This is a genomic window from Gardnerella piotii, from assembly GCF_049815665.1.
Classification (GTDB): Bacteria; Actinomycetota; Actinomycetes; order Actinomycetales; family Bifidobacteriaceae; genus Bifidobacterium; species Bifidobacterium piotii.
In genome coordinates this window covers 749729-807399 of sequence record NZ_CP187450.1, presented here as the reverse complement: position 1 = coordinate 807399, position 57671 = coordinate 749729, and the positions used below count along the sequence as shown (strand labels likewise).

At 39.4% G+C, this 57671-nt stretch carries 41 protein-coding genes and 1 pseudogene (2 of these 42 running past the window's edge); 23 read left to right on the top strand and 19 right to left on the bottom strand.

Features of this window, described 5'->3' with window-relative positions:
• From ACPEIW_RS03340 to purD, 4 genes are all read left to right on the top strand, one after another.
• Positions 1–3121: the 3' portion of a phosphoribosylformylglycinamidine synthase gene (locus ACPEIW_RS03340; RefSeq protein WP_425663048.1), read on the top strand. Its footprint begins 653 nt before the window's first position; 3121 of the gene's 3774 nt are visible here — the last part of the coding sequence; its start codon lies off the left edge, out of view; the stop codon is at positions 3119–3121.
• A gap of 86 nt (positions 3122–3207) precedes the next feature.
• The gene (gene purF, locus ACPEIW_RS03335; protein ID WP_016635272.1) at positions 3208–4701 is read left to right on the top strand and encodes an amidophosphoribosyltransferase; all 1494 of its coding nucleotides are present in this window, start codon (positions 3208–3210) and stop codon (positions 4699–4701) included.
• 62 nt (positions 4702–4763) lie between these two features.
• Positions 4764–5798, top strand: coding sequence for a phosphoribosylformylglycinamidine cyclo-ligase (purM, locus tag ACPEIW_RS03330; protein WP_425663046.1), 1035 nt, complete (start codon positions 4764–4766; stop codon positions 5796–5798).
• 32 nt (positions 5799–5830) lie between these two features.
• Positions 5831–7108: a phosphoribosylamine--glycine ligase gene (purD, locus tag ACPEIW_RS03325; protein ID WP_425663044.1), complete on the top strand. Its 1278-nt coding sequence runs from the start codon at positions 5831–5833 to the stop codon at positions 7106–7108.
• On the opposite strand, the gene ACPEIW_RS03320 is transcribed toward purD, so the two are convergent.
• Positions 7105–9162 carry an LTA synthase family protein gene (locus ACPEIW_RS03320; RefSeq protein WP_425664400.1) on the bottom strand — a complete coding sequence of 686 codons (2058 nt, stop codon included), beginning with the start codon at positions 9160–9162 and terminating at the stop codon, positions 7105–7107. The genes purD and ACPEIW_RS03320 overlap by 4 nt on opposite strands.
• Positions 9163–9447: 285 nt before the next feature.
• Between ACPEIW_RS03320 and ACPEIW_RS03315 the strand changes: the two are divergent.
• Positions 9448–10827: pseudogene (locus ACPEIW_RS03315) on the top strand (alpha/beta hydrolase-fold protein).
• Between the two features lie 2 nt (positions 10828–10829).
• Positions 10830–13586 carry a bifunctional lysylphosphatidylglycerol flippase/synthetase MprF gene (locus tag ACPEIW_RS03310; protein ID WP_425663042.1) on the top strand — a complete coding sequence of 919 codons (2757 nt, stop codon included), beginning with the start codon at positions 10830–10832 and terminating at the stop codon, positions 13584–13586.
• Positions 13587–13660: 74 nt separating this feature from the next.
• On the opposite strand, the gene ACPEIW_RS03305 is transcribed toward ACPEIW_RS03310, so the two are convergent.
• The 6 genes from ACPEIW_RS03305 to ACPEIW_RS03280 all read right to left on the bottom strand — a co-directional run bounded on the left by ACPEIW_RS03305 (position 13661) and on the right by ACPEIW_RS03280 (position 21658).
• Positions 13661–16258, bottom strand: coding sequence for an ATP-dependent Clp protease ATP-binding subunit (locus ACPEIW_RS03305; protein ID WP_410294329.1), 2598 nt, complete (start codon positions 16256–16258; stop codon positions 13661–13663).
• Between the two features lie 81 nt (positions 16259–16339).
• Positions 16340–17545, bottom strand: a complete 1206-nt coding sequence (locus tag ACPEIW_RS03300; RefSeq protein ID WP_425663039.1) for a DUF3027 domain-containing protein — start codon at positions 17543–17545, stop codon at positions 16340–16342.
• An 18-nt stretch (positions 17546–17563) separates the two neighbouring features.
• Positions 17564–17953 (bottom strand): cold-shock protein, encoded by a 390-nt coding sequence (locus ACPEIW_RS03295; protein WP_004130738.1) that lies wholly within the window; start codon positions 17951–17953, stop codon positions 17564–17566.
• A gap of 154 nt (positions 17954–18107) precedes the next feature.
• Positions 18108–20120 (bottom strand): sensor histidine kinase, encoded by a 2013-nt coding sequence (locus ACPEIW_RS03290; RefSeq protein WP_016635791.1) that lies wholly within the window; start codon positions 20118–20120, stop codon positions 18108–18110.
• Between the two features lie 2 nt (positions 20121–20122).
• Complete coding sequence (locus ACPEIW_RS03285; protein WP_032812835.1) at positions 20123–20863, bottom strand: response regulator transcription factor; 741 nt, start codon at positions 20861–20863, stop codon at positions 20123–20125.
• A 60-nt stretch (positions 20864–20923) separates the two neighbouring features.
• Positions 20924–21658 carry a TPM domain-containing protein gene (locus ACPEIW_RS03280; protein WP_425663036.1) on the bottom strand — a complete coding sequence of 245 codons (735 nt, stop codon included), beginning with the start codon at positions 21656–21658 and terminating at the stop codon, positions 20924–20926.
• A gap of 160 nt (positions 21659–21818) precedes the next feature.
• Here ACPEIW_RS03280 and ACPEIW_RS03275 point away from each other — a divergent pair, with 160 nt between their 5' ends.
• Positions 21819–22112 carry a WXG100 family type VII secretion target gene (locus tag ACPEIW_RS03275; RefSeq protein WP_422111799.1) on the top strand — a complete coding sequence of 98 codons (294 nt, stop codon included), beginning with the start codon at positions 21819–21821 and terminating at the stop codon, positions 22110–22112.
• A gap of 118 nt (positions 22113–22230) precedes the next feature.
• Here ACPEIW_RS03275 and groL read toward each other — a convergent pair whose 3' ends face one another.
• Together groL and ACPEIW_RS03265 are read right to left on the bottom strand one after the other, a co-directional pair.
• Complete coding sequence (gene groL / locus ACPEIW_RS03270; protein WP_425663034.1) at positions 22231–23856, bottom strand: chaperonin GroEL; 1626 nt, start codon at positions 23854–23856, stop codon at positions 22231–22233.
• A 272-nt stretch (positions 23857–24128) separates the two neighbouring features.
• A complete protein-coding gene (locus ACPEIW_RS03265) occupies positions 24129–24809 on the bottom strand; it encodes a LytR C-terminal domain-containing protein (protein ID WP_425663032.1) in 681 nt (226 codons plus the stop codon).
• A 158-nt stretch (positions 24810–24967) separates the two neighbouring features.
• On the opposite strand from ACPEIW_RS03265, the gene ACPEIW_RS03260 reads away from it, so the two are divergent.
• From ACPEIW_RS03260 to ACPEIW_RS03205, 12 genes are all read left to right on the top strand, one after another.
• Positions 24968–25669: a uracil-DNA glycosylase gene (locus tag ACPEIW_RS03260; RefSeq protein ID WP_425663030.1), complete on the top strand. Its 702-nt coding sequence runs from the start codon at positions 24968–24970 to the stop codon at positions 25667–25669.
• A gap of 76 nt (positions 25670–25745) precedes the next feature.
• Positions 25746–26882, top strand: a complete 1137-nt coding sequence (locus ACPEIW_RS03255; RefSeq protein WP_425663028.1) for an AAA family ATPase — start codon at positions 25746–25748, stop codon at positions 26880–26882.
• The gene (locus tag ACPEIW_RS03250; RefSeq protein WP_425663026.1) at positions 26879–27895 is read left to right on the top strand and encodes a DUF58 domain-containing protein; all 1017 of its coding nucleotides are present in this window, start codon (positions 26879–26881) and stop codon (positions 27893–27895) included. The genes ACPEIW_RS03255 and ACPEIW_RS03250 overlap by 4 nt, the downstream gene beginning before the upstream one ends.
• An 18-nt stretch (positions 27896–27913) precedes the next feature.
• Complete coding sequence (locus ACPEIW_RS03245) at positions 27914–28462, top strand: hypothetical protein (RefSeq protein WP_016635800.1); 549 nt, start codon at positions 27914–27916, stop codon at positions 28460–28462.
• A 77-nt stretch (positions 28463–28539) separates the two neighbouring features.
• Entirely contained in the window at positions 28540–29679 is a 1140-nt protein-coding gene (locus ACPEIW_RS03240) for a vWA domain-containing protein (RefSeq protein ID WP_425664398.1), read from the top strand.
• A complete protein-coding gene (locus tag ACPEIW_RS03235; RefSeq protein WP_425663024.1) occupies positions 29676–30713 on the top strand; it encodes a vWA domain-containing protein in 1038 nt (345 codons plus the stop codon). Before ACPEIW_RS03240 ends, ACPEIW_RS03235 begins: the two co-directional genes overlap by 4 nt.
• Positions 30680–31333, top strand: a complete 654-nt coding sequence (locus ACPEIW_RS03230) for a DUF6466 family protein (protein WP_425663022.1) — start codon at positions 30680–30682, stop codon at positions 31331–31333. The genes ACPEIW_RS03235 and ACPEIW_RS03230 overlap by 34 nt, the downstream gene beginning before the upstream one ends.
• 140 nt (positions 31334–31473) lie before the next feature.
• On the top strand, positions 31474–31725 hold the full coding sequence (locus tag ACPEIW_RS03225; protein WP_016840224.1) for a hypothetical protein: 252 nt from the start codon (positions 31474–31476) through the stop codon (positions 31723–31725).
• Entirely contained in the window at positions 31725–33359 is a 1635-nt protein-coding gene (locus tag ACPEIW_RS03220; RefSeq protein ID WP_425663019.1) for an esterase/lipase family protein, read from the top strand. Before ACPEIW_RS03225 ends, ACPEIW_RS03220 begins: the two co-directional genes overlap by 1 nt.
• A 62-nt stretch (positions 33360–33421) precedes the next feature.
• Positions 33422–34864 (top strand): adenylosuccinate lyase, encoded by a 1443-nt coding sequence (gene purB, locus ACPEIW_RS03215; RefSeq protein ID WP_016635806.1) that lies wholly within the window; start codon positions 33422–33424, stop codon positions 34862–34864.
• Positions 34865–34922: 58 nt separating this feature from the next.
• Positions 34923–37358 carry a lysylphosphatidylglycerol synthase transmembrane domain-containing protein gene (locus ACPEIW_RS03210; RefSeq protein ID WP_425663017.1) on the top strand — a complete coding sequence of 812 codons (2436 nt, stop codon included), beginning with the start codon at positions 34923–34925 and terminating at the stop codon, positions 37356–37358.
• A 243-nt stretch (positions 37359–37601) separates the two neighbouring features.
• Positions 37602–37883, top strand: a complete 282-nt coding sequence (locus ACPEIW_RS03205; protein ID WP_004112617.1) for an HU family DNA-binding protein — start codon at positions 37602–37604, stop codon at positions 37881–37883.
• 102 nt (positions 37884–37985) lie between these two features.
• Here the strand turns inward: ACPEIW_RS03205 and ACPEIW_RS03200 are convergent, their stop codons facing one another.
• The 8 genes from ACPEIW_RS03200 to ACPEIW_RS03165 all read right to left on the bottom strand — a co-directional run bounded on the left by ACPEIW_RS03200 (position 37986) and on the right by ACPEIW_RS03165 (position 48336).
• Positions 37986–38396, bottom strand: coding sequence for a Fur family transcriptional regulator (locus ACPEIW_RS03200; RefSeq protein WP_016840232.1), 411 nt, complete (start codon positions 38394–38396; stop codon positions 37986–37988).
• Positions 38397–38422: 26 nt separating this feature from the next.
• Positions 38423–39595 carry a 5-(carboxyamino)imidazole ribonucleotide synthase gene (gene purK / locus ACPEIW_RS03195; protein WP_425663013.1) on the bottom strand — a complete coding sequence of 391 codons (1173 nt, stop codon included), beginning with the start codon at positions 39593–39595 and terminating at the stop codon, positions 38423–38425.
• Complete coding sequence (gene purE, locus ACPEIW_RS03190) at positions 39579–40043, bottom strand: 5-(carboxyamino)imidazole ribonucleotide mutase (RefSeq protein WP_410294377.1); 465 nt, start codon at positions 40041–40043, stop codon at positions 39579–39581. The genes purK and purE overlap by 17 nt, the downstream gene beginning before the upstream one ends.
• Positions 40044–40221: 178 nt before the next feature.
• Positions 40222–40863 (bottom strand): ABC transporter ATP-binding protein, encoded by a 642-nt coding sequence (locus ACPEIW_RS03185; RefSeq protein WP_016801475.1) that lies wholly within the window; start codon positions 40861–40863, stop codon positions 40222–40224.
• Positions 40864–41029: 166 nt separating this feature from the next.
• The gene (locus ACPEIW_RS03180) at positions 41030–42394 is read right to left on the bottom strand and encodes an ABC transporter permease (protein WP_016801476.1); all 1365 of its coding nucleotides are present in this window, start codon (positions 42392–42394) and stop codon (positions 41030–41032) included.
• A 42-nt stretch (positions 42395–42436) separates the two neighbouring features.
• Entirely contained in the window at positions 42437–43807 is a 1371-nt protein-coding gene (locus ACPEIW_RS03175; RefSeq protein ID WP_016801477.1) for an ABC transporter permease, read from the bottom strand.
• Positions 43808–44309: 502 nt separating this feature from the next.
• Positions 44310–48134 carry a BspA family leucine-rich repeat surface protein gene (locus ACPEIW_RS03170; RefSeq protein WP_425663010.1) on the bottom strand — a complete coding sequence of 1275 codons (3825 nt, stop codon included), beginning with the start codon at positions 48132–48134 and terminating at the stop codon, positions 44310–44312.
• Positions 48085–48336 (bottom strand): hypothetical protein, encoded by a 252-nt coding sequence (locus ACPEIW_RS03165; protein WP_425664344.1) that lies wholly within the window; start codon positions 48334–48336, stop codon positions 48085–48087. Before ACPEIW_RS03165 ends, ACPEIW_RS03170 begins: the two co-directional genes overlap by 50 nt.
• 657 nt (positions 48337–48993) lie before the next feature.
• Here ACPEIW_RS03165 and ACPEIW_RS03160 point away from each other — a divergent pair.
• The 4 genes from ACPEIW_RS03160 (at position 48994) to ACPEIW_RS03145 (ending at position 53800) form a co-directional block, all read left to right on the top strand.
• Positions 48994–51480 (top strand): InlB B-repeat-containing protein, encoded by a 2487-nt coding sequence (locus tag ACPEIW_RS03160; protein ID WP_425664342.1) that lies wholly within the window; start codon positions 48994–48996, stop codon positions 51478–51480.
• A 340-nt stretch (positions 51481–51820) separates the two neighbouring features.
• Positions 51821–53134 (top strand): ATP-binding protein, encoded by a 1314-nt coding sequence (locus ACPEIW_RS03155; RefSeq protein WP_425664340.1) that lies wholly within the window; start codon positions 51821–51823, stop codon positions 53132–53134.
• Between the two features lie 58 nt (positions 53135–53192).
• Positions 53193–53522, top strand: coding sequence for a type II toxin-antitoxin system RelB/DinJ family antitoxin (locus ACPEIW_RS03150; protein ID WP_016784609.1), 330 nt, complete (start codon positions 53193–53195; stop codon positions 53520–53522).
• A complete protein-coding gene (locus ACPEIW_RS03145; protein WP_425664338.1) occupies positions 53519–53800 on the top strand; it encodes a type II toxin-antitoxin system YafQ family toxin in 282 nt (93 codons plus the stop codon). The genes ACPEIW_RS03150 and ACPEIW_RS03145 overlap by 4 nt, the downstream gene beginning before the upstream one ends.
• Before the next feature lie 156 nt (positions 53801–53956).
• Here ACPEIW_RS03145 and ACPEIW_RS03140 read toward each other — a convergent pair whose 3' ends face one another.
• Together ACPEIW_RS03140 and ACPEIW_RS03135 are read right to left on the bottom strand one after the other, a co-directional pair.
• A complete protein-coding gene (locus ACPEIW_RS03140) occupies positions 53957–56485 on the bottom strand; it encodes a BspA family leucine-rich repeat surface protein (protein WP_425664336.1) in 2529 nt (842 codons plus the stop codon).
• 292 nt (positions 56486–56777) lie between these two features.
• On the bottom strand, positions 56778–57671 hold the 3' portion of the coding sequence (locus ACPEIW_RS03135; protein ID WP_425664334.1) for a G5 domain-containing protein. 2769 nt of this gene lie beyond the right edge of the window; only the last 894 of its 3663 coding nucleotides appear in the window; the start codon falls outside the window, past its right edge; its stop codon occupies positions 56778–56780.

Here is a 57671-nt window from a genome sequence, read left to right as displayed (position 1 = left end):
TTGGTCCGACCATTGCCGCCATACTACTTTTGGAACGCATTTTGAAAACGTTCAAATAGATGACGAGCAAGTAAAAGATGCATTTAATCGTTATCTTAAACTACGAGAAGAGCTTAAGCGCACAAATAAGCCGATTTGCCTTATGGACATGGCCACTATTGGCGCAAAATATTTGAAGCATACAGGAAAGCTTAAAAACTTAGACGAATCAGAAGAAATCAACGCGTGCACAGTAAAAGTAAAAGTTGACGTTAATGGGCACGATGAAGACTGGCTGTTTTTGTTCAAAAACGAAACGCATAATCATCCTACAGAAATCGAACCTTTTGGCGGCGCTGCAACTTGCATTGGCGGTTGCATTCGAGACCCTCTTTCGGGACGCTCCTACGTATATCAAGCAATGCGCGTAACTGGAGCAGCCGACCCTAGAACTCCTATTAGCGAAACTTTAGAAGGAAAACTATCTCAACGAAAAATCGTAACTTCTGCAGCTGCAGGCTACTCGTCTTACGGAAATCAAATTGGATTAGCAACAGGCGAAGTACACGAGCTTTACCACCCAGGATATGTTGCCAAACGAATGGAAGTTGGAGCGGTTGTGGCAGCTACCCCAGCAGACCACGTTAGAAGAGAAACACCTGAGCCAGGAGACGTGATTATTCTTCTAGGCGGCAGAACTGGAAGAGACGGAATTGGCGGAGCAACTGGTGCTTCTAAAGCGCAAGACGCAGACAGCATTGAAGAGTGCGGAGCAGAAGTTCAAAAAGGAAATGCACCTATTGAACGCAAGTTGCAAAGACTTTTTAGACGCAAAGACGCATGCCGTCTTATTAAGCGTTGCAACGATTTTGGCGCTGGTGGCGTAAGCGTTGCAACTGGAGAAATCGCAGATGGCTTGATTATTAACTTAGACAAGGTGTCTAAAAAATACGAAGGCCTTGATGGCACGGAGCTTGCGATTTCTGAATCTCAAGAGCGCATGGCAGTTGATGTTTCTGCAAGCGATGCAGACGAATTTTTGAGCTACGCGCGTCAAGAAAATTTGGAAGCGCAAATTGTAGCTACAGTTACAAAAGAAGCTAGAATGAAAATGACTTGGCGAGGAAAAACAATTGTTGATCTAAGCCGCGAATTCCTAGCTTCTAATGGCGCTCCAAAAACACAAGATATTTACGTTGAAAATGGCAAAAATTATGCTACAAAATGGCAAGACGAAAGTGGAGTTTACTCTGGAAAGTCTTTAGCTGAGCGCATTAAAAATCTTGTTTCTAACATAAACGTTTGCTCAAACAAAGGCCTTAGTGAAATGTTTGACTCCACTATTGGAGCCGCAACCGTTCTTATGCCATTTGGCGGCCGCCGCCAGCTCACTCCAGCACAAGCAATGGTCGCAAAATTCCCAGTATTTGGCGAAACAAACACCGCTTCTGCAATGTCTTGGGGATTTAACCCATACATTATGGAAAAGAACCAATTTACGGGAGCGTACATATCGGTTGTAGAATCTTTAGCAAAACTTGTAGCAAGCGGTTTTACAATCGAAAACGCTTATTTAAGCCTTCAAGAATATTTTGGCAAACCGCAAAATGTTCCAGAAAGATGGGGAAAACCTACTGCAGCAGTTCTTGGCGCTTTAAGCGCGCAAATTGATTTTGGCGTTGGCGCGATCGGCGGCAAAGACTCTATGAGCGGAAGCTTTGAAAATCTTGACGTTCCTCCAACTCTTATATCGTTTGCTGTTTCTACAGGAGACGCGCGAAATGTTGTTTCTCCAGAATTCAAAAAAACCAATAGTAAAATCCTAAGAATACTACCTACGTATAAAGAAGACGGAATCACGCCTAACGCTCAAAGCTTCTTAGAGGCGATTAGGATTGTTGAAAATCTTACTTCAAGCAAGCGCGCGCTAGCAATTAGCACTCCAGGTTTTGGAGCTAGTGCAGAAAGCCTGTTTAAGATGACTTTGGGCAACCATATTGGATTAAAACTTAACGACTCTGTTAAAACAGACGACTTGTTTAAGTCTAGATATGGAACTTTCTTTGTAGAAGTGGATGAAGATTTTAACGTTGATGATTTTGCAAACAAGGTTAGCGAAAATCTTGTAAACGTTGAAGTTATTGGACAAACGTGCAATGAATTTAAGCTTTATGCTTGCAACGAAATTATTAGTTTAGATGATTTACAGGAAGATTGGGAAAGTCCTCTAGAGGGCATTTTCCCATATAGAGGTAAAGGAAGCGCAGTTCGCGAAATAAATTCCACTAATCGCAAGCCTGTTAGAAATCATATGAAATCTAGCAGAAGAACTCCATTGAGCAAGCCGCGCGTAATCATTCCAGTTTTCCCTGGAAACAATTGCGAATACGACACTCAAGCAGCGTTTGAAAAAGCTGGAGCAGAATGCAAAACGCTTATAATCAATAATTTAAGCGCTGATGATGTTGTAGAATCCGCAAAAGAGCTTGTTAAAGAGATTAATAAAAGCCAAATTGTTATGATTCCTGGCGGCTTCTCTGGAGGCGACGAGCCAGACGGTTCTGCAAAGTTTATAGCTGCATTCTTTAGAAACCCTGCAGTTAGCGACTCTGTTCGAGATTTGCTAAACAATCGCGATGGCTTAATGCTTGGTATTTGCAACGGCTTCCAAGCTCTTATTAAGCTCGGTCTTGTTCCATTCGGAGATATTGTTCCAATGGATGCAGAATGCCCGACTTTAACGTTTAACACTATTGGAAGGCATCAAAGCAAGATTGTTAGAACTCGCGTTGCTTCTAATCTTTCTCCATGGCTTTCAAATTGCAAAGTTGGCGATGTTCATAGTGTTGCAATATCTCATGGAGAAGGTCGATTCGTAGCATTGCCAGAAGTTATGGATACTCTTATACAAAACGGCCAAATTGCAACGCAATACGTTGATAGCAATGGCGTTCCAAGCATGAATCTTAAAGTAAATCCAAACGGTTCGCTTATGGCTGTAGAAGGAATCACTAGCCCAGATGGAAGAGTGTTTGGAAAAATGGGTCATTGCGAGCGCAGCGGCAACGGTTTGTACGTAAATATTCCAGATTTTAGAACACAAAACATTTTTAGCTCTGGCGTTGAATACTTTACGTCATGATTGGGGATTCACAATTTGTGATTTACGACTTACAACTTACGATTTACAACTTACGACTTACAACTTTAAAACAATAGGGGGTGCGAATGTCTGCTGAACTTGAAGGAGTTCACGAAGAATGTGGCGTTTTTGGAGTGTGGGGTCATTCCGATGCCGCAAGGCTTACCTACTTTGGCTTGCACGCATTGCAACATAGAGGCCAAGAAGGTGCTGGAATAGTTGCAAACGATAATGGCCATCTTAAAGGATACAGAAACTTAGGTCTTTTAACTCAAGTTTTTGCAAACGAAGACATTATGAAGCATCTTACTGGAAACAGCGCGATTGGCCACGTTCGTTACGCGACTGCTGGATCTGGAAGCGTTGAGAACATTCAACCTTTTCTGTTTTCTTTCCACGATGGAGATGTTGCTTTAGGACATAATGGCAATCTTACTAATTGCACAACTCTTAGAAATAAGCTAGAAGATTGCGGAGCGATTTTCCACTCTAACTCCGACACAGAAGTTTTGATGCACCTTATTAGAAGGTCGAATAAAACTTCGTTTATGGATAAGCTTAAAGAAGCGCTGTTAACTGTTCATGGCGGTTTTGCATACTTACTTCTTACAGAAGACGCGCTTGTTGGAGCAACGGATCCTAATGGTTTTAGGCCTCTTAGTCTAGGAAGAATGAGTAATGGTGCTTACGTTCTTGCATCGGAAACTTGCGCTTTAGATATTGTTAGCGCGGAGTTTATTAGAGACATTGAGCCTGGCGAAATAATCGTTATTAATAATGATGGATACAAGATTGAGCGTTATGCAAAAAATATTCAGCACGCTGTTTGCTCAATGGAGTTTATCTATTTTGCTCGCCCAGATTCTAATATTTACGGCATTAATGTTCATTCTGCGCGAAAGCGCATGGGAGCACGCTTAGCTAAAGAGTCTCCTGTAGACGCAGATATGGTGATTGGAGTTCCTAATTCTTCGCTTTCTGCAGCTGCTGGATACGCCGAAACAAGCGGAATCCCTAACGAGATGGGTTTGATTAAAAATCAATACGTTGCGCGCACTTTTATTCAGCCAACGCAAGAGCTTAGAGAACAAGGCGTTCGCATGAAGCTTTCGGCTGTTAGAGGTGTTGTTAAAGGAAAGCGCGTAATTGTTATTGACGATTCAATCGTTCGCGGAACAACGTCTAAGAGGATTGTTCGTCTTCTTAGAGAAGCTGGCGCTAAAGAGGTTCATATGCGAATCTCTTCGCCTCCTCTTAAATACCCGTGCTTCTACGGAATCGATATTCAAACAACTAAAGAGCTTATTGCAGCTAAACATTCTGTTGAGCAAATTCGCGAATATATTGGCGCTGACTCTTTAGCGTTTTTATCTTTAGACGGTCTTGTTGAATCTATTGGGTTAAATAAGCCTGCTCCGTACGGAGGATTATGCGTAGCGTATTTTAATGGCGACTACCCTACCGCTTTAGACGACTACCGAGATGAATTCTTAGCTTCGCTTTCTAAAGAAGACAAGGAAGTTTTAGAGAATATTAAAAAGAATAGTAAATACAATTTTGCGACTAAAAACTGCGATTAAACTACGACTAAACTTCGACTAAACACTTAAAACACTTAAAACAAACACGAAAGGATTCTTAAATGCCAAACGCATATGAACAAGCTGGCGTTAGCGTAGAAGCTGGCTACGAGGTTGTGCGAAGAATAAAATCCCACGTAAATCGCACAAAAAGACCAGGCGTTATGGGCGGAATTGGCGGTTTTGGCGGCCTGTTTGATTTAGCAAGCCTTGGATACAAAGACCCAGTGCTAATTTCTGGAACAGACGGAGTTGGCACAAAGCTTATGATTGCGCAAATGATGCAAAAGCATAATACGATTGGCATTGATTGCGTTGCTATGTGTGTAAACGATATTGCAGCTCAAGGCGCACAGCCTCTGTTCTTCCTTGATTACATTGCTTGCGGAAGAAACAATCCAGAAATACTTGAGCAAGTTGTTTCTGGTGTTGCAGACGGATGCGTGCAATCAGAAGCAGCATTAATTGGCGGAGAGACTGCAGAAATGCCAGGAATGTACGATCAAAGCGAGTACGATCTTGCAGGGTTTGCTGTAGGAGTTGCAGAAAGAGAAAACATTGTTGACGGAAGCAAAATACAAGCTGGAGACACTCTTATAGGACTTGCATCTTCGGGAGTACACTCAAATGGATTCTCACTTGTTAGAAAAGCACTTTTTGATGTAGCTAATTACAACGTAAATAGTAAGCCAGAAGAATTGTGTGGCAAGTCTATTGGCGAAGTTCTTCTAGAGCCTACAAAAATCTACGTTAAAGCATTAAAACCGCTTTTTGCTAATCATCTTATTAAAGGCGTAGCTCATATTACAGGCGGCGGATTTATAGAAAACATTCCAAGAATGTTTGCAAATAATCTTGCAGCACAAATCGACACAAAAAAGTGGCAAGTTCCTGCAATTTTCAACCTTATTGAAAAGTCGGGTAAAGTAGACCACTCAGAAATGTTCAACGTTTTTAACATGGGAATCGGAATGGTATTAGCAATTGATGCAAATAAAGCCGATGAAGCTATGCAAATCCTTAAAAACAATAATGAACAAGCGTATGTTATTGGCAAAATGATTAAACGCGAAAACGTTGCAGTTGAGTTGTTATAATTCACAAAATCTTAAAGCATAAAGGATTAAAGATGAAAGTTTTAGTTGTAGGCTCAGGCGCACGAGAACACGCAATCGCAGTTGCATTTTTAGCAAGTAAAAGCGTTAGCGAAGTCACAGTTGCTCCTGGAAACCCAGGCATGATTAAAAGCGGAATCAAAATTGAAAACATTAGCGAATCGGATCACAACGCTTTAATCGAATTTGTTAAGAGCAACAACTACGACTTTGCTTTTATTGGCCCCGAAGTGCCTCTTATGAATGGTATTGTTGATGATTTTGAAGATAATGGAATCCCAGCATTTGGCCCAAACAAAGCGGCTGCTCAAATTGAAGGATCTAAGGATTTTGCAAAGCAACTTATGCAAAGGCATAATATTCCAACAGCCGCCTACCAAACATTTAGCGAGCTAGAACCAGCGATTGAGTACGTTAAAAATCAAGGCGCTCCTATTGTTATTAAAGCAGACGGCTTGGCTGCTGGGAAAGGCGTAACAGTTGCCACTAGCGTTGATGAGGCGCTCGCAGCTTTAGACGATATTTTTGTAGACCATCGTTTTGGCAAAGCTGGAGCAAAAGTAGTTATAGAAGAGTTTTTAGAAGGCGAAGAATTCTCATTAATGAGTTTTGCTAACGGAACAGATTTTTGGGTTATGCCAATTTCTCAAGACCACAAACGCGCTCATGATGGCGATACTGGCCCAAACACAGGCGGAATGGGAGCTTATAGCCCTGTTCCACAAATCAGCGATGAAGTTGTAAAACAAGCGATTGATAAAATCGTGCGCCCAACTTTGCAAGCTCTTGCAAGCGAAGGCATGCCTTTTACAGGAGTTTTGTACGCTGGATTGATTAACACAGAGCAAGGCGCAAAAGTCATAGAATTTAACGCTCGCTTTGGAGACCCAGAAACAGAGGTTGTTCTTCCAAGACTTACTAGCGACTTTGGCGAAGCTATTTTTAACATTTTGCATGGCAAAGAACCAACATTTACTTGGATTAAAAATGGCGTAACTCTTGGCGTTGTGTTAGCAAGCAAAGGATACCCTGGAAAGCTTGTTACAGGAACACCTCTGCCACAAATCACTCTTAATAGCGAAGATCAAAATGTTTACTATTCTGGTGTTAAATTAGACGAAAACAATAATCTTGTAACGTCTTCTGGAAGAGTGGCACTTTTGCAAGTAAATGGCAAAGATGTTAAAGATGCTCAATCAAAGGCCTATAGCATATTAGACAATCTTAATCTTTCTAACATGTTTTATAGGCACGACATTGCAACTAAAGCACTTAAAGCATTGAAAAATTAAAAACCAAGAAAGTTTGTGTTTTTAAGATAATGCTTTCCAGCCGTAATATCGTATTGAATCAAACGGTAATCATTCAATAATTGTTTAGTTTCTTTGTTCATACTACTAGCAATCATTGGCTTTCCGCTTGGATTCAAGTAAATTGGCTGGCCTTGCGGAATTCTATCCCACCCCTGAATCTTATTTACTACAGGGGGCTCCATTGCACTAATCTTTTCGTGCAATCTTGTAAGGAATGCAAGATATGGCGAAACTTTAGAATTTGTGTGAGACGCCACTTGCGATATAAAGAAGTTTGGAGAAGAATAATAGTCCCTAATTTTGTTTGGAGCTTTATTATTTTCTCTAGCTTTTTTATTTGACCAAATAAAGTAATCAGTTAGATGCAAATCAAGAGAATTATTCTCATCATCGCTGGCAGTACTATATATTCCAGGAAGATGATCTCCATAGAATACAACAGTCACTGGCTTATCTATAGAATCCAAGTCATTTAAGAACTCTTGAGTTGCTTTATCTGTGTAACTCACTCCCTTAGCGTATGTTTCAATCGAAGATATTTCCGAGCTGCCAAGCTTTGGCGAGCCAGTCTTTGCACTAGCCTTAAAATCATTGTTCTTATACCAATTCCTAAATGGCATATGATTTTGCATTGTGACTATTTGCACAAATTGATTATTTTTACTAGAGGCGATTTTTTCAAACGCACTTTTATACGCAGACTCGTCGCAAACATAAGGCGATTTATCAAGCATATTTTTGTGAGCAATAACATTAGGAGATTCTAGCGAGTAGAACTTACTAAAACCAAACTTCTTATAGTTTGTTGAACGCAAGTACATACTCGGCTCATACGGGTGGAATGCTATGGAATTAGCTTCACTACCCCAATACCTGTTAATCGTAGGAGTCCAAGAAGAATTTGGAACAAGCTGCTGATATGGGCTTGTAAGAGATGAGTTAAAGTTCACCATGCTCAATCCCGTAAGAGACATATATTCAAGATTTGCAGTTCCTCCGCCGTAGCCAGAAGAAAGCATTAAACCGCTATCTGTTTTCTCTTTCAAAGAGCTTATAAATGGCATTGGATTCTTATTTAATTGCAATCCAGGAACTCTTATTGGATTAGAGAATGATTCCGAAAGCACATAAACAACAGTATTATCGGAGATTTTCGACTTTCTAGAAGCGTTTATTTTCTTTGCTTCATTATTGTATTTTTCTAGCAAAGCGCTCATAGTTCGCTCATTGTAATCCGCAGGCTTATCCATAACCTTTGGGTTTACTTGCCTTAAAAATGCCACTAATGCGCCGTTTCTTTGAGCGTCGTAAACGGAGTCCCACATTGATGGCGTATCTCCCATAAACTTAGCAAAATTGTTTGCGCTAGAATCAACAGTTCCAACTGTGCAAATATACCATCCAAAAGTCGCTAATAATGCTATTAAAGTTACAACACGAACCAAAATAGAAGTTCTTAAATTTGCAATAATAACGATTTTTCCATGATTAACATCTAAAACATGCAATAAAAGCGCAATAACCCAAGTTATTAGAACAGCAACAATAGAGCTAAAAATAACAGCATTTGCGTTGTCTGGAAGAAAAGATGCGATATTTCCAGTATTACTTTTTAAAAAGTTTAAGTCAGCTGGAAGAATAGTTTCGTATCGAACATTCACTTTCATATATTCAATAACAGAAACAATTATAGATGCGCTAATCAAAATAGCAGACGTAATCCAAAAACGGTTTATGATTATTAGCAAAATACCATAAATTAACGCAAGAATAAGAAGATTAAGCACAAAAACAAAATTAAGCTTAAGCCACATTTTTGAGATTATGTTCCAAGCGCTTGCCGAAAGTGATGAAGTCATTTCTACTCGACCAGAACGCTGTACAGAAAGCTGCACAATCATAACCATTATTGCGCAAAAAGCAACAAACAGAGCGTAATACGACCAACGAGCAAACCTAATCTTAAAACGATCAAATTGCTTAAAAATTGTAAGAGAATTGCTTAATGGCAATTTTGCACCCTTCTGATTCATGCCCATGTTTAATGCCCAATATTTAATGCATATTACATTTATTACGTTCTTAACGCATATCGTGTACGTATTAGTCTACACATACATCTTAAGTATCACTATCGTCATACCAAACAACCGTATAAAACTATGCATATTCATACTTTTGACGTATTGTAAGGTGTTCTATAGCATTTATCATTATAATAGATGACAAAATATAGAAAATTTTAAGGATTATATACTATATTTGCAAAGGTTGTGTTTGTTATCTTCAATCTAGCGAGGTTTTAAGGAACAGTAAGAATGAAGCAATTTATTGCCACAATTAACTTAATGCACGGCACTCTACCTATAAGCATATTCGCAATATCTGCATTATGCTTAGCTGTTCTTTTAATTACAAAACCTAAAAAGTCAAAGTATTTTCCAAAACTATTAACTCAACTAGGCTCAGCATTTTTATTCGCCATTATTTTTGGATTCATAACTTGGCTAATATCCGACGTTTTTCTTGTGTTTGGCGTAAGTCTTGGCTGGCTTGTGATTTTTTCGATTGCAGGAGGATTTGCTGCCGTAGGCTTTGCTCTAAGCGCTGCAATAATTTCTAATGGATACAGAAGAGCTTTCGCTATTTTTTCGATTATCTTATTTGTTTTAGCAACAATGATTCGCGTAAACATGATTTACGGAGAATACACGACTATTGGATCTGTTTTTGGATTAGGAAATTACCCAAAGCTAGAAGAGCATAATAAACACAATGCAGTTATGGAGATTAAAGATTGGAACTTACTAGCAGATCAGAAAAAACTGCCTAAAATGCCATCTAAAGGCATTAGCCGCTCTGTTAGAATTCCTGCAACGCAATCAAACTTCCGAGCAAGAATAGCAAACGTGTATCTTCCTCCAGCTGCGCTAACAAAATTTGCTCCAAAACTTCCTGTAATGGTTCTTCTTTCTGGCCAGCCAGGAAGCCCTAATAGACTATTTGCTGCAAGCGAAATAGTGAATACTTTAGACGCTTACGCTAAAAAACACAATGGTTTAGCTCCGATTGTTGTTTCCCCAGACCAGAATGGCACTTCAACGCACAATTCACTTTGCGCAAACACAAAGGTTTATGGAAATGCTCAAACGTACCTGACTAAAGATGTTGTTAGCTGGATTCGCCAAAATCTTCCTGCAAGCACAGATCCAGCACTTTGGCTTATGGGAGGATTTTCTCAAGGTGGAACTTGTGCAACTCAAATAGTTCCAGCGTACCCAAAGTTGTTTGGAAACATGTATTCTGCTGGCGGAGAATTAGAGCCAACTTACAAGAATAAAAACGAAACAATAAACCGCTATTTTAACGGAAATCGCAAGGAATACGAAAAGCATATTCCAGCAAACATAATGAGAAAAAACGCTCCATTAAATCAAAATTAGTATTCAATAGCAGGAGCATGGGATCCAAAATCACAAATAAATCAATCCACTATTGCTATTGCAGCACATAAAGCTGGAATAAGTGTTATAACAATGATTTCTAAAGGCTCAGGCCACGATTGGCATACGGTTCAAAGCGGATTAAAGGTTGCTATTGATCATCTTTGTAAAGACGCTGGAATAGCAAAGCATGATCCAGATTTAAGCTCTTATAGTAATATTCAAGTGGTTGTTAATCAGAAGGTGAGGCGATAAACATGCCAAACTTTTTATCAAAAAATCACAAGTCAACAGCAAAACATCATTTATCTATACTAAGCAATGATGTTAGAATCTGGCTGTCTCAACGAGTTCTTGCAGTAAAAATCACGCTTGTATTTTTGCTTATAAACCTCGTGCATTGGATTTTCCGTACCGTAATGCACATTTACACTTACGGCACAAACGCTACTCTTGCACAGTTCTTCTCGTACCATAAGCCTAAAATTGGCTCACCATTCCTTTTTGGTCATAGAAACGTTCCTCAACTTTTGCTTAAACTGTTCCACTCGCTTTTCTTTGTAAACAGTTTTCCGTCTTTAGCTGTTAACGCTATTCTTTCTTTGGTTTTAATCGGATTAGCAGAAACAAGAATTGGAAAAATGCGTTTGCTTTTTGTTTCTGTATCAAGCACTCTTATTGGAACTTTGCTAGGGCTAACACTAATTGGCAATCTTTCTGCGATTATTCGCAATATGCATTGGATTACTAGAATACCAATTAGGCTTTCGCCTTTTACTCTTTTTGTTGGCGCGTTTATGTCTGCAGCAACATGCGAATCAATCTTGTGGCGTAGACGAATGCTTGTTTTGGGCTATTCAATAACATCTGCAATGCTTCTTTATAGTGGAAATCCTGGGGATTATTGCACGATTTTTGCAGCGATTTGTGGCCATATTATTGGCAATGCAATGAACAAGAACAACAAAACTAATACTGCTAAAAGCGCAAGCTGGTGGCATGGAACAGACTACGAAATTAGGCGTCTTTTTTCAATAGCGCAACTTATTATGGCGTTAGGCCCTGTTCTTGCATTGTCTTCAAGATCTCACGCTGGAATACTAACAACTCTTGGCTTGTTTATGTCTCCACAAATGGGCACAAAACCTTGGCTTGCAAGATGCATATCGAACTATAGTTCCAGCAGCTGTTTACTTCATTCTGGATTGCAACACGCAACAATTGGCGGTCTTTGGATTCGTATTCTTTTGCCTATTGTTACTTTAATGATTATATCTTGGGGACTTTTACGCGGAAGAAGGCTTGCAGCTTATGCCGCTATAACAATTAATGGACTTACTGCAATTTATGCAACTATGTATTTTGCGATTTTGCCATTAATCGCAGCTAAGCAAGCTATGATTTTCCACAAGAATAATGCAACTTCTATAGCGTTTATGCTCACTGCTCTGCCTCCACTATTAATCGCAATACTATTGTTTATAAACATAAAGCATTTTCCAAATCATAGCGATAAGTTTGAACGCAGAATTGGCTTAGTCGCAATTGTTCTTGCACTATTTTCTACTGGAATAGGATATGTTTGCTTTGGATTAATTGCTCCAAATGAGTTTAAGCCTGCAGCAGACTTGCATCATTTACTCCGTGACCTTCCAGGACGTTGGATGCCTATGGGATTTGGAACAAGATCTAACGCAATGCTTATGCCATTAACTCCACTTGCTTCTGCTATTACTCAATGCGTTGGAGTTCTTCTTTGGATTGTTCTTTTTGTTGTTTGCCTTATGTGGTTTAAGAACAAAGTTACTATTAACGAAGAAGATCGTAAAAAAGCAAGTCAATTAGTTCATTTTGGCGGAGACACAATGAGCTTTATGACTACTTGGCCAGACAATCACTATTGGTTCTCTAACACAGAACGCTCCGCAATAGCATATAGGCTTAAGTACGGAATTGCTTTAACATTAACAGGGCCTTTTGGAGATAAATCAGAATATAAGAATGATTTGAAAGCGTTTATTCAACTTTGCGAGCAAAACTCTTGGTCTCCAGCTTTCTATGCTGTGCATGAGGAAGACCGCAAAAACCTAGAATCTCTTGGTTTTATGTCTATTAAAGTTGGAAGCGATATGCTTGTTTACCCTAAAGAGTGGCAAACTCGTGGAAAAAAGTGGCAAGATATTCGTACCGCTATAAACAAAGCAAAACGCGATGGAATAACAGATGTTCTTAGCACATACAACGATGCTCCGTGGAAAATTCAACAACAGATTATTGAGATTTCGGAAGAGTGGGCAGAGCTTAAATCTCTTCCAGAAATGAAGTTTACTCTTGGCGGATTAGAAGAATTGCACGATCCTCGAGTGAAAATTTTGTATGCAATTGACAATAATGGCAAGGTTCTTGGCGTTACAAGCTGGATGCCTACTTATAGCGACAATCGCGTAATAGGGTGGACTCTTGATTTTATGAGGCACCGTACGGATAGTCCTAATGGAATTATGGAGCTTCTTATTGCAAGAATGGCGGAACGCTTAAGAGATGAAGGACTTGAGAATCCAGAATCTGCTGTGGAATTTATGAGTCTTTCTGCTGCTCCTCTTGCTGGAATAACAGATATTTGCGACTCAAACGATTCTAGTACTTCAACTTCTTCGCAAAATGAAGCGAACACTGTTAGCAACAATGACGATATAGAAAATAATGATAATGATGGCGTAGAACATGCACAAAATAGCGTAAATCACCATGAATCCAACGAGATTATTGTTCATGCTCTAGAGATGATGTCCGACATTTTGGAACCAGCATACGGATTTAAGTCGTTGTACTTCTTTAAGAAAAAGTTCCAACCAACCAATAGTCCTGTGTACATATGCTATTTGGATTCTGCAAAGCTTGCGCAAATATCACTAGCTGTTACAAGCTCCTATTTGCCAGAAACTAATCCTAAGCAAATTTTAGAAATGCTAAAAACACTTAAGAAAGACGCAAATCAAAAAAATCTCCGTTAATTTGCGTGCTAAGCTTGCATATTAACGGAGATTAAGTTTATTAAGAGATTTTAATCGAAATCTTAATTGTGCAACTAAGACTCCGATTCGACTTTAGAAGCGGAATCAGATTCGGCTGGTTTAGTTGATTCGCTTGATTCAGAAGAATCATTGGAATCAGTGAATTCTGCCGACTTAGAGTCGCTGCATGCGGAATCAAACTTCTTACCGCGGAAAATAAATTCTCCAAGCAACCCTTCGCCTTCGGCATCCACCTCAACGCATTCTCCGTCTGTTAAATCGCCAAGCAAAATCTTCTCGCTAATAGCATCCTCAATATCTCGCTGAATAACTCTACGCAATGGCCTTGCTCCAAGAAGTGGGTCAAAGCCCTTTTGCGCAAGAAGATTCTTAGCTTCATCTGTAAGCTCCAAAGCCATATGACGCTCAAACAAGCGGTCGTTCAAACGCTTAACATCTAAGTCAACAATTTGACGAACCTCTGGCTCAGTAAGCTGACGGAACACAATAGTATCGTCTAAGCGGTTAAGGAACTCTGGGCGGAATTGACGCTTAAGCTCGGAATTAACTTGATCCTTCATACGCTGATAAGACGCATCCGCATTATTACCAAGGCTAAATCCTGTGTTTGCTGCCTTAGCAATATCTCGAGTACCAAGATTCGTAGTCAAGATAATAATAGTGTTCTTAAAATCAACTTTTCGGCCTTGACCATCTGTTAAGTGGCCATCATCCAAAACTTGCAACAATGTGTTGAAAATATCTGGATGCGCCTTCTCAATCTCGTCGAACAAAACCACAGAGAATGGCTTTCTACGAACCTTCTCCGTAAGCTCGCCACCTTCCTCGTAGCCAACATAGCCTGGAGGAGCACCAAAAAGACGCGAAGCTGCATACTTTTCTGCAAACTCCGACATATCTACGCGAATAAGCGCATCGTCGTCGTCAAACAAGAACTGAGCCAAAGTCTTAGCAAGCTCCGTTTTACCAACACCAGTAGGGCCAGCAAAAATAAACGAGCCAGCAGGACGCTTTGGATCCTTCAAGCCCACTCGAGCACGACGAATCGAACGAGAAAGCGCACAAACAGCCTCATCTTGACCAATAATGCGCTTATGAAGTTCTGCTTCCATGCCAAGCAGCTTTTTAGACTCTGCTTGCGTGAGCTTAACAACAGGAATACCAGTTGTATTAGAAACAACAGATGCAATCACATCTTCGTCTACAACCATATTCACATTGGATTCGCCTTCGCGCCAAGCTTGCTCTTTAGTCTTACGATCTTCTTCAAGCTTCTCTTGCTCATCTCGCAAGTCGGCAGCTTTTTCAAAATCTTGATTCTTAATAGCTTCGTCTTTTTTATCGGAAAGCTTAGAAATCTTAGAATCAAGTTCTTTAAGCTCTGAAGGCTCTGTTAAGCGCTTAATTCGCAATCGAGCACCAGCTTCGTCAATCAAGTCAATTGCCTTATCTGGCAAATTGCGATCTTGAATGTATCGAGCAGACATTTCGGCTGCAGATTGCAAAGCACCATCCGTAATAGTTACATGATGATGATTCTCGTAGCGAGCACGCAAGCCCTTTAGAATTTCGATTGTTTCTGCAATAGAAGGCTCTTGAACCTGAATCGGCTGGAATCTGCGTTCCAAAGCCGCATCCTTTTCAATATACTTTCTATACTCATCTGTAGTTGTAGCACCAATCGTTTGCATCTCGCCGCGCGCAAGCATAGGCTTAAGCATATCGGAAGCACCCAAAGCACCGTCAGCAGCGCCAGCGCCAACAATAGTGTGAATCTCGTCAATAAACAGAACAATATCTCCGCGAGTCTTAATCTCTTTAAGCACCTTCTTTAAGCGCTCTTCAAAATCGCCGCGGTAACGAGAGCCTGCAACCATTGAGCCAAGATCGAGGGAATAAACTTGCTTACCCTTTAACGTTTCTGGAACGTCTCCAGCAACAATCTTTTGCGCAAGACCTTCTACAACAGCTGTTTTACCAACGCCTGGCTCACCAATAAGAACAGGATTATTCTTTGTTCTTCTAGAAAGCACAACCATAACGCGCTCGATTTCTTTAGAGCGTCCAATAACAGGGTCAAGCTTGCCTTGTTGAGCTTCGTTAGTAAGATTTCTTCCAAACTGATCTAAAAGAGCAGAACCAGACTGATTGCGTTTATCTTGAACTCCCCCAGCATTTGCAAGTTCTGCGCCTTGACCGTCTGCTGGAATGCCAGAATTGCCACGAATCAAATCCATTGCCGTGCTACGAAGATCGCCTAAATCAACCTCCATTTTAATAAGCACTTGCGTTCCAACGCCTTCGCCTTCTCTAATAAGGCCTAAAAGAATATGCTCAGTACCAATATAACTATGACCAAGTTGCAAAGCTTCACGCAAACTAAGCTCAAGCACTTGCTTAGCATGCGGAGTAAAAGGTATGTGGCCATTAGGCGAAACAGTACCCGTTCCAATCATCTCTTTTACTTGTTTGCGAGTACCGTCTAAATCTACGCCTTTTGCACTCAAAGCTTTTGCTGCTATTCCTTCACCTTCTCTAATAAGGCCTAAAAGAATATGCTCAGTACCAATGTAGTTATGCTGAAGAGCGCGCGCTTCTTCTTGCGCTAGCACAATAACACGCCGAGCGCGGTCAGTGAACCGTTCAAACATAATTGCCTTCCGTTTTTATCCTTGTTCCATGGTAACGAGTTGCCATGACTCTAGAGCAATGCCTATATAGAATCCGTGAGACTAATCATTTGAGCGCGGATTATTATTTGAGTCAAGATTATCTTCAAATTCTGTACTATCTACGATTTGCGCACTGACTTTGGATTCTTCACTATCTTCATATTGCAAACCACTATTATTGTTTGCAATATCTTCATCTTCATTGTGCAAACCATCGTCATCATGCTCTTTACTATCTTGATTATTTTCATCCAAAACGCGCTTACGCATTGACTTGCGATTTTCTTTGCTATCTTCAATCGCTTCTTCTATAAGCTCAACATCTGCACGTTCTTCTCTAGGTGTTTGAGGAACAATCTCAATGTGATAGTCGTCGTAAGCAGGCTCTGATTGAACCCAAAGCTGCGATGGCTCAGGAGGCGCTATTTCGGAATGTTCTCCGCATCCATGATCAAGCGCAACTACTCGCCCATCGTCTGGGCTCCACATATTTGCGCAAACTCCAAACATGTTTCCAAGACTTCCTGCAAGAGGAATCATAAATCCACATGACGAGCAAGCTTTTCCATCTGCAATCTTAGTAGAAAGCGACTTTGGCCCATGTTGACCCGCATACCATCTTTTTGCAGTTTGAGCTATAGCCTGAGCAGTCATAACTCTTTTTCGAGTTAAGCGGAAAGTTTCAACAGCATCTTCAAAATCTTCTTTTGACTCCCCATTCTCAAGATTTTCATCATCTTCTGCACTTGCGTTATCTGTATTATATGCGCTTTTGCTATCCGAACTATCTGAACTATCCGCGATATTTTCGCTATTCTCGCTATCTGCGTCGTTATTACTGTTTTCACTATCTTTAGCGCATTGCGAACCGTCTTCAGATGCATCATTTTCTTGAATACCATCAAGCTTAACTCCATCTTCAAGCCTGGAGTCATCTTCTGCAGTGCCTATTGAATCCATAACCGAAAGATCCGTAGGCCTAAGTCTATCTTTCCAAGGAACCCAAGGAGGAGGAAGTAATGAATCTTCAGTTGGAGCAAGACTAGATTCATTAACAGTCCAACGACCAGCATCTTCATCATGATACAGCGTTACCGACCATTGCCAGCCTTCATAGCCAAGCATAGTGCAAGCAAAACGGAAATCAGTAACATTGCTACCAAGATCCATTTTGCCTACAAAATCGCCTACAGCGTTTTTGCGCTCCGAAGTTTCCACAGCAACTTCATAAGCAAGCTCCTGCGGATTTATTACTTCATCTTCCATAAAAAATCCTGTTAACTATTAATCTTGTACGTCAAAATTATCTGCCACAGCACGCAACAAGTGCGCGAGCTTTTTAGATTCTGCATTAGATGGATAATGGCGTCTACGCAAGCCGTTGCCAGCAGAGTCTAAAAGCTTAATAAGGTCTTCTACGATTGCAGCCATATCTTCTGCTTTTGGCCTTGTAGCCTTTACAAGCGAAGGAGCAGAAGCTACGAGTGTAAGTCCCATTGCTTGCGGGCCTTTGCGTCCTTCTACAACAGAAAATTCCACACGCGTACCTTTACGCAATTCTTTTATTGACGATGGCAATGCAGAAGAAGGCAAAAATACATCTTTGCCGTCTTCATCCACTATAAAGCCATATCCCTTTTGGGAATCATACCAACGAACGCGCCCGTTGGGCATAACACACCTCACTCAAATTCACTAAACTTTATGCGAATCATCAATTCTACTACATCCACATAACTCTACAGATTCACACTTTTCTAATTGTAGCGCATGAATCTAGAACAACCTAAATAATCTAAATAACCTACAACCTAAACAGTCTAACAGTCTAAACAGTCTTGTTATTTTCAACACCACTAATAGAGTCACTTGTAAGCATTTTATTTGATTTATCTACATTATTTTCTTTGTTTGCGCTATCGCTACTATCACTACTATCGCTACTATCGTCAATAATAACATTTGGTAATACAACTGTAAGAGTTAAACCGTGAGGCTTAGAATCCAAAGATTCATCTCCATTCAATGTTATATCCGCAGAAATATCTGTAGCAAAATTATCTTCACTAGTTCTATACGCACAAGACGTTGTTGCGCAAATCAAACCGCGATGAGCTTTAACAACAGATTGCGCAATAGACATGCCTAAGCCTGTACCGCCCTTTTCCCTGGCTCTAGAAGGATCAGCAATATAGAAACGCTCAAAAATATGAGGCAACGATTCTTCTGGAACTCCAGGACCGTGATCAACAACCCTTATAACAACGTAAGAGCTGCCAGCACCTGTTGATTGGCTAACTTCTGCAGCTTCCAAAAAATCCTTAAGAGACTTAGAAACAGAGCTCATTTTTTGCAAAGCTTCTGGAGTAATCGAAGCTTTAAAAATTCCCATTCCGATTTCTACAGGAGAATCACTTGGAGTATAACGATGAATGTTGCCAACAATATTAGTAAGAACTTGACGCAACCTTGCTCCATCGCCCTTTATAGTAACGTTAGGAAGCGAGCCTGGAGTAAAAATAAACTTTCTATCAAGATTGCAATTTGTAGGCTTAGAGCAATCCATTAACTTTAAGTCGTCTGCTAAATACAATGTTCCTTGCTGAACAACTCTAACTTGATCAAGCGCACGCAAGTCATTAGCAGCATCCTTAAGAATAGGAGTTACGTTAACAGTTTGAGAAACATTTATTCCTCGCCCTTCGTCAAATCGCGCTAACGAAAGCAAATCTTCAACAAGCTCTGTCATTCTTTCGCTAGAAGCCTTAATGTGAGCAATGGAATCATCTGCCTTATCTTGCTGACCAGCAACACCTCTCCACATGTAATACAATTCTGCATAACCGTGAATCGCAGCTAAAGGCGTTCTAAGCTCGTGACTTGCGTCCGAAACAAAACGTTTCATTTTTTCTGTCATTGCTTCTTGATCGTTAAAGCCTTGCTCAATTCTAGAAAGCATTGAATTTAAGCTTGCTGCCAAAGACCCAACTTCCGTGTTTTCTGGAGCAGAAGGAACTCGTCTACTTAAATCTCCAGAAGCAATTTTAGAAGCCGTTTTTTCTATTCTTTTTAGCGGAACAAGAGTTGATTGAATAATCAAAGCAGACAAAACTGCACCAAGTAAAATAACAGTTATACTAACCATTAAACAATAGCGCGTAAGAGTGTTTAGAGTATCCATTTGATCGCTTAGAGAAAGCGCTATATAGACGTAACCCCTAACGTGCATTTCGGAGTTGTAACCACTGCGATTACCCCACGTAAGAACTAACACGCGCCACGGCGACTGAGCAACCTTTGCAGTTGCTTCATCAACGCTTTTAAGGTCTCCATGAACCACAGCTGGAGATGTAAACGGCTTTCTTTTTATAACAACGCTGTTAATTTCGCCATCTTCTGGCAGCGTTGGCATAGAAACAACGTCTCCTTTAAGCGGAGGAACCAAAGGCGTTGTAATAATTTTGTTATTAGTATCTCGAATTTGCAAGAAGTAATCGTTTGGACCTACAGTTGGCTCTTTTGAATCCTTTTTTCTAAGCAAATCAATATTGTCGTAAATAAGCTGAGCCTGATCTGCCAACTGAGCATCGGTTTTATCTAGCAAATAGCTTCCAACTAGCTGCCTAATCGACAAAGATATGCAAAATGCTGCAATAGTTAAAACTACAAGAGTACATGCTACTAATCGAGTACTCAACGGTATTGCATCTAGATGTTTGCGTATCCATTTTGATGCTTTATGCTTTTTATTAGGATTATTGTTTTTGCTTTTATAATCCGCATTTGCATTAGCGACTTCGGGATTATAAATAGCGACTTCCGCAGACTTGCCACTATTCATAATCAGGCTTGACCTGCCTTTGGTACGCGAATCATGTAACCAATTCCGCGCTTAGTTTCAATAAGTGGAACGACTTTCTCTATAGAGCCGTCATCATGCTTAATCTCAATACCGTCGATTTTCTTTCTAAGATAAGAAATATAGGATTCAACGATTGCTGCGTCTCCACCCCAATCGTATTGCCAAACGTGATTAAGAATCTGGCTTTTAGACAACACTCTGCCTTCGTTATCCATTAAGTAATGCAAAAGCTTGTATTCCGTAGGACTTAGCTCGATTGGAACTCCAGCTCTAGAAACATCGTGCGAGTCCTCATTAATCTCTAAATCTGCAACGCGCACAACAGGAGTGTCTTCTTCTGGCTCTTGAGTTCTGCGCAAAATCGCTCGTATTCTAGCAACTACTTCTTCTAGGCTAAAAGGCTTTGTAACGTAGTCGTCTCCGCCAACTGTTAAGCCCATAATCTTATCTTGAGTATCATCTCTAGCTGTAAGAAACAGAACTGGCACTACTACACCATTTTGGCGGATTCGCCTTGTAACGGTAAAACCGTCTATATCTGGCAACATAACGTCCATAACAATAAGATCTGGATGAACGCGCTCTATAACCTCGATTGCTTCCGATCCAGAAGCAGCGGTTTCTACGTCAAATCCAGCAAAATGCAACGATGCAACCAAAAGTTCACGAATTGAAGGTTCATCATCGACCACAACAATAGATGCTTCTACATTCTTACCCATACTGTTTAGCATCACTTATAAAGCTGAATGTTTCCTGAGTGTTTCCTGGAAAAAATAATTTTATTTATTAGATGCGTGCCTACGCTTAGCTTTTCTAAAGCCCAGTTTAACTTGCTTTAGCACATAATTTCTTCTATAAAGCACAATCGCAACAATTACAAACAATGCAGCAATCACAACAATCATAACAATAGTTGCAATAATACTTGTTGAAGGCGTAACCGACGTCTTTTTAGCTCTAGAAATCTGCTTCATAAGCAAAATCGCAGACTTAGCCCAGTCAGCACCCTGCTCGTTAACTAATGGCCTATAAGCTGCATCCGACAATAAGTCAACTGTTGTTTTTCTTTTAAGCCATTCGTCGGAATTAGGGGAAACTGCAACAACAAGCTTTCCATCATGAGTAGCAACTGCTAGAAGAACTGTGTTTGCAGGTGGATTCGTGCTTGTTAATAAATCGCTAGCCCACTTTGATGGGTCTTTACTACCACTAAAATTCGATAAATAAAGAAGACGTACAGACACTCCAGTTTGCTTTTTTGTGCTAGCAATCATATCGGAAACTTTTGCAACGGAATCCCCTAGAAGATTTTCCGTATCTGTGATTGAATCAGTAGCAACAATGCCATAATTATTAGAACTTTTATTTGCTAAATCACCATTTTTTGATTCATCTTCAGCAAAAGCAGTGCTTGAAAATAGAACAATTTGGCTCAAAAACGCAAGCATTATAAGTGTGCATAAGCCTTTAACCACATTAGTAAAAAAATCTTTGTCATAATCGCTTAATGGCATATATTCATAATACCGTGTTTTTAGATTACAAGAAACAAGAGCAAAATTAAGTTTTAGACGCATCATTCTGTACAAGCACATTCTATACAAGCATTAGAGAACACGGAAATAAAAAAAAACATAGAAAAACACATACATTTACAAACATTAAGGAGTAAAAATGGCACAATTTAGAGTAGACTCAGAGCAAATTCAGCAATCTGCTGCAGCAGTCGGATCTTCGATTAATGCGATTAGAGACGCAACAAATGGAATGTACGCAAATCTACAGCAATTACAAAGCGTGTGGACTGGCCCTGCTGCAACTCAGTTTGCAGCAACCGCTGGGCAATGGCGTGCAGCACACCAACAAATGGAGCAATCTCTAGAGGCAATTCAATTAGCAATGCAAAATGTTTCTAACATTTACATGGATACAGAAACACAAGCAACTTCCTTGTTTGCAATGAACTAAACAAAAGTCACAAATCAAAAATCACAAAAACAAAAACAAAAAACATGAGCGGCAAAGCCAAAACTTTACCGCTCATGTATTGATAACTAAACAGACTCAATCAAAGAGTTAATTTAATTTAGTAGCCCATCTCTGCGCCGCCTGCAGGAGCTGCAGCTGGCTTTTCTGGCTTGTTAGCAACAACAGCCTCGGTTGTTAAGAACAAACCAGCAATAGAAGCAGCATTCTGTAGAGCAGAACGAGTTACCTTAACTGGGTCGGTAACGCCAGCAGCCATCAAATCTTCGTAAGCGTTGGTTGCAGCATTAAAGCCCTGGCCTTCTGGAAGTTCGCGAACCTTGTTAAGAACAACGTCTCCAGAAACACCGCTATTTTGAGCAATCTGCTTGATTGGAGCTTCTACAGCGCGGAACACGATTGCAGCGCCAGTAGCTTCTTCGCCCTTAAGATTTGCGATTTCTGCAGACTTCTCAACCTTTGCAGCAGCTTGAACAAGAGCAACACCACCGCCTGGGAGCAAGCCTTCTTCGATTGCAGCCTTAGCATTACGCACTGCGTCTTCGATGCGATGCTTGCGCTCCTTGGCTTCTACTTCTGTAGCAGCACCAACCTTAATAACAGCAACGCCGCCAGCAAGCTTTGCAAGACGCTCCTGAAGCTTTTCGCGATCGTAATCGGAATCAGTGTTCTCAATCTCTGCGCGAATTTGAGCAACACGAGCCTCAACATCTTCCTTAGAACCAGCACCAGAAACGATAGTTGTTTCATCCTTAGAAACAATCACCTTAGATGCGTGACCAAACACAGATGCATCAATAGAATCAAGCTTTAAGCCAAGGTCGTCAGAAACAACCTGAGCGCCAGTCAAAATTGCCATATCTTGCAACATTGCCTTACGACGATCGCCAAAGCCTGGAGCCTTAACAGCTACAGTGTTGAAAGTGCCACGAATCTTGTTAAGAACAAGAGTTGGCAAAGCTTCGCCATCAACGTCTTCCGCAATAATAAGCAATGGCTTACCAGACTTCATAACAAGTTCTGCAACATGAACAATGTCTTGCTGGCTAGAAACCTTGCCAGAAGTAAGCAAGATGTATGGGTCTTCCAAAACAGCAGTCTGATCTTCTGCGTTAGTTACAAAGTAAGGGGAAATGTAACCCTTATCGAAGCGCATGCCTTCTGTAAAGTCCAAATCAAGACCAAACTTGTTGTTGTCTTCAACAGTAACAACGCCATCTTGGCCAACCTTATCTAGAGCTTCTGCAATCTTTTCGCCAACTTCTGGGTCGGCAGCAGAAATCGTAGCAGTAGCGGCGATTTGATCCTTTGTTTCAACGTCTTTAGCAGACGCAAGCAATTCCTTAACAATTGCTTCGGAAGCTTTTTCAATGCCGCGGCGAAGAGCAATTGGATTGCTTCCTGCAACAACATTCTTTAAGCCTTCGTGCACCAAAGACTGAGCCAAAACGGTAGCGGTTGTAGTGCCGTCGCCTGCAACGTCATCAGTCTTCTTAGCAACTTCCTTAACTAACTCAGCACCAATGCGCTCGTATGGATCTTCAAGATCAATCTCTTTAGCGATTGAAACGCCATCATTGGTGATTGTTGGAGCACCGTAAGACTTATCTAGAACTACGTTACGACCCTTTGGTCCAAGAGTGACCTTTACTGTATTTGCAAGCTTATCAAGACCAGCAAGCATACCCTGGCGGGCATCCTCTTCATAGGCAATAATCTTTGCCATTATTCCTCCACATAACTTAACTATGGACACTCACTCATGCTTCTTTTAGCTAATCAACCGTCAGCTGTTGACTAAACCGTTAAACTGAGTGCTAAATGAAGATTAGCACTCTACGTGCCCGAGTGCCAACTATAATCAAAAATCTATAGAAAAAATCTATAGTCTAAAATCAAAAATAGCCAAGTAAAAAGCCACTTATTGTGACTTTCTACTTAGCTACTTAAGCAATTATTTATTAGTTAAAATTATTACGAAATAAGAAAATCGTAATTCTACTTGCACAAAACAACAACAATAGTAGTTGCTATTTGATTTGCAGGTTCAACATTGCTAATTCCAAGCGTCTTAGCAATATCTTCAGCAGCAGATCGATTCTCGTCTCCCTTATACCAAACAACAGAATCAGCAGGAACATTTCCAGAAGGATTTGCAGCTTCTACACTTGAATAGCCTGCTTGCTTAAGCTTTGCTGCTTCTTGAGCCGCATGACCCTGAATCTTTGTTGCGTTAACAACTCTTACTGGAACAGTCTTGTTAATAGGTTGTTCAGAAGCATTTGAGTCGCTTGCATTATTGTCTTTAGAATCCTTAGAGCTATTACTGTTTTTATCTGTTTTGTTTGACTTATCGGTTTTTACTGGATCTCTATCTTCGTCTGAGTCGTCATCAGCATCATCCGACTTGCTCTTGCTCTCATCAATCTTACCGCTCTTAACGTTAGAAGACTTAGCATTTGTTGACTGATTTGCACTCCAAGGCAAACGAATATTGTTGATTTCTCCAGACATAATAGCCCACGCAAAAACGCCTAAAATAACAGCCATAGCTATGACTACTACGTATGGGAGCAATACAGCATACCAAGCGCGATTTCCGCGATGAACACCAACAGGACCTTCTGGTGGATTATCAAAAGCATCTGGTGTAAACGACACGTTCTGCTTATGCGCCATAATTGCATCCCTTCTAAAACTATCTAAACAATATGAATCCATATTAGCGAATGGCGCGCACAAAGCGTAAAATTTTTGTTTACGCTAATATCTGTTTTAGCTTTTGCAACACTTGTTTGCACACTTGTTTTATAAGCCTTGTTTTAGAGTTGATAAACATGAATATTAAGCAGCGAAAATCTTTGCAAGAGCTAATAGACCCAGATTGGGCAAATGCTCTTGAGCCAGTTGAGCCGCAAATTCACAAAATGGGAGACTTCTTGCGCGAAGAAATGGCATGCGGAAGGCGATTTTTGCCAGAAAGTCATAATATTCTTAGAGCTTTTACTATTCCATTTAATCAAATAAAAGTTCTTATTGTTGGCCAAGACCCATACCCTACTCCAGGCCACCCCGTTGGTCTTAGTTTTTGTGTAGATGCTCGTGTTAAACCGTTGCCTAAAAGTCTGACTAATATTTACAAAGAATTAGTTAGCGACTTAAACGTTCCAATGCCTAAAAATGGCGATTTAACACCTTGGACTAAGCAAGGCGTAATGCTTTTGAACAGATGCCTTAGCGTAGAAGCTGGAAAAGCTAATAGTCATCAAGGAAAAGGCTGGGAACAAATCACAGATGCTGCAATAACAGCATTAAATAATCGTAAAGATGCTAATGGCAAACCACTTCCACTTGTGGCTATTCTTTGGGGCAGAAACGCTCAAAGCCTGTCCCCTCTTCTTACAAATGCAATAATTATTCAATCCCCTCATCCAAGCCCACTTTCTGCTTCAAGAGGATTTTTTGGGTCAAAGCCATTTTCTAGAGCAAATCAAGCATTAATATCTCTAGGCACAACACCAATTGACTGGAGTTTATAGAAAAAACAAGTAAAGACTTGCCAAAAATAGAAACTAAAAGAATCTAAGGTAGCGCATATCGGTTAAAATAAAACGCATGGCATTATTCCCTCCACAACCAAATAGTCAAAATAATAGTGCGAATACTGGTGTTTTCACTCTTCCACCTCAACCTCGCACGCCCGTTTCCAATGATGTTGCTTCTAGCACAATAGACGAAGTAAATCAGCCAATATCTGTAGGCGTGTCTAACGAAAGCATTAAAAAAGCACAGCAAATAGCTGCCATTCTTCGCTCCAGATTCACACAAACGCTTGTAGGCCAAGATTCACTTAGAGAATCACTTATTTTGACGCTTATTGCTGGGGGCCACATTCTTATTGAATCAGTTCCAGGACTTGCAAAAACAACTGCTGCGCAGACTCTTGCAACAGCTATGTCTGGAAGTTTTAAGCGAATTCAATGCACTCCTGATTTAATGCCAGCAGACTTAGTTGGAACACAAGTTTTTGACTTTGCTTCTCAAAGATTTACAACACAAATCGGCCCTATTCACGCAAACGTGATTCTTCTAGACGAAATCAATCGTTCTAACGCAAAAACACAATCCGCTATGCTAGAAGCAATGGCCGAAGGCGCAACAACAATCGGTGGAGAACGCATTAATCTGCCTCAGCCTTTTATGGTTATTGCTACACAAAATCCTATTGAAGAAGAAGGCACTTTTAATCTTCCAGAAGCTCAAATGGATCGTTTTATGCTTAAGGCAGTTATGACTTATCCTTCACCTAGTGAAGAAGTAAGCATGTTGGAGCTTCTAACAAACAGAGGAAGCGACGTTTTTAATCCTCAAACGCTTAATAGTCAAAAAATAAGTTTGAAAGACGTTACTTTTTTGCGTGCAGCTGCTAAGCGAGTGCATGTTTCGGAAGCTGTTATGAAGTATGCTGTAGATATTGTTGCAACTTCTAGAGGCCAAGGAAGTCATCCTCTTAAAACTATTTCTTCGCTAGTTAGAATGGGAGCAAGCCCTAGAGCTTCTATTGCTTTGATTCGCATTGGTCAAGCTCAAGCTTTGCTTTCTGGAAGAGATTACGTTATTCCAGAAGATGTTAAAAAGTTTGCTCACGAAGTTCTTAGACACAGAATTCTTTTGACTTTTGAAGCTTTAGCGGATTCGATTACTAGCGATCAAGTTATTGATGCAATAGTGAAGACGGTTCCTGCACCATGATTTTTGCAAAACTGCTTAACGCTTATTCTCATCCAACTTTTTTTACTAATAATGCTAAAAGAAGTTTACTATGCTCCGATTCGTCTAAAAAAGTTAGAAGAAAAATCGAAGTATTAGACAATCGCCTAAATTTGCCACTTGCAAAAAAATCTTTAAGCATTTTCGAAGGAGAACATCCTTCTAGTCAAAAATTTGGCAATGGCGACTTAGTAGACGTTCACGCGTGGCAGCCTGGAGACGAAGCCAGAATGATTAATTGGAAAGCCAGCGCAAGAGTTGGCGAGCCGATGGTTTCTTCCAGGCAGCGCGAATCTTCTTCTAAAACTTGGATTCTTGTGGATTCTAGCGTAAATATGAATGCTTCTTGCGCATCTAAAAGCAATGAGTACTTATATGAGGCTGCTTCCAACACAGCATGCTTTTTTGCGTCTTTAAGCTTAAAACGCAACGATTCGCTTGATTGCGCTTTATTTGATGGAGATAATATTTTAAGAATCCCATCTTGCAGGAATCTTCCTGATTTTGAACGTAGCTTAGATATTTCACTATGCAACGCACGCAAAAAGACTAGAAACACAAATGCAATTATTGATTTTGCTAATTCGATTACACAAAAACATAGTTTGATCGTAATAATTACGGACGAATACGCTATTTTGCAAAAACATTTTAACGATTTGCAAAAAATCGCAAGTTTACATTCTTTAATAGTTGTAACAATAAATCCTGTAAACCCATTTAGCGCGTCTAAAAATATTCCAATAGTTGATGGAACAACTATGCGCAAAATACCAGCGTTTTTAATAGATGATTCATGCGCTAAAGAGGTAAAAGCACATAGAGCATTTGTAAACAACGCTTTGCATGATTGCTTAAACACTTATAAGGCTTGCCTTATACGAGGATCTTCCAGCAGCCAAATATTCCATTCTTTAGCTAAATTTATTTGCAACGCAACTTTGCAAAATAGCGTTTTTAATGTTAAGAAGAATCAAGATTTACTCTTAGAGTAGTTTGGGTTGGTGTAATCAGTGAGTATTCTTAATGTTCAAAAGGTTCTAAACGACGAAACAATGCTACTTGCTTTTATTGGCTTAAGCATAATAGTGGCACTTTTAGCAAGCGCAACGCTCTACTTTGCTATATGCAAAATCAATCCTAAAGTTAATACTAAAAAAGATATAAAGAATGCTGCGCATACTCTAAATGCAAATAAGCAAGAATGGCGTAAAAAAATCGAGCAAGTTGTTAGCGACTATAATCAAAAAAAGATTAAAAAAGATCAAGCTTTTGCAAAATTAGCTCAAATTGCAAGACAATATGTTTCGATAATCAGTGGCGAAAACATTAAATCACACACTCTTTCAGACATAAGTTCGCTTAGAAACTCTTGGAAGAACACGCATGGAGCAGACTTATTGCGCCAAACTATTGCAGCACTATACCCTACTGAATTTGCAGATACTAAGTATAATAATCAAGCTAAAAATACGGATGTTGATCAAGGCGCAAGGTGGGTTCTTGTTCTTCTTGAAAGTTGGAAAACAAAGGAAAACAAGCCAAAGGAGAATAAAAGATGACATTCTCCACTTTAAGCACATGCACTTTTGCAATACATAATTTTGCAATGCATAATTTGGCAATACCTAATTTAGAAATGAGCAAAATATTTGCTTCAACACTATTTTCAATGCGATTAAAATGGCCGCTAATCTTTGTTTTTGGCGTTTTAATAAGCGTAATTGTTGCAATATTAGCGTTTGCAATAAGTGAGATTAAAAAACGTAATTCTAAAAACTACAAAATTAAATCTTCCAAAATATTAGAAACAAGCTTTTTAACGTCTTTTTCTTTAGACGAAGACCTTAAAGGAAACATATGCTCAAGAAGATGGCGATTATGGAATATTTTGCGAAGAACATGCGCCTTAATGCTTTCTCTTGCTCTTTTATGCACGCTAATTCTTAGTGCAAGGCCTTCTAGAGTTTTAGACGCAAACGAGCAATCGAGTTCTAGAGATATTGTGCTTTGCTTAGACGTTTCTGGATCCACTCTTCCCTACGATTTAGAAGTTATTAACGCTTACTTAAAATTTGTTGAGCATTTTCAAGGCGAGCGCATTGGCTTGAGTATTTTTAACTCAACATCTAGAACTGTTTTTCCACTAACAGACGATTATTCGCTTGTTAAAAAGCAATTGCAATACGCTTCTAAACTCTTAGACGGAGTTCAAACGCAAGACAAAATCGACAATATGCAACAAAAGCAATATCAGCAAATTTCTACATGGCTTGATGGAACTCAAAATCGAAAAGAAGCAACATCTTTAATCGGAGATGGTCTTGTTAGTTGTGCTGCAATGATTCCTGGAGTTGTGTACGGCTCTTCTAACAATTCTAAAAAGCCTCATAATCGCCTTAATCGCAGTGCTTCTATTGTTTTAGCAACAGACAATGTTGTTTCTGGAAAGCCGTCTTATTCGCTTAAAGCAGCTTTGGATTTAACAAAACAAGCGAATATTCAAGTTGATGGATTGTATTCTGGGTCTGCTCAAAGCGAAAACGAGGCAACCACTAGGCAAATGCGTGATCTAATTACTCAAAACGGAGGTATTTTCTTAACGCAACATAACGCTGATTCTGTAATGGCTTTGGTTCGTAAAATCGAGCAGCAACATACGAGTATTCCAAATGATTCATCTCAATCAGCTTTAAGCGATGACCCTAGTATTGCAACAATTTTAGCGGTTATTTTTGTGTCTCTTTGGCTTATTTTTGCAAGAAGGATAAAACGATGAGAATATATTTTAGTTGGATTTCGTTAATCTTAATTGCAATTCTTGCTGTTTTAGCACTATTTGAGATTTTCCCTCTAAAACGCAACTCTTATAGCACAGATGAAACTGTTTATATGCGTGTTCGCAGAGTTTTAATATGCGTTTTGCTTGCGATTTGCGCATTATGCCCATGCATTATGAAAAGCACTTTTCAACGCTCTCTTAACGCTACAAACGTAATATTTGTTTTAGACGTTACTGGCTCTATGAACGTTAATGATTCCAAAGACTTAAACAACAATCGCACTACTAGGTTTAACAGCGCAAAGCAAATAATAAAGCAAGTAACGAATAATTACGCAAATGCAAGCTTTAGCGCAATAAGATTTGGAGCGTCTTCTAGTGTTGACGTTCCACTAACTCCAGACGCAAATGCCATTGAAAATTGGGTTAACACTATTAACACAGAGCCTGTTGGAGTTTCAAACGGAACGAGCTTAGACGCTCCTCTAGATAAAACTCTTCTTGCCACTCAAGCGATTCACGACGCTCATCCGCAAGATGTTACTGTTTTGTATTTGATTAGCGATGGCGAAGAAACCACTAGCAGAAAGCGCAGAACATTCTCATCTTTGCGCGGCTACATAAATCATGCTTACGTAATTGGTGTTGGCTCTAAAAATGGCGGAAAAATACCAAATAAAAGCACTAAGTTGGATGATTTAGACGATATTAACGTAACTGATTCTTCTATAAAACAGTCTGAAAAATGGGTTATTGACCCTTCTACAAAAAAGCCTGGAATTTCTAAAATGGATTCAAAAAATCTTAAGAATATTGCAGACGAGCTTAGTGGAAAATATGTTGATTCCAGTAAAGACCATTCTATTGGCGTAGAAGCAAAGCAGATTCTTTCTAAACAATGGAGACAAAACAACACTGTTAAGCCAAGACTTAGACCGTATCCAATCGTTTGGCCGTTTGCTATTCTTGCAAGTGTATTAATTCTTTGGGAATTGGCATGCTGGATTACAAAATCGAGGAAGCTTATATGATTAGCAAAATCACACCTAAGTCATTCCTAAGATTTTCTATTATTGCAATATCTTCTATTGTTATATTTTTATGCATGATTTCAATCTATTTAATTGCAACTAATCTTAAAGCAGAATCAACGTATAACGCTGCTACAAAAAGTCTTATAAACAACATAAATGCATCGAAAAAAGTTGATGCAGATAAAGAAACGTTGGTTGTATCTCAAAAACAGGTTGATGACCAATTTAACGAAGCAAAATCGCCTTACACGATTTTAATGCCGCACTTATTAAAGAGCATTAATCATAACGCAATAATATCTAAAGAGCTTACTAAAAGCTTGCAAAAGCAACTTAACCAAGATAAAAAAGATACGGATTCTAATGCGCAAACAAGCCAAAATAATCGCAAAAATATGACTAATAAAGCGCAAGAAAAATCCAACAAATCCAGCTTAAGCGATTCGCAAAAAAGTAAAATTCAAGACTTGCTAAAGCAAAATAATCAAAGCGATTCTAGCCAAAATTCGCAAAATCAATCAAATCAAAATAGCGATGATTCCACTAAAAGCGAATCAAGCAAGAATGAAAAAACTAAGTCTTCTAAAAAAGAAGACTCAAGCAATAAGCCTTGGTAGATCGCGCTAAAATTTGCGATAAAATTCGTTAAAAAAAACGACTTAAAACGCAAAAAACCTTATATTTCAATGCTTATAGCCTTTAACCACATTGCAAGAATTTTCGTGACTATTTGAAAAACATTGTGTGTAATGTTTGTATGCACATATTTAACGACTACCAGTGGCTGTTAGAAAGAACAGAACAATGCTCTAACAGCGTGCTTAGCGAAGCACACTCCAACACGCTTAAAGACTGGCACGGAATAGCCGCAAACGCGTTTAACGAACAGATGGCTAAAACTGCTAGAGAAGCATGCCAAATCAGCTGCGTTAACACTAGTTTTGTTGACGGTGATTTTATTAACGCTAATTCTACTTTTAGATCGATGCTAAACTTTGGGGGTAAATAATGCCTTGGAGAGTAAAATCTACAATAACTGGCGGAGAACCTCTTAGTGTTGATGATTCTAACGCGTATAGAACAAAAGCTGCAAGACTTAGCGAACTATCAAACGATTTTCACTCACTAAGCGCCTGTTGGATGCAAACTGCAATGCAAATCGAAAGCCAAAAAGCAGCTCTTGTACAAAACCAAAACAACTGTTTTAGCGAAAACATTAATCAACATGCTTTGCAAAACTTGCCTGATTCTAACGAATGCAGAATAAAGTCAAGCCAATGCGAATCAATGTCTAACAATCTTAGTGAATTGGCAACTCTAATAGTCAGAGCAAATAACTTATATTCTCAAGCAGAATACAAGAATAGAGAAACCTTAGATAACCTTGTATCTATTGGAACTACAATCTTCCCTATTGCAGCAGTGCCATTCTTTGCAAGCGTAGGATTCAGCGCACTTTTAGACATGACTCAAAAAAGTGGTATGAAAAACTTTTCTAAATGGAGTCATGCAACAGCACCAATACAGCAAGGATTTATTAGAGGCTTTTCTAAACATTTTCTAATAAACCCCGTAACAGGAATCCCTATTCGTCTTTTTTCTAGCATTCAAGAAAAGAACGATGTAAAACATTCAAAAGCGCCAGTTTCCACTTTTGCAAGCGCATTAAGCATGTTTAGCTCAAAAATCAACGATGCAAACCAAGGAAACAATCTTAAAGTAACAAAACTAGTTTTGCCTAAAAACGCACAATCTAAAATATTTCTCTATAAGGGAAACAATATTGATCAAGCGCTTGAAAATCTTAACAGCCTTTCTAGTGGAAATCTTTCGGTGCATCCTCCAAAAACAAATCCAGATGCTGCAACAATCGCAATTCAACGTTTTAGACAAAAAGACGGTAGCACGTCTTGGCTTGTTACAATACCTGGAACCGACGGTAAACCAAAGTCTCCTTTTGGATGGCCTCAAAATGCAGAGGTTATGAGCAGTTCTAGAAGCGTAAGAATGAACGCAGACAGCACAAGAATGGTTGTAGAAGCTATGAAAAAGAGCGGAATTAAAGCGAACGACAATGTTGTTCTTGTTGGACATTCTCAAGGAGGAATAGTTGCTGCAGGAATTGCTAGCGACTATTCAAAACAATACAACATAAAACATGTTGTAACTGCTGGGTCTCCAATAGCAAACCACGCAATTCCAAGCAAAACTTGGGTTACGAGCATAGAAATGGAAGATGAACTTGTTCCAACATTAGACGGAGCAAGTAATCCGAGCAGAAATAATTGGGTTACGATTCACGCAGTTGCAAGTAAAGCAGTGGCAAGTAAAAGCGCTAATCGAATTAAAAGAAAAGAAGAAGATGATGAAAATGTTTCTAAACAAAATCGTAATAAGATTGACAACACAAACCGCAACACAAACCGCAACACAAAAAATATCTTTGAAAAAGACGGAATATTAGTAAAAAATGTACCAGAAGAAGGAACACTCACACACGATTTGAACTATCATCAAGCAGCATATGCGGATGCTCACCAACTTGCGTCTAAAGAAATTAGAACTCAAGAATCACATTTTAATAATATATTAAGCGGAAAATTAGAAGAAACAACATTGTGGCAAGGTGTTATGCAACACTAATGCAAAGTAAAATAGCAACGCTCAAAACTTAGTAGTTTTTGCCATGCTGTAACCTTTAGAGTATGAAGCTTACTGATATTTGCCCTGCTATTGCTTTGACTCCTCTAGATGGAAGATACCACAACCAAACTGCAAGCCTTGTAGAATATTTAAGCGAACCAGCATTAAACCGCGAGCGCATGCGTGTAGAAGTTGAATGGATGATTCTTCTAGCAAACGGTTATAAGGGAAACGATTTTAAGACGATTGTAGATGGCGTAAAGCCTTTAACAGACGAGGAATGCGATTATTTGCGCGCAATCCCAGAAAACTTTGGAGCAGAAGGCATAAAACGCCATGCATCTCACGAAGCTGTTACACATCACGACGTTAAAGCTGTTGAATACTATATTGACGACGAGTTAGACAAAGCAGAGCAAGTATTAGGGCATAAAACCCAGCTTAGCAATCTTAAAACATTAGTTCATTTTGCTTGCACAAGCGAAGATATAAACAATCTTTCTATAGCTCGTTGCGTAAAAAACGCTGTTGAAAACGTGTATAGGCCAAATTTGCAAGCTATTGTTGATTACTTGACTCAAAAAGCGCAAGAGTATAGAGATATGCCAATGCTATCGCTCACTCACGGCCAGCCTGCAACTCCTACAACTTTAGGCAAAGAACTTGCTGTGTTTGTTTATAGACTAAATCGCCAGCTAAAACACCTTAACTCCCAAGAGTATCTTGGAAAAATAAATGGCGCTACTGGAACTTTTGGCGCTCATCTTGCTGCTTTCCCTAATGTTGATTGGCTTAACGTTTCTAAAGAATTTGTAGAAAACAGAATGGGTCTTTGCTTTAATCCTCTTACAACGCAAATCGAAAGCCACGATTGGCAAGCGGAACTTTATAGCACTGTAAGTCACATTAATCACATTCTTCACAATCTTGCTGTAGACGTGTGGATGTACATTTCTCGCGGCGTTTTTGTGCAAGTTCCTGTTAAAGGTGCTACTGGGTCTTCCACAATGCCTCACAAAGTTAACCCTATTCGATTCGAAAACGCGGAAGCAAACCTAGAGATTTCTTGCGCGCTTTTCGACACTCTTTGCGCAACTCTTACCGAAAGCCGCTGGCAGCGCGATTTAACAGATTCCACTACTCAAAGAAACGTTGGATCCGCATTCGGCTACGCTCTTCTTGCTTTGAACAATCTTCTTGGCGGCTTAAAGTCAATTCATCCAAACACGCAAATGATGAGCGAAGAGCTTAACAACAATTGGGAAGTTCTTGGAGAGCCAATCCAAACTGCTATGCGCGCTCAAGAAATTGCTGGCGTAGAAGGAATGGAAAAGCCGTACGAGCAAGTTAAAGAGCTTATGCGCGGTCATAGTATTTCTAGACAAGATGTTGAAGATTTTATATCTTCTAGAAACTTCGATGCTCAGACTGCAAATAGGCTAAAAAATCTTACTCCAGAATCTTATACTGGAATTGCATCACGTTTGGTGGATTTTATTCAATAACTATTTTGTTCAATAACTTATTAAACATTAATAACTATTAATAAATAAACGGTGTACTATGCAATCGCAAGTAAAAGATGATTTAGTTATTAACGACGTTGAGCCTAAGCTAGTTCGCAATTGGGCAGATTTAATCTACTCAATTGCATCTGCTGGCGTAGCTACAGCAGTAGTGTTATTTGCAACGTGTTTTTCGGGAACAACAGCAGGCGTAGAACACGACGCAAAAAATGCTGGGAAGATTATTGAGTGGATTGTAAAAGGACTTCCGTCTTCTCTTTTTCAGCAAGCGCTTACAATCGCAATTGTTGCTGGCGTAATCGTATCAATGATCGATTCAAAAAAATGGATTAATACGGCAATATCAACAATAACTTTGCTTTTAACGTATCCGCTTGTATGGTATATTTCCTACATTCTTACAACGCTAAACAATCCTTCGATATTCGCATCTCTTAATTCAATATCTAATAGTCATGGCACAGAATTATTGCCAGACATGTACGCGGTTTTGGTTGCTTTTCTAACTGTTAGCGGACCTAGAAGAGATAACAAAATCGTAAAACTCTCTTGGCAAGCGCTGCTAATTGCGTCTCCAATATTAATCGTAACTTCTTGGCATTCGCTAACAGGCGCATTAACATCTTGGTGCATTGGACGTTCTTTTGGAACACTAATTCGGTTTATTAAGGGAACGCAAAGCAAAGGAGCATGGGGCAAAGATATTGTTGAAGCACTAGAAAACATTGGCATTACGCATCTTGTTCAGCTTAATAGAAGAACACTAACAACCGACCATAGTGGAGTTCTTAAGTCTAGTCTTGACGACGATTTGATTGAAAATTCAAGGCTATACGATGCGATTGATATTCACGGAACAAGATACGTTATATCTGTATTAGACAATCAAGTGCACTTGCCTGGGTATCTAAATCAGCTATGGCAATGGGTTAAGCTAATTGACATTCCAGTTAGACGAGACCGTTCTGCAAGACACTCAATACATCACCATCTTTCTATGCTACTTGCTCTTAGAAACTTGCATCTTGCAACAGCAAACGTGTATGGGGTAACAGACCTAGAAAAATCATCAATAATGGTATTTCATACTAGCAATGTTCTTGTTCCTTGCAATCTAAACACACTTACAGCTAAAGACGCTCAAAGACTTATGCAATATCTTGATATTGCAAACTCTAGAGGCATTACACACAGAAGAATAGGTCCAGAATCGCTTGCGCGACTAGAAGATGGCACTCCCCTAATTGCAGGTTGGCAAAATGGCGATGTTGCTAGTGATTCAACTAATATTGCTTTAGATAAAGTTCAACTTTTAACAATAATCGCGTCTTGCATTGATGCAAAAACTGCTGTTGAGTCAGCAATAAACGTTTGGGGCGAATATAAAGTTGCGCAAATACTTCCATTTATTCAAAAAGCAGCTGTTCCAGCATCTGTAAGGTCACTTTCTTCTTGTAATAAAAAACTTTTTGAAGATCTTAAAAATGAGATTAGTAAAAAAGTTTGCGCGCTTAACAACGAAGAAGACTACGACACTGTTAGATTAGCACGTTTTAATATTCGATTCTTTGTTAGCTTAATCCTTATTATTGCAGCGATTTCGGCTATTGTTACTCAATTGCATCCGCAAGAATTTATTTTTGCGCTCAAAAAAGCAGATAGCGTGATGGTCTTTGCTTGCTTTGCATGCAGCATGCTTGCTTGGGTTGGGTCTTCTATTACGCTCGGATCTTTTATGGATGACTCAAAGCCAAATGCTTGTGTTTTATTTACATCGCAAGCAGCTTCTGGCTTTACTGCCGTGTCTATGCCAGCTGGAGTAGGTCCTGCGTTTGTAAACATGCAACTTATAAAGAAAAATGGTAGTTCAACATCTCAAGCAACAGCGATTACAAGCGCAGTATGGCTTTTGCAATCGCTAGTAACCGCTCTTGTTATATTTAGCGTTGGAATTTTTACTGGTAAAAACCTTCTATCTGGAATGATTCCTACGCATATGCTTATTACCGTAATAGGAATTGTTACTATAATCCTATGCGCGTTTATGGCTATTACTCCTATTCGCAAATTTATACGCAAAAAATATCTTCCAATTCTTTCGGACTATGGCAAACAGATAAAAGAACTTGTAACTAAACCAAAACAGCTTTTTAACGGCACTTTGGGCGGTTTGATTCTTGTTTTTGCAACAGGACTAGGATATTGGATTGCTCTTTTGGCATTTGGATACTACGCAAACCCTTGGGAAACAGTTCTTCTGTTCTTAGTGGCAAACACTGCTGGATCTGCTGTTCCAACGCCTGGCGGATTGGGAGCCGTTGAAGCATCTTTGACTTTTGCATTCACTTCAGTTGGCGTTCATCCAACAATCGCATTATCTGCAACTCTTCTTTACCGCCTTATGTTCTATTGGTTACGAATACCAATAGGCGCTTTTGCAATGAAAAGTCTTAGCAATAAGGGATTAATTTAATAACAAATTAGTGTAAATTTAACGAGTCAAAAAAAGAATATATTTAGTTAAAAACCGCATAAATAAGCCTATATAAGGCATTTTTGCGGTTTTTATACACTTTATTCACTAAAAAAAGTAAAAAATCGTAAAAAAATCTTAATAAAACGCTGAAAAACCGCGCATTTGTAGGGAAAATGTACTAATATCTATGAGTGAAAGTGGTCTTTGGAAGAGAAGGCCCCTAACACAAAGGATGCTTGTATGGCATACAACAAGTCTGATCTCGTTTCGAAGATTGCTCAGAAGTCCAACCTTACCAAGGCACAGGCCGAGGCCGCTGTCAACGCATTCCAGGATGTGTTCGTTGAGGCTTTGCAGTCTGGCGAAGGATTGAAGCTCACTGGTCTGTTCTCTGCAGAGCGCGTAAAGCGCGCAGAGCGCACTGGCCGCAACCCACGTACTGGCGAAACCATTAAGATTCCTGCATCTTACGGTGTTAGAATCTCCGCTGGTTCTTTGCTTAAGAAGGCTGTTACTGAGTAAGTTGAACCTTTAAGCGTAGACTTACAAGAACGAGGAACATTCCCAAAGTTGGATTTGTTCCTCGTTCTTTTGTTTTATGCGCTGTGTTTTATGCGCTCTAACTCAGTGCTCTAGTTTCTCACTATTGCAATCTTTGCAAAGCCCAAACACTTCCAAAGTGTGGTCTATAACCGTGTATCCGTGAGATTCAGCAATCTTATGAATCCAACCTTCGTCATCTGGAGGCTCTATGTCTACAGTTTTGCCACACTTTTCGCACACAAGATGATGATGATGCGTGTTCTCGTCGCAAATCCTAAAAAGCTGCTGACCGTTAAAACGCACAGTATCAACATCTCCGCTTTGTGCAAGCGTATTAAGCTGGCGATAAACGGTGGCCAAACCAATGATTTCCCCATCTTCTACAAGCGCGCGATGCAAATTTTGAGCAGAAACAAAATTACGCGAAGCTTTTAAATGCTCAAGAACTGTTTCTTTTTGCTTAGTGTTTCTGCGTATTGGCTCACCAACCATTATTTAACCTTTCGCAACAAAAACTTTTAATCAAGCTCGTCATCCCAACAACCTGTAGAGTCTAACACATTGGCTTCCTCAACAGGATTATTGCAAAGAACAGTAATATGGCCCATTTTGCGATTCTTACGGACCTGTGCCTTGCCGTAGTCGTGAACATGCCATTCTGGATGCTCCGCAATAAGCGCGCGAGTAGGTGCAACATGCTGACCTAAAACATTAACCATAACAGCAGCAGAAAGTAGCTTAGGCTCTTTTAGTGGCCATCCAGCAATACCGCGAACATGAGCTTCAAACTGATCCATATCGCAAGCTTCAATCGTGTAATGCCCCGAATTATGCGGGCGCGGCGCAAGCTCATTTACTACTACGCGATTATCTTTAGTAATAAACAGCTCAATTCCAAGCGTTCCAGCAAGCTTAAAGCCTTGAGCCAATCTAAGCGCTAAGCTATGCGCAGCTTCTTGAACCTTAGCATCAACATTTGCTGGAGCCAAAGTCATGTGCAAAATGCTATTGTGATGCACGTTTTTTACAAGCGGATAAGTCACAAATTCGCTTCCATTTCCCGAAACAAGAATTGATGCTTCAAAAGCAAAGTCAACAAAACCTTCGAGAATAGAAGGCGGCATCTCTTGGCCATTTTCTACGCGATTACGAACATTATTAACGTCTTCTTTAGTGCGCAAAACGTCTTGACCGTGGCCGTCGTAACCACCTCTGCGCGTTTTAAGAATTGCAGGCAGACCTATTTCTTCGATTGCTTTATCTAAATCGTCTAAATTGTTGACTTCACACCATTTAGCAGTTTCAATACCGTGATTGTTAATAAAGCTTTTCTCAAAAACACGGTCTTGCGTAACTCGCAATAAGTCGGTTCCTTGAGGAACTGCAACCAAATCGCGCACACTATCTAAAGCATCTGCGTTTACGTTTTCAAATTCGTACGTAAGCACATCGCAACTTTTAGCAAGCTTTTTTAAAGCTTCCAAATCATCATACTCAGCTTCAACTTGAAAATCCGCAACTTGGAACACTGGGCAATTATGCGCTGGATCTAAAACGCCGATTTTAAAGCCCATTCTTCTAGCAGCAATCGCCATCATGCGACCAAGCTGACCGCCGCCTATAATTCCAATAGTTGCCCCTGGCATTAAGCACTTTACAGCACCATCAGTAGCTTCACATAAGCTCGGCATTAGATTCCTCAACCTTCTTTTTTAATTCTTTACGGTAATCTTCAAGTTCTTTTTCTAGGCGACTATCTGTTGTGCTAAGCATGCTTACAGCAAGCAAGCCAGCATTCGTAGCGCCAGAATTGCCAACGGCGGTTGTTGCAACTGGAATTCCGCCAGGCATTTGCACTATAGAAAGCAAAGAATCCCAGCCCGAAAGAGCATGGGATTTTACAGGAACACCAACAACTGGAAGCGTTGTTTGAGCAGCAATCATACCTGGCAAGTGTGCAGCTCCACCAGCGCCAGCAATAATCACGCGAAAACCGTTTTTTCTAGCACTATGCGCAAAATCTGCCATAAGTTCTGGAGTGCGATGTGCAGAAATAACTTGCTTAATATACGGCACTCTAAATTTTTCTAAGATTTCGCATGCGTGACGCATTGTTTCCCAATCGCTAGAAGAGCCCATAACAACTGCCACAACAGGTTTTGAATCTAAAATATCTGCCACAACAACCTCCCGTATATGCGTAAATACGCAGCTTATGCGCAAAGTTTATACGCAAGTTTTACTTTACGCATAAGCACGGAAAAATGGCTAATAATTAGTGTTTTATTAGTGATTTACTGGTGTTTTATTATCTTCTTTATTGCTTCTTTATTAGCTGCTTATTTTTAAGAACATATTTTACGTCTGCAGCATCCGCAACATCGCTAGAATGCGTTACAACAATCACGCATTTTCCGCGCTTATGAGCGGCATCTTTTAAGATTGCTATAACTTCTTGAGTTGTGTTTGGATCCAAGCTACCTGTTGGCTCGTCGGCAAGAATAACAGGCGCAGAAGATACAAGCGCTCGCGCAATAGCTACGCGCTGCTGCTGGCCTCCTGAAAGCTTTGTTATATTTCTAGTGGACTCGTCTTCGCTAAGACCCAGCTCTTTAAGAATTGTAGAATCCGCCTTTGGGCTAACAAGACGCAAGTTTTCTACAGGAGTCAAATAGTCGATTAGATTAAAACTCTGGAAAACTAAAGAAACATTGTTCTTACGATGATTAGCATAACCACCATTCTTTGAAATATCTTGCCCGTTAAACAATACTGTTCCGCTTGTTGGCGAGTCTAAACCAGCTAGAAGAGATAACATGGTAGATTTTCCAGCTCCAGATGGCCCCGTTATGCTGTAGATTTTTCCAGCTTCAAAATCTGCATTAACATTTTTAAGAACCGCAATATTAGTTGCTCCATAAGAGTAATCAACGTTGTTTAGTTTTAATAAAGTTGTCATAATAAACTCCAATATTCTATTAATCTGTGTTTCTATTAATCTATATTTTTATGAATCTGTGTTATAAATTTATCTATTATTTTTATGATTATTTTGGCCTATGTATATATTCCGCGCACTAATCGCAAGCGCTATATGCATACAAAATACGCCACTTTAATCTCCTCTAACTAATTGAGCTGAGTATAGAACGCGGCTTTTTAAACATTATTGGCGCAAGAGCAATGCATAGAGATACAAACGCTATAGCGAATCCTATAAGAATAGCAAACGCTGTTTGGCTAGTTAGCAAAGGCTGATTTGATGAGTACGTAATTGCACCATTTGCAACATTTGCTAATAGCATTGATCCAACACTAGACGATATTGCACCACTAATCGCAGTAGACATCAGCGAGCAGAAGGCTGTTATTATAAAAACTTCTATAATCATTTGCAAAGCTATAACACGTTTTTCTACACCAATTGCCATTAAAACGCCAACTTCGTAAATCCTTCCTCGTACCCAAAATACAAGAACTAAGCCAAGAATTATTACTGCAACAATCGCAAGGCAAAATAGAATCATAAACACTAATTGCCTAACTGTTTTTACAGATTGAAGAACAGAGGCAAATCTTTGCGCATTATTTTCTACAGAAAGCATGCCATTGCCATAGTTTTTAGCGATTTTATTGGCTTCTTTTAAAGCTTTTTCTAGATTATTTGGATTTTGCATAACGCACTTTATAGAACTGCGATTTTTACTTCCAAACAAGTAAAGAGCGGATTCTAAATCAGTTATTACGCGATTTTCGGAAGAATCGGAAGGAAGCGCACCTTTTGTTTGCATCTTGCCAGAAAAAATGCCAACAACCTTAAGATTAACGCTTTTGCTGCCTTGTTTTAGAGTTAAAACAGACCCGAGTTTAAGATTATTTTGTTTAGCAAAGCTCTTGTGAATTATTGCAGATTTCGCGCGCTTAGAGTCGCCAGCAACCGAAGAATCAATATGGCTGCCTTCATCAAGCTTATATAATCCTTCTTGGAATCCCTGCGCTAACTGTGATTTAGTTGTTCCCGTTATTGAAACAAGCGAGAACATTTCATCATTGTCTAAACGCGGACCATTTATTGGCGCTACAATTTTAGCGTTAACAGGATTTGCTAAAACATCTTTTTCTTCTGCAATGGTTTTTACTCCACTAATCTTTTTAAATTTTGCAATAAGACTTTCGGGAATTCCCTCGTTTTTTTGCAAATCTTGAGGAATATCTTGCTGCGATTGCTTAGAAGAATCGCTGACGGAGTCACTGGAAGAATCGCCAGCAGAATCAGACTCTGGCAAAGTCTGCCCTTGCGTTTTTGCGTAAACGCTAAAGCCTAAGCCAATGCTGGAAGTTATTTGATTCTCTAGATTTTTTACGCAAGAAATAACACTCGCTTGGCAAATAAGCGCGCTAAGAACAACCGTAATAATCAACGCTAAAATAGCGCTACGCCTTGGTTTTCTAACTATAGCAAGCCAAGATCTTTTTATAATTTGAGTCATTTTACCACCTACTTTTGCACGTCAACTACTTTTGCATGCCAACTACTTTTGCATGCCAAGCAAATCTCTAGGAGACTTTCGCAAAATAGGAAGATAAGACAACGCAACCGCAACAATAATAATCATTAGAACCATTAATGACGATTGAATTAAGCAATCTAAGCTAACTTGAACAGCAATCTTATCTAAAGTTCTAGTGGCCATGCTTGATTCCAAGTTTCCTCCAGCTTGACCCATTGAGCTAAGCTGCTGCGCGGCGGAATTTTTTACCGAACCTAATGCGCAGTCGCTAAACCATGGAGATATTGCGCTAGCAAAACCATAGCCTATTGCAATGGCTGGAATCGCAAGTAACACAAGCTCAAAAAGCTGCTGCAACACAAGGGAAGCTTTTCCAACGCCAATGGAAGTTAAAACTCCAATTTCTTTTCTACGCTCATTAATCCAAAGAATAAGAACCAATCCAAGAGCTACAACAGCAAACGCGCTTACTGCAATAACCGTTATGTTCATCATGGATTTTACGCCTTTTGCTGCGCCAATCATGCCTTGTACAAACTGGTCATCTCTAGTAATCTGATAGTTTTGCAAATCAATCGGCAGCTTAGACGCTTCTTCAATCACAGAATCTGCGTCCACTCCTTTTTTAACCTTAAAACTTGCGTCCTGGTATATCTCTTTTCCAGGCTTATATTTGTAAAGCTCTCTGGTTGTTCTTAAATCTGTATACACAGTGTTTGCAGTTAATTCTGCACGCGTTGCAACTGGACGATTGTTAGCTCCGCCGTAAATTCCAACTATGCGTGTTTTTACTTGCTCCGTAGAATGGTTAAGGTTATCGGCGTCGAAAGGGTTTGCTTTAAGAGTTAGCGAATCGCCTAATTTTAAGCCATTTAGTTTTGCTAAATCTTCGTGGATTAAGGATGCATGCTCATCTGATTCGCGCAAAGCCCTTCCTTTAACCATGTGAATTGATTTTGTTTTGAACGCATTTAAGCCCTTAGAAGAGTTTGTTCCTTCTAGGTTTACAGCATTGCCAAATTGCTTTTCTCTGCGCGCATCGTAGTCTTGAACACCTTTGATTCTCGCTGCTTTTGCATCAACCAAATCGGCTGTAACATTTTGACGCAAAACATACGAATCAACGTTTTTTAGTGACGCGATTTTTTTAACATCACTTGGTTTAACGGTTCCCGCTCCCCTAGGAGTTCCAGGATTTACTTGCGGATTATTTGCTAAAACAAAACTAGATTCTGCTTGTTCTTCTACCTTTTTTCCTTCTTTTTCTGCAGCAATTGCAACTGCAGAAGATGCTAGCAAAAGCGTTGAAATCAAAGCTAGTATTACAAACACGATTGCTGTTTTTACTCTTTTTCTCAAAACGTAGCGTATTGCGCGAGAAATAAATGTCATTGACTACCATCCTCATCGAACACTTGTAGTTAAATCGTAGTTATTCAATCATTAATATCAGTACTAAGTACAAGCCGCACGAATAATACAAAATCGTATAAGCCACAAAATCGTATAAGCCATACAGCAAGTACAATCACGTAGCCTATATTATTTACCCTTATAAAACACTGTGAATAATCTGTTTATTATCTTCAAAAATCTTAGAAAATTTTATGAAAATTACTGATTTTCAATGAAAAATATATGACATGTTGTTATAATCATTTGAAATAATTTATGTGACTAAATGTTAATGAAAGAAAATTTATTAATCGATTAGCAAGTTTTACAACTTGAGACTTTACAGTCAAAAAAATTTATTTTGCATGATTTGACGAGGATTTGCATGGATAAAGGCACATACAACAACAATTAAGGCGAGCACATTGCGTTACCAAAGTGCCCGCCTTAGTTTATTTATGAGATTTATGTTCTGCGATTAACTGCGGTTGGTTTTGCCTTAGTCTTCGTTTTCATTTTTGTTTTCGTCTTTATTCTTCTTCTTTTTCTTGCCAAACAAGATAAAGAATAAGAATCCGCCAACAATCGCAGCAAAAGCCGCAAGAGCACCAACAATAGACGCAATCAAACCAATGTTTGAAGAGTTTGATGCATGCTGTGCAGAATCACTAGCAGAATCTTTTGCAGAATTCTTAGAATCTTTTGCAGAGTCTTTTGAATCCTTAGAATCTTTAGCAGAATCATCAGAATCAGAGTGATCCTTAGAAGAATCATTAGAAGAATCAGAGTCATTCGACTTAGCGGAATTGCTTGAATTAGATCCACTTCCACCCAAGTTTAAGCCACTTGCACCCGTGGAACCACCATTGCGATTGCGATTATTGTTCGAACCATTGGCATTATTGCCATTGTTTACAGTGCCACCGTTTCCGTTACCATCGTTCTTGGTGTTATCGTTACCAGTGCCATTACCCGAACCATTGGCATTATTTCCATTATTCGAACCATTACCTGGATTATTATTCGGATTATTACCTGGCGTATTCCCAGAACCGTTGTCCGGATTATTGTTTGGATTATTATCTGTGTTATTATCCGGATTATTTCCAGGATTATCGCCCGAACCATTGTCTGGGTTATCGTCTGGGTTATTGTCGCCAGGATTCAATCCGCCGCCTGGAGTATCTCCGCCAGGCTGCGGTGTTGGAGTTGGATTCGAATCTGGAGTTGGAGTTGTATTCTTTGTGTATATTGCATACACAGTAGTATTCTCCTTCACAGCAGTATCAGCAGTAAACTTAGAGCCACTGCCGTCTGCTTGTGTATTCCACTCTTTGAATGTAAAGCCATCTTTAGCAGGAGCATTTGGCATAGTAACGTCTGTTAAAACAGCATCACTTGTTACGATTGTTTCACCCTTAAGATCGGCAATTCTCTTACCAGCTTCAACGCTAAGAGTTGAAACAGTAGAATCACCATTCTTAAACGTTACTTTATGCGCCTCTTTAATTGTATAGGTTTGGAACAGCTCCGAAAGCTTTGATGTCGAGGAAAGTTCGCTAGAAGCAACAGCTATATAGTCAGTTGAAAGGCTTGAATTTTTTTCAATGCCACTTTTAATAACTGAAGGAATATAGTGCTTTACAATCTCAAAAGGATCAGATGACGGTTTACTGCCTTCACCATTAATACGAGAATCAAGAACTGCTGGCGTATGAAGTATAATTTCCTTGTCTAAATACTTTATCGTGACTGGTTTTTCATAGTACTTCGTACCTTTCATACCACTTAGCAACATATTATTATCTGTTAAGAAAAGACATTTGTACGTCTTATTGCCACTAGCGTCATTTTCATCAGAAAGAAGATTTGTTGTAAAATTTTGACTTCTTTTATAACTTCGTGCATCAGTGGTAAATGACCAATTGTTAGCAATTACAACACCATTAAAATTCTTAAACATACTTTTATTGTTAAAAGATGCCACACCTCTTAATAGTTGTGGCACACCCTGTCTAGTTTCATTATCAAATTTTTTATTACTAAAATCTAATATAAAGTTCTCACTGCCTGCGGATTCAAACATTGACTGAAGGAATATGAGTGAATTCGTATTCCACGCATTGGAAGTGTTATCTGGCATAGTGTTTAGTTTGATGCTTCCAGTTAAACCAGTGCAGCGTGCAAACATCTCATACACACTTTCAAGATTGCTAGTATCCCATTTTGCTAACGGCATAATACTTTTTAGATTCTTACAATCTGAAAACATTTCTCCCATGTGCTTTACATTAGATGTTTTCCAATTGCTAATAGCTTCAATAGACTCCAAGTTTTCACATCTAGCAAACAAACCATTCATATTCTCAACTTTGTTTGTTTTCCAACTAGACAATGCGCTAATATTTTCCAAATTCTCACAACCTGGAACAATTGTATTCTGATCATAATCAGAATAATAATATCCTGCAAACATGCCACTCATAGTAGTAACGTTGCCAGTATTCCACTTAGACAACGCTGAAATATTCGATAGATTCTTGCAGCCAAAAAACAGGTAAGACATATCTTTAACGTTCTCAGTATGCCAGTTAGACAACGCTGAAATATCATTAAGCTCTTGGAAGCCAGATTTTTTTAATATAGTGTAACCACCATCAGAGTAGCTATAACAATACCAACTAAACATGCCACACATGTTAGTTAAGCTGACCGTATTCCAGTTCTCTATACCCTTTAAACTCTTGATATTTTTGCAGCCACTAAACATGTACGACATATCAGTAACATTCTTAGTATCCCACTTAGATAATGGCTCAAGACTCGTTAACTTTTCACAACTGCTAATAAAGATTATAGTTACAGACATTCCCTTACCTGAATATCCTGCAAACATTCCCTTCATAGTGGTAACGTTGCCAGTATTCCACTTCTCTAAACCATTCAAATTTTCGAGATTTGTGCAGCCACTAAACATGTACGACATATCAGCAACATTCTTAGTATCCCAACCAGATAATGATTTAAGACTTGTTAACTTTTCACAACCATCGATTTTAAGTTGTTTATCAGAATCTACCTGACCAGCGAACAATCCCTTCATAACAGTAACGTTGCCAGTATTCCACTTACTTAAACCATCCAAATTCTCGAGGTTTTTGCAGCCACTAAACATGTACGACATATCAGCAACATTCTTAGTATCCCAATTAGATAATGGTTCAAGACTTTTTAATTTTTCACAACCAGAAATGTTTGAATCCTCATCATGACACATCTGACCAGCAAACATGAATGATATATTCTTTAGGTTGCCAGTATTCCACTTCTCTAAACCCTTCAAATTTTCGAGATTTGTGCAGCCACTAAACATGTACGACATGTTAGTAACGTTCTTAGTGTCCCAGTTAGATAATGGCTCAAGACTCGTTAACTTTTCACAACCATCGATTTTAAGTTGCTTACCAGCACCTACCTGACCCGAAAACATCCCCTTCATAGTGGTAACGTTGCCAGTATTCCACTTCTCTAAACCCTTCAAATTTTCGAGATTTGTGCAGCCACTAAACATGTACGACATGTTAGTAACGTTCTTAGTGTCCCAGTTAGATAATGGCTCAAGACTCGTTAACTTTTCACAACCGTATGTAATACCTCCGTATTCGCCTATCCGACCACTAAACATGTACGACATGTTAGTAACGTTCCCAGTATTCCACTTACGCAAATCATCTAAATTTTTGATGTTTTTGCAACCACTAAACATGTACGACATGTTAGTAACGTTGCTTACATTCCAATCTTTCAATGCTGAAATATCAGACAAACTCTCGCAAATACTAAACATATGCGACATGTTCTTAACGTTGCTCACATTCCACTTTTTCAACTCTGAAATATCAGACAACATATGGAAACAATCAAAAATGGACGATATATCAGTAACGTTGCTTACATCAAAGTCGCCAATATTTCCAAGAGATGCAATATAAGTTTCACTAAACAAACCAGCAATACTGCCATAGCCATATACTTTGCCATCAAATTTTAGAGTGGCACCATATTCATCACCGCTTGCAATCTTATTATGAAGAGTTTCAAATTCTTCTGGCTTAAGGTCGGCGCTGATAATGCCTTCGGCGGCGCCATTTTTTGGCTTGATTACAAGGTATTTAACATTATCTATTGTTTGAATTTTAGCCTCGCAGCCAGGCATGCTCTTTGCTTTTTCTTCACTGATACTAGTATCTGGAGCAGTGGGAACAGCAGAACGCTCAGAAGCCTGACCCCCCCGTAACGGAATTAGCCTTCTTAGCGACTCCATCAGCAGACGATTTAACAACACTAGAAGAAGAAGCAACACTAGAAGAAGCAACAGCACTAGAAGCAGTAGAAGCGTTGGCAACGACTCCCCCAGTTATAGCCAACGCGGTTGCGCAAAAACCAGCACTTATAGGCACAAAAACACTACGATTACGAACACTATGATTGCTAACACTACGGATATGCTTACTACTCTTCTTCATAATAATCCTTCTCCACAGTACAAAATGCTCACAAATGCGCACACAAAAAATGCATACAAGCAAATGCAAGCACAAAACTCTATTCATAAAACACTAATATTTTACACCCAAACGCATAAACACAACATACTATCCGCGCAAAAAGCAACAAAATACAACAAAAACCGTAAGAACAAGCCAAACAACAATACACAAAAACAACTAAGGCGAGCACGTTGCATTACCAAAGTACTCGCCTTAATTTATTTTTAGGATTTATGCGCTGCGATTAACTTGCGATTAATAACAACAAACTTCTCAATCATTCTCTTTCAGCGCAATCTTTCAACGCAAGTTCTATAAGCTTATTCGCGAAATCAGCCTTTGCTAGATTTTGTACTTTCATCTCCCCAAGCTATTGTTTCATCCATTTTGCCCCCCCCCAATACATTTTTTATAGAATATAAATCATTGCAAGGCATACAACACAAGGCATACAAGAATAAAGAACTTATAAACTATTGCATAAATAAACGCTGAGATGATAGACTATTGGTTCGTATTGTAGTTGGGCACATCTATACGGAGAGAAGTCAATCAATGAAACACGGGCATACTATTTTATTTTTGAAACGAAAATTTCTAACCTCTTTCCTAATTTTTGCCTTGGGGGGGGGGTTGTTCGCATCTTCGTTAACTGCATTTTCCAAAGCATCGTTTGCAAACACCAATAGCAATATTCAAAATAATCAAGAAACTCAAGACATTCCTGGGCCATTCTACGGTGGATTAAACGTTAATAGCCCACTGTTAGAAGTTGGAAAATATGCTTCTCTTCAAATCAGCGCAAAAAATTCGTCAGGCACTGCCGTAGATGTAAGCAGCAATGATGCTACTAATTATTCAGGCACGCTTACTCTAGATATTCCGTTCAATAAGGTGCTTAATAAAGCAACTGAGCAACAAATGGAATCTTGCAAAAATGAATTCACTGATAAGTTAAAAGAATCTTGTAAAAATGAAAAAGCTAAGCTTGATTTTAGCTACTCGCTATCTTTGCCTGAACCTATTGAATGGCAAGAAAATGCAAGCGTTGAGAATAACTCTTCACTTGTTGAATCAGCGAGCGCAAAAATCTCTTCTCTTCATAAAAATACAATCAAGCTTATTGCTCATTTAAAAGAAAACACGTGGGAAGATTTATCTAATTCTAAGAATTCAGGAACTGTAAAGCTAACGGCTCATTTTTCGTTTACAAAAATCTCACTTGAACAAGTTCAAAATAGAAACATTACTGGTACTGGCATTTTTAATCTGTACAGAAAAGATAAAGATAGTGGGAAATGGGTACCTGGATTTGGCTTCACTTATATTACTCATGAGCTGAACATTCCACTTCTTGGCGGTGAACGTACAATAAGTGATCCTCTTGATGCAGATAAGCAAGATTATAATCAGCTTATTTACAGCAATGATTTAATAAAAGACAATAAAAACAAAAACATTACATCAACTGGCAAATTCGTTTTATCGGGAACTGCTCAAAAAGTTACGTACGAAGATTACAGCTCTCCTCTTATAACTAGAGATGGTCTTGAAATAAGCTCTAAGATTAGCAGCAATCCATTCAAAACCTCTTTAGAAAATGTTGAAAAATGGTTAAAAACAAAGATTAATGATGTTTCAAGAGTGTACGTATCGAACTTAAACGTATCAATCAAACTCACGTTTAAGTTGCCTAAAGAAATATCGTTATCGCCTAGTAGAGAACTTCCTGACGACCCATCAAAACACTACCCAAAGAAATATGGCGGAGTGAGAAACGACCCAACATCGCTTTTAGGTGATTATGGTGATTTTGCACTCAAAGATGTAAAAGAAGAGAATGATACTATTACAGCAACTGCATACCTAAAAGACTGGTACAGAGGCGATCAGCTAATGAGGCCATACGCCTACTCGTACGATGAGATTAAGCGTAGGATTAACAATTTAGTTAATGAGATAAATATTAAGTTTATTCCTGTATGGTTTAACACCAATGCAGAAGCTGGAAAAACCTACAAAATCGAAGGCTCAGCACAAGGCGAACTATCTGGAAAAATCAATTACGTATATAGAAGGCTTGGAGGATGTGACTCGAACAATCTAGCATGCGACTCGAACAAGCTTATACCTTTTAACGTTAAATTTGGCGAAGAAGACGTAAAAATTCCTGTAGAAGTTCCATACAAAGTTGATTTCAAGTTTGAAAGTGGAACTCCTGGGCGAACGCTGCCTGATTACATTAATGAGCAGTATGCGTTAAAGCCAATTAATGTTTATCAAGGCAAATCAATTACAATCGATAACTCTACTTTGTATACAACAGACAATTCAACATTTGAGCCTTATCCAGAAGTAGTTGGCGATGGAACTAATATGACTGGTAAGTGGATCTTTGACGAAAACGCTGGATGGAAGATTGACGGAAAGGGCAAGTCTGTTACGACTCTTAACAATGTAGATAAAAACATTACTTTAGTTGGAACGTGGAAGTTTATTCCTGTACTTAGAAAAGTAACATTCAAAGATAGAGAAAGCACTATTGCAACTGTTAAAGTAGAAGCTGGAAGGAATATTGAAGGCGACTCTTTGAAGGATCAGTCTATGCCAGTAAATCCTACTAAAGCGGGTTACACGTTTAAGGAGTGGAATACAAAAGCAGACGGAACAGGCGATAAGTTCTTAGGTACAACAGCTGTAACATCCGATATTACGGTATACGCAATTTACACTCAGGATTCCAATCCAGAGGATCCGCAAAATCCACAGGATCCACAGAATCCGAATAACAACTCTGGAAACGGCTCAATTCTCGACTTAGATAATGGCTCAGAAGATGGAAGCAATAGCCACGAAAACGCTAGCGATAAGTCGAATGTTAATAATCAAAATGCGCGCAACAATAAATCAAAATCTCTAGAATCAACTAATTCAAATCAAACTAACGATTCTGTAAATTCAAATAAAAGAGGCGTTGTAGATAAACTTGGCACTGCCATGCAAAACACACTGCCAAGAACGGGCGTAGGCAATTCTCTCGCTCTTTCAATAACGGCTATAATTACAACAATCGCGCTAATAACGCTATTAACATCGCTTATTGCAAAAAGCAAAAAATAATCTACGACCATAGCGCGCAAAATACAACACATAAAAATTAAGGCGAGCACGTTGCATTACCAAAGTGCCCGCCTCGTTTTATAGATTTTATGCTCTGCGATTAGCGCAAACGCTTAGTCAAACGACTAGCGCACAAAGACACATAAAAACAGAAACTTGCTTATGTTGCGCAGATTTCTTTTAACCCAGACGTCTAAAAGTTTTTGACGTGTGATTCAAAAACTTGCCAAAATATGAAAGTTTTTGACGTAGAATTCAAAAACTTTGAATTTTAAGCAAGTTTTTGCTAATATGGTTAAAAAGTTGGAAAAGTAGAGGAAGTGTTCAAAAGGAGCTTACGGTGATATACAATTCAGCAACACACGCGCTCATAAATCGCCCAGAATACCTAAACCAGCTTATTGAACATAAAGACGTAGACTTAGTGAAAATCGTAACTGGCATACGAAGGTGCGGAAAATCTTCCCTACTCGATCTTTTCCACAAGCATCTACTTAATTCCGGAGTAAGCGAAGACCACATAATTCACATAAATCTTGAGTCTCTTAAATATCGAAATATCACCAATTACACGGAATTGTACGATTATATAAGCAAACGCATACCATCAGACTGCATGGAAGATGGCAAATTATGCGTAACATCACAAAATGCTACCGAATCACGCAATGCCAGCAAATCCACAAAAACTTATCTTATTTTTGACGAGCTTCAAGCCGTAGAAGATTGGCAAAAAGCAGTGGAGTCTTTCCGCATTGATTTTAATGTTGACATTTACATTACAGGATCCAACGCATACTTACTTTCTAGCGAATTTTCAACACTTCTTGCAGGTCGCTATGTTGAAATCCGCATGCTGCCATTATCATTCAAAGAATTTCTGAACTTTTACAACTTCCCAACAAGCGCATCAACAGACGAAAAGTTCCAAAAATACTTGCAATTTGGCGGAATGCCCGTGCTAAGCGAGTATAAATTCAACGAGGCGCGTAGCATGCAAGCCTTGGAAGGAATATATTCAACCGTTATTTTACGAGACGTTTTACAAAGAAACGAAAAAGCAGACCAAATCGTTTTACAAAAACTTATGACTTTCTTATGCTCCACAATTGGCAGCACAACTTCACCGAACAGCATAAGCAAATCGCTTCGAGCTGAAGGAGATATTGAAAAAACCACAGTATCCGTTGCTAGCAAAACCGTTAGCGATTACATACGCATGTTAAACAACGCTTTTATTGTTTATCCAGTGCAACGCTACGATGTTCAAGGCAAAGAACTTCTAAAAACACTCGGGAAAAACTACGTTATTGACTTAGGCTTCCGTAACATGCTTTTAGGATATAGAGGAACAGATCGCGGTCACATTATAGAAAACGTTGTATTTCTTGAGCTTCTTAGACGCGATTACCGCGTTTATATTGGGAAAGTTGGCAACGCGGAAGTGGATTTTGTTGCAGAAAAACCTAACGAAAAAATATATGTTCAGGTTACCGAAAGCATGCAATCTCCAGAAACGCGCGAGCGAGAGCTAAAGCCGCTACGTGCAATCAAAGATAATTACGAAAAAATTGTGATTTCGATGGATCATGATTACATAAACTCTTACGACGGCATTAAGGCGATTAACCTTACGGACTGGCTGCTTAAATAACGTGTAAGTAAGACTAAGTAAAGCTAAGTATTATAAGCATAAAATCAAGGAGAATATTATGGCAATCAGCGCAACCTCAACAGCAACAAAAACAACAACAGCAAAGTCCGCAGCGAAAACCGCAAGCATCAACGTGCGCGTCACCAAGGATGTTAAAGCACAAGCAGAAGAACTATTCGCCAGCTTCGGCATAACTCTAAGCGATGCAATCAACATGTTCTTGCACAAATCGCTTATGGAAGAAGGTCTCCCATTCGACTTAAAGCAGCCAAAATACAACAAAGAAACAATCGCCGCATTTAAGGAATACGACTACATGAAAGCGCATCCAGAAGAATACAAGCGCTACGACGATGTTACCGAAGCATTGGAGGACGCACTAAAATGAGCTTAAAAGTCGTATTATTAAACTCATTCAAAAGAGATCTTAAACCTATGAAAAAGCGTGGCTACGACATAAAACTCTTAGATAGCGTCGTGCGAATGATTGCACAACAAGAAAAGCTTGCTGAAAGATACTGCGACCACGCACTCACAGGCAACTATTTAGGATTCCGAGAGAGTCACATAAGCGTGGATTGGTTTCTTGAGTATTGCATAGATAACGACAATATGACGCTTATACTTTCGCGCACAGGCACCCACTCCGACGTATTCAGCGAGTAAATTTTAAGAAACAACAAAGCGGAATGCAAAATAACAAGGCACAGAAAACAACAAGACACAGAAAACAACTAAGGCGAGCACATTGCGTTACCAAAGTGCCCGCCTCAATTTATTTTTAGGATTTATGCTCTGCGATTAGCCGCGGCTGATTCCGACTTAGTTTTCGCCTTCGTTTTCGTCTTCGCCTTTGTTCTTCTTCTTTTTCTTACCAAACAGAATAAAGAACAAGAGTCCACCAACAATCGCAACAAAAGCCGCAAGAGCGCCAACAATAGACGCAATCAAACCAATGTTTGAAGAGTTTGATGCACTCTTTGCAGAATCACTAGCAGAATCTTTAGTGGAGTCTTTTGCAGAATCATCGGAATCAGAGTGATCCTTAGAAGAATCCTTAGCAGAATCAGAGTCATTCGACTTAGCGGAATTGCTTGAATTAGATCCACTTCCACCCAAGTTTAAGCCACTGCCACCAGTGAAACCACCATTGTGATTGCGATTATTGTTCGAACCATTGGTGTTATTACCACCGTTTCCAGTGCCACCATTTCCGTTACCATCGTTCTTGGTGTTACCGTTACCAGTGCCATCACCCGAACCATTGGTATTGTTGCCATTATTCGAACCATTACCTGGATTATTGTTTGGATTATTACCTGGCGTATTTCCAGAACCGTTGTCCGGATTATTGTTTGGATTATTATCCGGATTGTTTCCAGGATTATCGCCCGAACCATTGTCTGGGTTATCGTCGCCAGGATTCAATCCAACGCCTGGAGTATCTCCGCCAGGCGTTGGTGTTGGTTCTGGTGTTGGTTCAGGCTCTGGATTCTTAATTTTCGATTTATCTACTTCAAGATTATAAGTTTGAAAAACATCATTTGCATTCGATATTTTCCTCGAAGCAGAATAATTTCCAGTAAGCTCTGGATAAGTTTTCTGCAACTCTTCTATCTTACTTTTAATAGTTTTATTAACAACAGAGCTCACAGCTTCGATATCATTCTTATTTTGTTCTTCATCATTATCATTACCATAAACTTCGGAACTAATATAAACTGCGGGAAGATCATCAATATCAATACTGTGACTAGTAAAACCAGTAAAAGTCAAAGTTACTTTCTTCTTGGTTTTCAACTTAAAAATAGCAGGACTAGTATCTATATTTACACCAGGCATTTTATGAATAATAATTATTGAATCATACGGATTTCCAAATATTTCTTTAATTTGATCTTCGTTTAATTTATCTAATCCAAAACCGTCTAATTCAAGCCTCCCCTGAAAATCTTTTAAGTTTTGTATAAGACTTTTTAAAAAGTCTACGTAACTATTTTCACTAATAAGATCGCCTGTAACTAAATACCCTAAATCAATATAAGGTAAATCTTTATTAAATTTCCAATTATTAAGCGCGCTAATGTCGGTTAATGTGTTGCTTCCTGCAAACATTCCGCCCATTTTCGAGACCTTGCTAACATCCCACTTTTGAACAGCATTAAGGTTTGATACACTGCTTACACCGCGGCCACAAAGTAAAGCGCTAATATTATCGAAGACATTTACACTTTGCAAACAGTTAGCAAACATTCTTTGCATATTAGTAACGCTACCTGTGTTCCAGTTTGCTACACCATTAATATTTAGTAACGATGTGCAATCCTCAAACATGTAAGACATGTCAGTTACATTACTAGTTTTCCAGTTTTGCAATCCATCCAAATTTTTGAGTTTTTTGCAATTAGAAAACATACCCTTCATATTTTTTACATTTGACGTATCCCAGCTTTTCAAAGCATCAATATTTACTAAATTCTTTCCAAAATAAAACATTCCTCCCATATCAGTAACGTTACTTACATCCCAATTACTAATAGGGTTTAAAAAAGTTGAACTTTGCTGATAACTATCAAAATCATCAAAAAAACAACTACTAAACATTGAATTCATATTAGTGACATTGCTTGTGTTCCATTTATCTAAGCTATTTAAACTATCAATGTTCTTGCACCAGCTAAACATATGCGACATATCAGTAACATTGCCCGTATTCCACTTATCCAAGCCGTTCAAACTCTCAAGACTTTTGCACCAGCTAAACATGTACGACATATCAGTAACGTTGCTTACATCAAATTTATCAATATTCCCAAGAGATGCAATGTAAGTCTCACTAAACAAACCAGAAATACTGCCATAGCCATATACATTGCCTTCAAATTCTAAAGTGGCACCATAAGTATTATCGCTTGTAAGTATATTGCGAATAGCCTCAAAATCACTTTTTTTATTTTCAAGCGAATAAGAAATAACACCTTTTTTGGCACCGTTCTTAGGCCGAATAATGAATTTATTCTCGTCTTTATTAAATACAGCCTCGCAGCCAGCCATGTTAATGGCTTCTTCTCTAGTGAGACTAGTGGCTTTAGCAGTGGGAACAGCAGAATGCTCAGAAGCCTGACCCCCCCCCGTAACAGATTTAGCCTTCTTAGCGACTCCATCAGCAGACGATTTAACAACACTAGAAGAAGCAGCAACACTAGAAGAAGCAGCAGAAGCGTTGGCCACGACTCCCCCAGTTATAGCCAACGCGGTTGCGCAAAAACCAGCACTTATAGGCACAAAAACACTACGATTGCGAACATTATGATTACTAACACTACGGATATGCTTATTACTCTTCTTCATAATAATCCTTCTCCACAGTACAAAATGCTCACAAATTACACGCAAAAAATGCGTACAAATAAATGCGAGCACAAAACTCTATGCATAAAACACTAATAATTTTACACCCAAACGCATAAACACAACATACTATCCGCGCAAAAGCAACGAAATACAACAAAAACCGCACGAATAAGACAAACAACAAGACACAGAAAACAATAAGGCGAGCACATTGTGTTACCAAAGTGCCCGCCTTAATTTATTTTTAGGATTTATGCGCTGCGATTAGCGCAAACGCTTAACCAAACAACTAGCGCAAATGCTTAGCACGCTTGCGATTTACCGCAGCTCCTGCAGAAAACATGCCAAACACTAGAGCACCAAAGGACGCAAAAGTTACGCCAGAAATACTAGATCCTGTACTTGGCAGAGCGGCAGTAGAGCGCGTACCAGCAGTTCGCGACTTAGAAGAACCCATTCTGTTTGCAACACCGCTTGCTGAGACGTTTGCGTTAACAGACGCACCATTAGAGATTCCGTTAGCAGACCCATTAGCAGATCCATTGATGGCTCCATTGGTGGCGTTTCCTCCCACACCACTACCATTGGTGTTATTAGTGTTATTGGTGTTATTGGCGTCGCCTCCGTTTCCGTCGTTATTGGTGTTTCCGTCGTTACCGCCGCCAATATTCAATTCAGGATTATCAGTCGAATCTGGCGCAACACTTCCGCCACCATTGTTGTGGTCATCATTGCCACCATTATTATCGCTGCCACTATTGTTGTCGTCACCATTCCCGTCGCTCGTGTTACCAGAACCACCAGTACCATGGTCATCTGGATTTGGGTTTGGAGCTGGTGGCGTTGGCGGAGTTGGCGGCTGCGGCTGCGGCGGAGTCACAGGATTCTTCGTATAAACCGCATACACAGTCAAATCACTATTGACAGGCGTTGTACCAGTAAACGTTGTACCTTGACCATCCTGCTGCGTATTCCAACCTTTAAACGTGTAGCCAGACTTTGTCGGATTTTCTGGCATAGATTGGCTGGTAAAACCGTCAGTTGAAATAGCCTTACCCTTTTCAACCTTAACACTTGCAACCTGCTTATCACCATCTTTGAAAGTTACCGTCTTTTGTAACTGATCAGGCGGCGTCAAAGTACCCGCTGGCATAGATGTATGCTTTTTTGGATTGGTTAATTT

What these genes read in the sequence shown, in the direction of transcription:
- ACPEIW_RS03305 (WP_410294329.1), bottom strand. Translation starts at nt 16,258, where the DNA reads ATGTTTGAACGGTTCACTGACCGCGCTCGGCGTGTTATTGTGCTAGCG.
- ACPEIW_RS03200 (WP_016840232.1), bottom strand. Translation starts at nt 38,396, where the DNA reads ATGGTTGGTGAGCCAATACGCAGAAACACTAAGCAAAAAGAAACAGTT.
- ACPEIW_RS03205 (WP_004112617.1), top strand. Translation starts at nt 37,602, where the DNA reads ATGGCATACAACAAGTCTGATCTCGTTTCGAAGATTGCTCAGAAGTCC.
- ACPEIW_RS03255 (WP_425663028.1), top strand. Translation starts at nt 25,746, where the DNA reads ATGGCATTATTCCCTCCACAACCAAATAGTCAAAATAATAGTGCGAAT.
- ACPEIW_RS03165 (WP_425664344.1), bottom strand. Translation starts at nt 48,336, where the DNA reads ATGAAGAAGAGTAGTAAGCATATCCGTAGTGTTAGCAATCATAGTGTT.
- ACPEIW_RS03185 (WP_016801475.1), bottom strand. Translation starts at nt 40,863, where the DNA reads ATGACAACTTTATTAAAACTAAACAACGTTGATTACTCTTATGGAGCA.
- purM (WP_425663046.1), top strand. Translation starts at nt 4,764, where the DNA reads ATGCCAAACGCATATGAACAAGCTGGCGTTAGCGTAGAAGCTGGCTAC.
- purB (WP_016635806.1), top strand. Translation starts at nt 33,422, where the DNA reads ATGAAGCTTACTGATATTTGCCCTGCTATTGCTTTGACTCCTCTAGAT.
- ACPEIW_RS03265 (WP_425663032.1), bottom strand. Translation starts at nt 24,809, where the DNA reads ATGGCGCATAAGCAGAACGTGTCGTTTACACCAGATGCTTTTGATAAT.
- ACPEIW_RS03290 (WP_016635791.1), bottom strand. Translation starts at nt 20,120, where the DNA reads ATGAATAGTGGCAAGTCTGCGGAAGTCGCTATTTATAATCCCGAAGTC.
- ACPEIW_RS03180 (WP_016801476.1), bottom strand. Translation starts at nt 42,394, where the DNA reads ATGACTCAAATTATAAAAAGATCTTGGCTTGCTATAGTTAGAAAACCA.
- ACPEIW_RS03230 (WP_425663022.1), top strand. Translation starts at nt 30,680, where the DNA reads ATGCTGGATTACAAAATCGAGGAAGCTTATATGATTAGCAAAATCACA.
- ACPEIW_RS03170 (WP_425663010.1), bottom strand. Translation starts at nt 48,134, where the DNA reads ATGGAGTCGCTAAGAAGGCTAATTCCGTTACGGGGGGGTCAGGCTTCT.
- ACPEIW_RS03300 (WP_425663039.1), bottom strand. Translation starts at nt 17,545, where the DNA reads ATGGAAGATGAAGTAATAAATCCGCAGGAGCTTGCTTATGAAGTTGCT.
- ACPEIW_RS03145 (WP_425664338.1), top strand. Translation starts at nt 53,519, where the DNA reads ATGAGCTTAAAAGTCGTATTATTAAACTCATTCAAAAGAGATCTTAAA.
- ACPEIW_RS03235 (WP_425663024.1), top strand. Translation starts at nt 29,676, where the DNA reads ATGAGAATATATTTTAGTTGGATTTCGTTAATCTTAATTGCAATTCTT.
- purK (WP_425663013.1), bottom strand. Translation starts at nt 39,595, where the DNA reads ATGCCGAGCTTATGTGAAGCTACTGATGGTGCTGTAAAGTGCTTAATG.
- ACPEIW_RS03150 (WP_016784609.1), top strand. Translation starts at nt 53,193, where the DNA reads ATGGCAATCAGCGCAACCTCAACAGCAACAAAAACAACAACAGCAAAG.
- ACPEIW_RS03210 (WP_425663017.1), top strand. Translation starts at nt 34,923, where the DNA reads ATGCAATCGCAAGTAAAAGATGATTTAGTTATTAACGACGTTGAGCCT.
- ACPEIW_RS03175 (WP_016801477.1), bottom strand. Translation starts at nt 43,807, where the DNA reads ATGACATTTATTTCTCGCGCAATACGCTACGTTTTGAGAAAAAGAGTA.
- ACPEIW_RS03260 (WP_425663030.1), top strand. Translation starts at nt 24,968, where the DNA reads ATGAATATTAAGCAGCGAAAATCTTTGCAAGAGCTAATAGACCCAGAT.
- ACPEIW_RS03275 (WP_422111799.1), top strand. Translation starts at nt 21,819, where the DNA reads ATGGCACAATTTAGAGTAGACTCAGAGCAAATTCAGCAATCTGCTGCA.
- purD (WP_425663044.1), top strand. Translation starts at nt 5,831, where the DNA reads ATGAAAGTTTTAGTTGTAGGCTCAGGCGCACGAGAACACGCAATCGCA.
- purE (WP_410294377.1), bottom strand. Translation starts at nt 40,043, where the DNA reads ATGGGCTCTTCTAGCGATTGGGAAACAATGCGTCACGCATGCGAAATC.
- ACPEIW_RS03295 (WP_004130738.1), bottom strand. Translation starts at nt 17,953, where the DNA reads ATGCCCAACGGGCGCGTTCGTTGGTATGATTCCCAAAAGGGATATGGC.
- ACPEIW_RS03320 (WP_425664400.1), bottom strand. Translation starts at nt 9,162, where the DNA reads ATGAATCAGAAGGGTGCAAAATTGCCATTAAGCAATTCTCTTACAATT.
- purF (WP_016635272.1), top strand. Translation starts at nt 3,208, where the DNA reads ATGTCTGCTGAACTTGAAGGAGTTCACGAAGAATGTGGCGTTTTTGGA.
- ACPEIW_RS03225 (WP_016840224.1), top strand. Translation starts at nt 31,474, where the DNA reads ATGCACATATTTAACGACTACCAGTGGCTGTTAGAAAGAACAGAACAA.
- ACPEIW_RS03285 (WP_032812835.1), bottom strand. Translation starts at nt 20,863, where the DNA reads ATGGGTAAGAATGTAGAAGCATCTATTGTTGTGGTCGATGATGAACCT.
- ACPEIW_RS03280 (WP_425663036.1), bottom strand. Translation starts at nt 21,658, where the DNA reads ATGCCATTAAGCGATTATGACAAAGATTTTTTTACTAATGTGGTTAAA.
- ACPEIW_RS03220 (WP_425663019.1), top strand. Translation starts at nt 31,725, where the DNA reads ATGCCTTGGAGAGTAAAATCTACAATAACTGGCGGAGAACCTCTTAGT.
- ACPEIW_RS03250 (WP_425663026.1), top strand. Translation starts at nt 26,879, where the DNA reads ATGATTTTTGCAAAACTGCTTAACGCTTATTCTCATCCAACTTTTTTT.
- ACPEIW_RS03240 (WP_425664398.1), top strand. Translation starts at nt 28,540, where the DNA reads ATGAGCAAAATATTTGCTTCAACACTATTTTCAATGCGATTAAAATGG.
- ACPEIW_RS03310 (WP_425663042.1), top strand. Translation starts at nt 10,830, where the DNA reads ATGCCAAACTTTTTATCAAAAAATCACAAGTCAACAGCAAAACATCAT.
- ACPEIW_RS03140 (WP_425664336.1), bottom strand. Translation starts at nt 56,485, where the DNA reads ATGAAGAAGAGTAATAAGCATATCCGTAGTGTTAGTAATCATAATGTT.
- groL (WP_425663034.1), bottom strand. Translation starts at nt 23,856, where the DNA reads ATGGCAAAGATTATTGCCTATGAAGAGGATGCCCGCCAGGGTATGCTT.